At 72.1% G+C, this 57,671-nt stretch carries 45 protein-coding genes and 1 pseudogene (1 of these 46 running past the window's edge); 18 read left to right on the forward strand and 28 right to left on the reverse strand.

Translation table 11 applies throughout. From position 1 onward, the window contains the following. From ACFWXC_RS34360 to ACFWXC_RS34425, 14 genes and pseudogenes are all read right to left on the reverse strand, one after another. Nucleotides 1-1,070, reverse strand: a pseudogene (locus ACFWXC_RS34360) (FHA domain-containing protein); the annotation flags it as partial. A 66-nt stretch (nucleotides 1,071-1,136) separates the two neighbouring features. Beyond that, nucleotides 1,137-2,477 (reverse strand): VWA domain-containing protein, encoded by a 1,341-nt coding sequence (locus ACFWXC_RS34365; RefSeq protein WP_384484804.1) that lies wholly within the window; start codon nucleotides 2,475-2,477, stop codon nucleotides 1,137-1,139. Nucleotides 2,478-2,615: 138 nt separating this feature from the next. Beyond that, nucleotides 2,616-3,968, reverse strand: coding sequence for a PP2C family serine/threonine-protein phosphatase (locus ACFWXC_RS34370; RefSeq protein ID WP_384484806.1), 1,353 nt, complete (start codon nucleotides 3,966-3,968; stop codon nucleotides 2,616-2,618). Further along, the gene (locus tag ACFWXC_RS34375) at nucleotides 3,969-6,524 is read right to left on the reverse strand and encodes a tetratricopeptide repeat protein (RefSeq protein WP_384484808.1); all 2,556 of its coding nucleotides are present in this window, start codon (nucleotides 6,522-6,524) and stop codon (nucleotides 3,969-3,971) included. A gap of 2 nt (nucleotides 6,525-6,526) precedes the next feature. Next, nucleotides 6,527-7,855 carry a hypothetical protein gene (locus ACFWXC_RS34380; protein WP_384484810.1) on the reverse strand — a complete coding sequence of 443 codons (1,329 nt, stop codon included), beginning with the start codon at nucleotides 7,853-7,855 and terminating at the stop codon, nucleotides 6,527-6,529. A gap of 46 nt (nucleotides 7,856-7,901) precedes the next feature. Beyond that, nucleotides 7,902-8,927 carry a glutamate ABC transporter substrate-binding protein gene (locus tag ACFWXC_RS34385; RefSeq protein WP_384484994.1) on the reverse strand — a complete coding sequence of 342 codons (1,026 nt, stop codon included), beginning with the start codon at nucleotides 8,925-8,927 and terminating at the stop codon, nucleotides 7,902-7,904. 29 nt (nucleotides 8,928-8,956) lie between these two features. Then, nucleotides 8,957-10,369 (reverse strand): hypothetical protein, encoded by a 1,413-nt coding sequence (locus ACFWXC_RS34390; RefSeq protein ID WP_384484812.1) that lies wholly within the window; start codon nucleotides 10,367-10,369, stop codon nucleotides 8,957-8,959. 242 nt (nucleotides 10,370-10,611) lie between these two features. Continuing rightward, nucleotides 10,612-11,583 carry an N-acetylglucosamine kinase gene (locus tag ACFWXC_RS34395; protein WP_384484814.1) on the reverse strand — a complete coding sequence of 324 codons (972 nt, stop codon included), beginning with the start codon at nucleotides 11,581-11,583 and terminating at the stop codon, nucleotides 10,612-10,614. Further along, nucleotides 11,574-12,842 (reverse strand): 6-phospho-beta-glucosidase, encoded by a 1,269-nt coding sequence (locus tag ACFWXC_RS34400; protein WP_384484816.1) that lies wholly within the window; start codon nucleotides 12,840-12,842, stop codon nucleotides 11,574-11,576. Before ACFWXC_RS34400 ends, ACFWXC_RS34395 begins: the two co-directional genes overlap by 10 nt. Before the next feature lie 6 nt (nucleotides 12,843-12,848). After that, nucleotides 12,849-13,745, reverse strand: a complete 897-nt coding sequence (locus tag ACFWXC_RS34405) for a carbohydrate ABC transporter permease (protein WP_384484818.1) — start codon at nucleotides 13,743-13,745, stop codon at nucleotides 12,849-12,851. A 2-nt stretch (nucleotides 13,746-13,747) separates the two neighbouring features. After that, entirely contained in the window at nucleotides 13,748-14,689 is a 942-nt protein-coding gene (locus ACFWXC_RS34410; protein ID WP_384484820.1) for a carbohydrate ABC transporter permease, read from the reverse strand. A 2-nt stretch (nucleotides 14,690-14,691) separates the two neighbouring features. Continuing rightward, nucleotides 14,692-16,035: an ABC transporter substrate-binding protein gene (locus ACFWXC_RS34415; RefSeq protein ID WP_384484822.1), complete on the reverse strand. Its 1,344-nt coding sequence runs from the start codon at nucleotides 16,033-16,035 to the stop codon at nucleotides 14,692-14,694. A gap of 86 nt (nucleotides 16,036-16,121) precedes the next feature. Beyond that, nucleotides 16,122-17,333 (reverse strand): ROK family transcriptional regulator, encoded by a 1,212-nt coding sequence (locus ACFWXC_RS34420; protein WP_384484824.1) that lies wholly within the window; start codon nucleotides 17,331-17,333, stop codon nucleotides 16,122-16,124. Between the two features lie 302 nt (nucleotides 17,334-17,635). Continuing rightward, nucleotides 17,636-18,469, reverse strand: coding sequence for a hypothetical protein (locus ACFWXC_RS34425; RefSeq protein WP_384484826.1), 834 nt, complete (start codon nucleotides 18,467-18,469; stop codon nucleotides 17,636-17,638). Nucleotides 18,470-18,720: 251 nt separating this feature from the next. Here ACFWXC_RS34425 and ACFWXC_RS34430 point away from each other — a divergent pair, with 251 nt between their 5' ends. Next, complete coding sequence (locus ACFWXC_RS34430) at nucleotides 18,721-19,365, forward strand: hypothetical protein (protein ID WP_384484828.1); 645 nt, start codon at nucleotides 18,721-18,723, stop codon at nucleotides 19,363-19,365. 37 nt (nucleotides 19,366-19,402) lie between these two features. Here ACFWXC_RS34430 and ACFWXC_RS34435 read toward each other — a convergent pair whose 3' ends face one another. After that, on the reverse strand, nucleotides 19,403-20,500 hold the full coding sequence (locus ACFWXC_RS34435; RefSeq protein ID WP_384484830.1) for a mechanosensitive ion channel family protein: 1,098 nt from the start codon (nucleotides 20,498-20,500) through the stop codon (nucleotides 19,403-19,405). A 349-nt stretch (nucleotides 20,501-20,849) separates the two neighbouring features. Between ACFWXC_RS34435 and ACFWXC_RS34440 the strand changes: the two genes are divergently transcribed. Continuing rightward, on the forward strand, nucleotides 20,850-21,386 hold the full coding sequence (locus ACFWXC_RS34440; protein WP_355711725.1) for an HNH endonuclease: 537 nt from the start codon (nucleotides 20,850-20,852) through the stop codon (nucleotides 21,384-21,386). Between the two features lie 88 nt (nucleotides 21,387-21,474). Here ACFWXC_RS34440 and ACFWXC_RS34445 read toward each other — a convergent pair whose 3' ends face one another. From ACFWXC_RS34445 to ACFWXC_RS34455, 3 genes are read right to left on the reverse strand one after another with little or no spacing between them, the layout of a single operon-like run. Further along, nucleotides 21,475-22,848 carry an FtsX-like permease family protein gene (locus ACFWXC_RS34445; RefSeq protein WP_384484833.1) on the reverse strand — a complete coding sequence of 458 codons (1,374 nt, stop codon included), beginning with the start codon at nucleotides 22,846-22,848 and terminating at the stop codon, nucleotides 21,475-21,477. After that, nucleotides 22,845-23,543, reverse strand: a complete 699-nt coding sequence (locus ACFWXC_RS34450) for an ABC transporter ATP-binding protein (protein WP_384484835.1) — start codon at nucleotides 23,541-23,543, stop codon at nucleotides 22,845-22,847. Before ACFWXC_RS34450 ends, ACFWXC_RS34445 begins: the two co-directional genes overlap by 4 nt. Further along, nucleotides 23,540-24,073 (reverse strand): PadR family transcriptional regulator, encoded by a 534-nt coding sequence (locus ACFWXC_RS34455; protein WP_384484837.1) that lies wholly within the window; start codon nucleotides 24,071-24,073, stop codon nucleotides 23,540-23,542. Before ACFWXC_RS34455 ends, ACFWXC_RS34450 begins: the two co-directional genes overlap by 4 nt. 252 nt (nucleotides 24,074-24,325) lie before the next feature. On the opposite strand from ACFWXC_RS34455, the gene ACFWXC_RS34460 reads away from it, so the two are divergent. Next, entirely contained in the window at nucleotides 24,326-24,535 is a 210-nt protein-coding gene (locus tag ACFWXC_RS34460; protein ID WP_384484839.1) for a hypothetical protein, read from the forward strand. Beyond that, nucleotides 24,536-26,626, forward strand: coding sequence for a 4-alpha-glucanotransferase (malQ, locus tag ACFWXC_RS34465; RefSeq protein ID WP_384484841.1), 2,091 nt, complete (start codon nucleotides 24,536-24,538; stop codon nucleotides 26,624-26,626). A gap of 100 nt (nucleotides 26,627-26,726) precedes the next feature. On the opposite strand, the gene ACFWXC_RS34470 is transcribed toward malQ, so the two are convergent. After that, nucleotides 26,727-27,743, reverse strand: coding sequence for an aldo/keto reductase (locus ACFWXC_RS34470; protein WP_384484843.1), 1,017 nt, complete (start codon nucleotides 27,741-27,743; stop codon nucleotides 26,727-26,729). A 241-nt stretch (nucleotides 27,744-27,984) separates the two neighbouring features. After that, the gene (gene tnpA / locus ACFWXC_RS34475; protein WP_384484845.1) at nucleotides 27,985-28,413 is read right to left on the reverse strand and encodes an IS200/IS605 family transposase; all 429 of its coding nucleotides are present in this window, start codon (nucleotides 28,411-28,413) and stop codon (nucleotides 27,985-27,987) included. A 23-nt stretch (nucleotides 28,414-28,436) separates the two neighbouring features. Here tnpA and ACFWXC_RS34480 point away from each other — a divergent pair, with 23 nt between their 5' ends. The 3 genes from ACFWXC_RS34480 (at nucleotide 28,437) to ACFWXC_RS34490 (ending at nucleotide 31,100) form a co-directional block, all read left to right on the forward strand. Further along, nucleotides 28,437-29,759, forward strand: coding sequence for an RNA-guided endonuclease InsQ/TnpB family protein (locus ACFWXC_RS34480; RefSeq protein ID WP_384484847.1), 1,323 nt, complete (start codon nucleotides 28,437-28,439; stop codon nucleotides 29,757-29,759). Between the two features lie 47 nt (nucleotides 29,760-29,806). Then, nucleotides 29,807-30,691: a helix-turn-helix domain-containing protein gene (locus ACFWXC_RS34485; RefSeq protein ID WP_384484849.1), complete on the forward strand. Its 885-nt coding sequence runs from the start codon at nucleotides 29,807-29,809 to the stop codon at nucleotides 30,689-30,691. Between the two features lie 142 nt (nucleotides 30,692-30,833). Further along, entirely contained in the window at nucleotides 30,834-31,100 is a 267-nt protein-coding gene (locus tag ACFWXC_RS34490; RefSeq protein WP_384484851.1) for a hypothetical protein, read from the forward strand. Between the two features lie 89 nt (nucleotides 31,101-31,189). Here the strand turns inward: ACFWXC_RS34490 and ACFWXC_RS34495 are convergent, their stop codons facing one another. Further along, nucleotides 31,190-31,789 (reverse strand): TetR family transcriptional regulator, encoded by a 600-nt coding sequence (locus tag ACFWXC_RS34495; protein WP_384484853.1) that lies wholly within the window; start codon nucleotides 31,787-31,789, stop codon nucleotides 31,190-31,192. 45 nt (nucleotides 31,790-31,834) lie between these two features. On the opposite strand from ACFWXC_RS34495, the gene ACFWXC_RS34500 reads away from it, so the two are divergent. Beyond that, a complete protein-coding gene (locus ACFWXC_RS34500) occupies nucleotides 31,835-33,277 on the forward strand; it encodes an FAD-dependent monooxygenase (RefSeq protein ID WP_384484855.1) in 1,443 nt (480 codons plus the stop codon). Nucleotides 33,278-33,303: 26 nt separating this feature from the next. On the opposite strand, the gene ACFWXC_RS34505 is transcribed toward ACFWXC_RS34500, so the two are convergent. Then, nucleotides 33,304-33,756 (reverse strand): DUF5707 domain-containing protein, encoded by a 453-nt coding sequence (locus ACFWXC_RS34505; protein ID WP_384484857.1) that lies wholly within the window; start codon nucleotides 33,754-33,756, stop codon nucleotides 33,304-33,306. A gap of 315 nt (nucleotides 33,757-34,071) precedes the next feature. On the opposite strand from ACFWXC_RS34505, the gene ACFWXC_RS34510 reads away from it, so the two are divergent. Beyond that, a complete protein-coding gene (locus ACFWXC_RS34510) occupies nucleotides 34,072-35,334 on the forward strand; it encodes a M14 family zinc carboxypeptidase (RefSeq protein WP_384484859.1) in 1,263 nt (420 codons plus the stop codon). A gap of 86 nt (nucleotides 35,335-35,420) precedes the next feature. On the opposite strand, the gene pepN (ACFWXC_RS34515) is transcribed toward ACFWXC_RS34510, so the two are convergent. From pepN (ACFWXC_RS34515) to ACFWXC_RS34525, 3 genes are all read right to left on the reverse strand, one after another. Then, nucleotides 35,421-38,003 carry an aminopeptidase N gene (gene pepN / locus ACFWXC_RS34515; protein ID WP_384484861.1) on the reverse strand — a complete coding sequence of 861 codons (2,583 nt, stop codon included), beginning with the start codon at nucleotides 38,001-38,003 and terminating at the stop codon, nucleotides 35,421-35,423. Nucleotides 38,004-38,103: 100 nt separating this feature from the next. Further along, nucleotides 38,104-38,892, reverse strand: a complete 789-nt coding sequence (locus tag ACFWXC_RS34520) for an SDR family NAD(P)-dependent oxidoreductase (RefSeq protein ID WP_384484863.1) — start codon at nucleotides 38,890-38,892, stop codon at nucleotides 38,104-38,106. 160 nt (nucleotides 38,893-39,052) lie between these two features. Further along, a complete protein-coding gene (locus ACFWXC_RS34525) occupies nucleotides 39,053-40,072 on the reverse strand; it encodes an aspartate-semialdehyde dehydrogenase (protein WP_384484865.1) in 1,020 nt (339 codons plus the stop codon). 298 nt (nucleotides 40,073-40,370) lie between these two features. On the opposite strand from ACFWXC_RS34525, the gene ACFWXC_RS34530 reads away from it, so the two are divergent. After that, complete coding sequence (locus tag ACFWXC_RS34530; RefSeq protein WP_384484867.1) at nucleotides 40,371-40,898, forward strand: RNA polymerase sigma factor; 528 nt, start codon at nucleotides 40,371-40,373, stop codon at nucleotides 40,896-40,898. 1 nt (nucleotide 40,899) lies between these two features. Continuing rightward, nucleotides 40,900-41,637, forward strand: a complete 738-nt coding sequence (locus ACFWXC_RS34535) for a hypothetical protein (protein ID WP_384484869.1) — start codon at nucleotides 40,900-40,902, stop codon at nucleotides 41,635-41,637. A 44-nt stretch (nucleotides 41,638-41,681) separates the two neighbouring features. Here the strand turns inward: ACFWXC_RS34535 and ACFWXC_RS34540 are convergent, their stop codons facing one another. Continuing rightward, the gene (locus ACFWXC_RS34540; RefSeq protein ID WP_384484871.1) at nucleotides 41,682-44,984 is read right to left on the reverse strand and encodes a S8 family serine peptidase; all 3,303 of its coding nucleotides are present in this window, start codon (nucleotides 44,982-44,984) and stop codon (nucleotides 41,682-41,684) included. 221 nt (nucleotides 44,985-45,205) lie between these two features. On the opposite strand from ACFWXC_RS34540, the gene ACFWXC_RS34545 reads away from it, so the two are divergent. The 7 genes from ACFWXC_RS34545 to ACFWXC_RS34575 all read left to right on the forward strand — a co-directional run bounded on the left by ACFWXC_RS34545 (nucleotide 45,206) and on the right by ACFWXC_RS34575 (nucleotide 53,814). Then, complete coding sequence (locus ACFWXC_RS34545) at nucleotides 45,206-45,670, forward strand: NUDIX hydrolase (RefSeq protein WP_384484873.1); 465 nt, start codon at nucleotides 45,206-45,208, stop codon at nucleotides 45,668-45,670. Between the two features lie 254 nt (nucleotides 45,671-45,924). Next, nucleotides 45,925-47,703: a TIGR03767 family metallophosphoesterase gene (locus tag ACFWXC_RS34550; RefSeq protein ID WP_384484875.1), complete on the forward strand. Its 1,779-nt coding sequence runs from the start codon at nucleotides 45,925-45,927 to the stop codon at nucleotides 47,701-47,703. Nucleotides 47,704-47,803: 100 nt separating this feature from the next. Beyond that, nucleotides 47,804-48,934, forward strand: coding sequence for a serine hydrolase domain-containing protein (locus ACFWXC_RS34555; RefSeq protein ID WP_384484877.1), 1,131 nt, complete (start codon nucleotides 47,804-47,806; stop codon nucleotides 48,932-48,934). A gap of 121 nt (nucleotides 48,935-49,055) precedes the next feature. Next, nucleotides 49,056-49,463 carry a YciI family protein gene (locus ACFWXC_RS34560; RefSeq protein WP_384484879.1) on the forward strand — a complete coding sequence of 136 codons (408 nt, stop codon included), beginning with the start codon at nucleotides 49,056-49,058 and terminating at the stop codon, nucleotides 49,461-49,463. A gap of 8 nt (nucleotides 49,464-49,471) precedes the next feature. Continuing rightward, complete coding sequence (locus tag ACFWXC_RS34565; RefSeq protein ID WP_384484996.1) at nucleotides 49,472-50,620, forward strand: RNA polymerase sigma factor; 1,149 nt, start codon at nucleotides 49,472-49,474, stop codon at nucleotides 50,618-50,620. Nucleotides 50,621-50,907: 287 nt separating this feature from the next. Further along, nucleotides 50,908-52,134: a glycosyltransferase gene (locus tag ACFWXC_RS34570; protein ID WP_384484881.1), complete on the forward strand. Its 1,227-nt coding sequence runs from the start codon at nucleotides 50,908-50,910 to the stop codon at nucleotides 52,132-52,134. A gap of 237 nt (nucleotides 52,135-52,371) precedes the next feature. Continuing rightward, nucleotides 52,372-53,814: a DMT family transporter gene (locus tag ACFWXC_RS34575; protein WP_384484883.1), complete on the forward strand. Its 1,443-nt coding sequence runs from the start codon at nucleotides 52,372-52,374 to the stop codon at nucleotides 53,812-53,814. 77 nt (nucleotides 53,815-53,891) lie between these two features. Here the strand turns inward: ACFWXC_RS34575 and ACFWXC_RS34580 are convergent, their stop codons facing one another. Together ACFWXC_RS34580 and pepN (ACFWXC_RS34585) are read right to left on the reverse strand one after the other, a co-directional pair. Further along, nucleotides 53,892-54,941: a hypothetical protein gene (locus ACFWXC_RS34580; protein WP_384484885.1), complete on the reverse strand. Its 1,050-nt coding sequence runs from the start codon at nucleotides 54,939-54,941 to the stop codon at nucleotides 53,892-53,894. 207 nt (nucleotides 54,942-55,148) lie between these two features. Continuing rightward, nucleotides 55,149-57,671, reverse strand: partial view of an aminopeptidase N gene (gene pepN / locus ACFWXC_RS34585; protein ID WP_384484887.1) — the 3' portion only. It continues 81 nt past the right edge of the window; the window shows 2,523 of its 2,604 coding nt (coding positions 82-2,604); the start codon falls outside the window, past its right edge; the stop codon is at nucleotides 55,149-55,151.

Raw genomic sequence — 57,671 nt, forward strand, 5'->3', positions numbered from 1 at the left:
GGGTAGCCGGGCGGTGCGGGCGGGGCCGACTGCTGGAAGGCCGCGGGAGCGCCACCGGTGGTGCCGCCGGGACCGCCGGGCGGCGGCGGAACCGGCGGCCGGGACGGGTCCCCGCCGCCGAAGGGGCCGGCGGCCGGGCCACCGGAGGGGTCGCGGGTGAAGGGGCCGGAGGCCTGGCCGGGCCCGGGGGCGCCGCCGAAGGCGGAGGGGCCGCCGGCGTTCTGGCCCGGAGCGCCGCCGAACGACGGGGGCGGAGCCGAAGGACCACGCTCGCCACCGAAGGGCGGCGGCCCGGGCTGGCCGCGGTCGCCACCGAACCCGGAGGGGCCGGACTGGCCGCGGTCGCCGCCGAAGGCGGGCGGGCCGGACGGGCCGCGGTCGTTGCCGAAGGCCGAAGTTCCGGGCGGGCCGGACTGGCCGCCGCGGTCGCCGCCGAACGCCGGGGGAGCGGGCGGGGCCGAGGGGTCGCTGCCGTACGCCGGGGGCCCGGGCTGGCCGCGGTCGCCGCCGAAGGCCGGAGGGCCGGACTGGCCGCCGCCGAAGGCAGGGGGCGCCGGGGGGCCCGACGGGCCGCCGCCGCGTTCGTTCGCGAACGGGGTCGGGCCCGAGGGCTCGCTGCCGAAGGAGGGGATCGGCTCGGCCGGGCGGTTCATCTGCGAGGGACGCGAGCCCTGGTACTCGTACGAGTCGGTGTTGCCGCCGTACGACGGCGGGGTGGGCGGCCGGAAGGTCGGCGCGGCCGGGCCGCCGCCCGCGGGCGGGCGCGGGGCGGCCGGGGTGTACGAGGTGGCCGTGTTGGTCAGGAAGTTCCAGCGGCATTCCTCGCAGAACGGCGCACCGCCCTCGCGGGGCGTACGGCACTGCGGGCACAGCTCCGGCTCGTGCCCGTTCGGCACGGCGGACAGATGCCGCCCACCGGCGGGGCCGCCGGGCACGGGCGGCGGGAAACCGTAGCCGCCGGCGGTCGGCGGGGGCGGAGGCGACGGGGGCACGGCACCGGCCATGCGGTGACCGCACACCTCGCACCAGTCGTCGGAACCCGACTGGTGTCCGTTCGGGCAGGTCGGCATGTCGGTGGTTCCCTCTCTGTCAGGTTCGTCCTGAGCCTGTCTGGGTGTCCTGCGTGTGCTGCTAGGTCACTTCTTTACACGAACAGTCTTTGTGGACCGTGTTTCGAGGGTCATCTCGTCGGCCTCCGCAACCTTCGCTTTCAATCGCACAGTACCTGTCGCGGCGTCGACCACGTCCACCACCTTCGCAAGCAGTTTCGCAGTATCCGCGTTCCCGGAGGCGCTGGCGAGCTGAACGGCCCGGCCCAGTTTGGCCGTTGCTCCATCCATATCGCCCACTTTGCGAAGATCAAGCCCTTGTTGGATGGCTTGTGCCAGTTCGGCCTGGCCGGTGTAGTGGGCGACTTGGGGGTTGATGGAGGTCGAGGCGACCATGTCGTCCGTCCACACCGCCCTGACCAGTCCCTGCGCGCCCAGGTTCTGGACGGTGCCGTCGGGCTGCGGGACCACCAACGACACCCGGGCGGCCAGCATTTCCTGGCCGAGGCCGGCCGTCGGGACCTCCACGCAGACGTGGTAGTCCCGGGACTCGTCGCCCCAGGAGCCGGTCGGGTAGTCCCCGGCACGCGGTCCCGCCTCGGTGCGGCGGTCGGTCAACTCCGCGACGGTGGGCGCCACTTGCTTGACGAACTTGATCGTCGTGCCGACCGGGGTCCACAGCCGCAGCGCGACGTCCGCGACCTCCTTGCCCATCGCCGTCTCCATCATCTGCGTGAAGTCGGCGGCCAGGCCCGTGGGGTCGGCGACGATGTCGGCGGTGCCGAGCAGCGCGGAGGCGATCCCTGTGACTTCTTTCACTTCCCAGTCGGTGCCCACGCCGCGGGCGTCACAGGTGAACCGTCCGGCACTGGAGTCCAGGGCGGCCTTGAGGTCCTCCGGCGACTCGTGCTCGTTGCGGCCGTCGGTCAGCAGGATGCCGTGCCGGATCGCGACGTCCGCCGAGGACAGCAGCCGGTCGGCGAGGCGCAGCCAGGTCCCGATCGCCGTACCGCCGCCCGCGCTCAGCCTGCGCAGCGCCTGCTTGGCCTGCTCCCGGGTGGTGCGGTCGGCCACCGCGAGCCGCCCGCCGCCCGGGTAGACCTCCTTGGCGACGTGCGTGCCGCCGATCACCGCGAAGTGGGTGCCGTCGCGCAGGGTGTCGATCGCGGCCGCCGTGGCGTCCCGGGCGTTGCGCATCTTGGTCGGCGGGTAGTCCATCGAGCCCGAGCAGTCGACCATGATCGCCACCCCGGCGGCCGGCCCCTGCCCGGGAGCGTACGACGGCCCGGCCACGCTCCCGACGGTGCCGCCGCCGGTCGACGTCACCGTGACGATCGCGTTGACCTCGCGGCCGCCGTCCGGCAGGTACTCGTTCTGGTACACGTCCACCGAGAACTGCGGCACGTTCGACTTCGAGAAATTGGCCATGACTGCTCTGGTCCCCCTCCACCCCACGCGTGGTGGGTGCTGACGGTGTGCGGACCGGTCCCCTCCGGTCCGCCGGTGCTTCCCTGTGCTGCCCGTGCCCCGTTGCTGATTCCCCGTTTACGGCCGTTTTGCGCGGCCTCAGGCGGATCCTGCCCCCTGCGGCGGCGCCGGGAACGGGAGCAGCGCCACTGTTACGTTGTCGTGGCCCCCGCCGTCCAGGGCGTGGCCGACCAGGACCCGGGCCGCGTGCAGCGGCCGTACGGCCGCGTCGGCGGGGACGACCTCGGACATCTCCTCGGCCGACTCCGCGTAGTTCCACAGCCCGTCCGTGCACACCACCACCACACCAGGCCGGTCCGGCTTGAAGGAAGCGGTGTGCGGCTCCAGTTCGTAGGCGTCCGCGCCGAGCCAGCCGGTGATCGCGTGCGCGCGCTCGTCGGCGTACGCCTCGGCCTCGCTCATCAGCCCCGCGGCCACCATCTGTGCCGCCCAGGAGTCGTCCTCGGTGAGCCGGGCCGGCGGTGCGCCGCGGTCCACCGGCACCCAGTAGGCGCGGCTGTCGCCGACCCAGCCGACCACCAGCAGGCCCGGGGTGACGATCGAGGCGACGATCGTGCACGCCGGGGCGTTCTGGTGCGGGCTGTGCTCGCGGGCCGCCGGAGGCTCCTCGGCGAGCGCGTTGACGGCCTGGGAGGCGATCACGATCGCCTCGTGCATCGCCTGCTGCGGGTGCGTGCCCTGGGGCAGCGCGGCCAGCAGCGCCTCGCTCGCGGCCCGGGAGGCGGCCAGGGAGGCCTCGTCGGGGCGGGTCGCCGAGGAGACGCCGTCGCAGACGACCGCGAGCACCGCCGGGGTGCCGTCGGGCAGCGCGGTACGGCCGACGGTGAACGCGTCCTCGTTGCGGTGGTGGCGCAGCCCGCGGTCGCTGACGGCGGCCACCGGACCCACCTCCTGCTCCATGTGGTCGCGTTCGCGCGGCTGCGCGTGCCCGCAGTTCTCGCAGTAGCCGTCGCCGTCCACCCGGCCCGCCAGGCAGGCCACGCAGACCTTCGGCAGCTCAGTGGTCTCGGCGGACTCGGTGTTCTCGGCGGACTCGGCGGCCTCCGTGGCGGAGGCGGCCACCCGCGGGTCCGGCGCCTGGAGCGCGTAGTCGTCGTCGGGCTCCGGCGGCCGGTCGAAACGCACCCCGGAGGCCGGCGACACCGGCGAGCCGTGCGGCGGCGAACCCGGCAGCGGCTTGCCGCCCGAGTCCGTGCCGGGCAGGTCCGTCGGCAGATGCGGGGCCGACGGCGGGCCGGAGCCGGCCGGCTCGGGCGGTGGCCAGGCCACGCCGGAGGCGCCCATGGTGAGGGTCGGGTGGTCCTGCGGCTCGGCGGGCACGGCCGACAGGTCGTACCCGCACGCACCACAGAACAGGTCACCCGATTCGAGCGGCTCCGCGCAGCTCGGGCACTTCGCCGGTGCGGCCTGCTGGGGCATCTGCGACATCAACTACACCCACGTCCGGGGGCGGTAACGGTTGGCCCGTTCCACCAGGTCGATCCTCTCCTCACCGCCGGTCGCCAGTCTGGCCAGCGTGCGGTACGAGCGTTCCAGGCCGAAGCGGAGGCCCCGCTCGTCCAGACCGCTGCCGAGCAGCACCCGGCCACCGCCGCCGGCGGCAGGCTGGGCGTCCTGGCCTCCGGAGAGTATCCAGTCCAGCGCGCGCCCGAGGACTTCCGCCGACAACTGCTCGCGCCGTGCCGGATCCAGACCGTACGCGTCCAGCGCCTCGATCTGCCCGGCGGCGGCCGTCAGGTCGTCCAGGAACGGCGTGTCGTCGGGCGTCGCGGTCCGGTGCCGCAGCCGCGCCCGTACGGCCGCCACCCGGGCCGCCGTGTAGTGGATCGACGCCTCCGGCACCGACTCCAGCGTACGCACCGCACCGCGCCGCTCCCCGGCCGCCAGCTGCACCCGGGCCAGACCGAAGGCGGAGCTCACGAAGCCCGGGTCGGTCGCCCACACCAGCCGGTAGTACTCGGCCGCGTTGTCCAGCTGCCCGAGCACCTCCGCGCACAGGCCGAGCGCCAGCTTGGGCGCCGTCTCGCCGGGGAAGGCGTCGTAGATCGCGTCGAAGGACAGCGCGGCGCCCTCGAAGTCGCCGGTGAACAGGGCGGTCACGCCCCGGTACCAGACCACCCGCCAGTCGTCGGGCTGCTCCTCCTCCAGCTCGCCGAGCGCGGTCAGGGCGGGTTCCCGGTCGCCGCTCTCCAGCCGGGCCCGGACCTGGCGCAGCCGGGTCTCCACGGTCTGCGCCGGCGCGGCGGCCAGCGCCCCCAGCAGCTCGCCCGGCGCCGAGGTCATCATCAGGCCCGCCAGGAACCCGGCGTTCGGGTCGCTCTGGTCGACCAGCGGGACCGGCAGGGCGAGTGCGGCGGCCGGGGTGGCGACGGACCGGACCAGGGCGGGGGCGACCGGGTCGCCCCCGTCGGCAGGACCGCCCGCCGGGCGGCCGTCGCCGGCCGTCGCCCCGGCCGCTCCCGGTGGCTCCAGGGCGAGCGTTCTGGAGGCCACCGCCCGCCCCCCGAGCCGGGACACGTCGCCGGCCAGCTTCGGGAACAGCTCCGTGTCCGTGACCTTGACCTCGGGCCCGAACAGCGTCGACAGCGCCGGCCGGGCCTTGCCGGTCTGCACCGACACCACCTCGCGCAGCACGCCCGTCAGCTGCTCGGCCATCTCCTGCGCGGAGGCGAACCGGCGGGCCGGGTCGGGATCGGTGGCCCGGACCAGCAGCCGGTAGAACGACTCGTACTGCCGGAACACCTCGATGTTGTCCGGGTCGGGCAGCGAGTCCACGAAGACGGTCGTGTAGCCCTGGAAGTCGAAGGTGAGGACCGCGAGGGTGCGGCCGACCGTGTAGAGGTCGGAGGCGACCGACGGGCCGACCTCGGCGACCTCCGGGGCCTGGTAGCCGACCGTGCCGTAGATCGCCGACTCGTCGTCGTCCATGCGGCGCACCGCGCCCATGTCGATCAGCTTGAGCTGGTCCTCGGTCTGGATGGCGTTGTCGACCTTGAAGTCGCAGTACAGCAGGTTGCGGCTGTGCAGATGGCCGAGGGCCTCGAGCGCCTCGATGCCGTAGGCGCAGGCCTGCTCCACCGGCAGCGGGTCCCGGCGGCCCTCCGGGGTACGCCGGTCGTTGGCGATCTCCTTGAGGGACTTGCCGCCGACGTACTCCATGACGATGTAGCCGTCGAGGGAGCCGGTGCGCTGGTCCAGATGCTCCACGAAGTTGTAGATCCGCACGATGTTGGCGTGCTCGATCTCCGCGAGGAACCGCCGCTCGGAGATCGCGGCGGCCATCGCGTCCTGGTCACCGGTGTCGAGCAGGCCCTTGAGCACCACCCAGCGGTCGGACACCGCCCGGTCCACGGCCAGGTAGATCCAGCCCAGGCCACCGTGCGCGATACAGCCCACGACCTCGTACTGGCCGTGCACGACGTCCGCGGCCTTCAGCTTCGGCACGAACGAGTACGGGTTGCCGCACTTGGTGCAGAACCCCTCCGTCCGGCCCGGCCGGTCACCCCGTCCCCGGCCCACCGGCGCCCCGCAGTCCGAGCGCGAGCAGAACCGCTTCCGCTCGGGCACCTCGGGGTTCTCGAGCACCATCTCGCGCGGGTCCGGCTTCGGCACCTGCGGGACCGTGACCAGCCCCGCGCCCAGCCGGCTGCGCGCCGACCCGCTCGTCGACGAACCGGAACTGCGCACCGACACCGAACGGCCCGTCGACTCGCCCGACAGGGACCGCGAGAGCCGCCCGGAGACCGAGCGCCGCGACTTCGACGACTGCGACGACGTCCGCGTGCTGCGGCTGCTGGAGCGCGAACTCGCGCTGCTCGCGGAGGACCGGCCGCCGGCCGTGATCCCGGTGGGCGGCGAGCCGACCATCCCGCTCGCCGAGACGACCGGGGCCAGACCGCAGGTGTCGCAGTACAGCTCACCGCCGCCGACGTCCTCGTACGTCCCCTCGCAGCCCGGCCGCTGGCACGCCTCTCCCGCCTGACTCATGGCTACTGCTCTCCCCTACGATCCTCGGGCCCGCTCTGCTGCGGCACGCGCGGCGCGGTCAGCGCCTCGGCCGCCGCGTGCTGATAACGCAGCACCGCCTGCTCCGCGACCCGCAGGTCGCAGGGCGCGCTCCACAGCATCCGCCGGGCCGCGTCGTACCGCTCGATCAGGAACGGATCCTCCGCCAGCCCGTGCCGGGCCACCTTCGCCTTGTACGCGTCCAGCCGGCCGCGCAGCTCCGCGCGTACCGCCAGCGGCGCGGTGACCGCCGTCAACGACTCACGCGCGCGCAGCAGTTCGTCCTCCGCCTTCTGCTCCAGGGACTCCAGGAGCGGCGACAGCCGGTGCCACTGGGCCGTTCTGCGGTACTCGGCGGCCGCCGCCAGCTGCTCCTGGAGCGCGGTCGGCGGGCCGCTGACCACCGGCACCTCGGTGGCCGCGATCTTCGCCAGCACCTCGCCGCGCGCGGTACGCGCCTCGGCGAGGGTGCGGTCCGCGCGGGACAGCACGTCCCGCAGCTTGATCAGCCGGGCCTCCGCGTCCTGCCGTACCGTCAGCACGGCGTCGATCTCCCGCCGCACCTCCTCCAGCGCCTGCGCCTCCCGGTCGTACACCGCGGTGTCCGGCCGGCCGCCGCCCGGCGCCGAACTCCCCTGCGCCGGCACCCAGAAGCCCAGCGGGTCCGACACGACGTCCTCACGGAGCCTGGTCAGGGTGCGGGTGATCCGCTCCAGGTCGTCGCCCGCCGGGTGCTCGCCCGGACGCACCCCGACGGAGTGCGCCAGCTTGCGGGTGCGCTGCAGTTCGGCGGCGAGTAAATCGATCCGCGCGGGCAGCGCCGACCACACCGCGTCGGCGGTGACGACCATGTCCAGCGAGGTCGCGTACAGCTCGTTCATCCGGTCGACCAGGGTCACCAGCGAGAAGCGCTCGCTGAGCCGGCCGGCCGCCGACAGCAGCGTCGGCGCGTTCGCCGTCGCCGTGGCGCTGCCCGCCACCGTCACCGACTCGCCGCGCAGCAGCTCCGTCAGCTCCACCAGGTCCTCCCGGCTGGACCAGCGGCGCCGCGCCCTGATCTCCCGGGCGCTGCGCAACGCGTCCGTGTACGCGTCGAAGTACGCCCACAGCAGGGTGATCGACGCGTCGGCGGTCGTCCACCGCTCCCGGGTGGTCCCGGTCAGCTCGGCGCCTTCCAGGAGCCTGCGGCCCGCGTGGTCCTGCAAAGCGAGCAGCGAGGTCTCGATCGCCTCGTGCTCCGCGCCGAGCCGCGCCAGCGCACGGTCCACCTCGTCCCGGTCCATCACCGGCCCGGCGGGGTCCGTGACGCCCATCGATCACCTCTCGCTTGCTTGTCGGGACCGGCCCTGCGGATGCGGGTCAGCTTGTGCGCAGGTACTGCGGCGCGGGCGGTTTCGACGCCGCCGAGTCCGCTCCCAGTGTCGCCGACAGCCACTTGTCGTACGACGCCTGCCAGCCGTCGTCCCGGTAGTCGACCAGAATGTGATTGACCCGGCGTACCAGATCGGTCGCACCCTGCTTCATCGCCACGCCGTAGTACTCGGTCGTGAAGGCGGCGCCCTTCAGCTCGACCGTCGGGTCCTGCGCGGCCTGGCTGGCGGCCAGCGCGCCGTCGGTGACCACCGCGTCGACCTCGCCGAGCTGCAGCCGCACCAGACAGTCGAGTTGGTTGGGCACGGTGACGGAGATGTCGGCCGAGGCGACCAGCTTCCCGGACTTCCTGTCGGCGTCCAGCTTGGCGTACGCCGTCGAACCGGCCGCCGTGCAGATCCTCTTGTGCGCGAGGGTGCCGTTGTAGCCGGTGATCGACGACGACTTGGGCGCGAGGACCTGCTGCCCGGTCTTGAAGTACGGCGCGGAGAACGCCACGTCCTTCAGCCGCTCGCAGTTGATGGTCATCGTGCGGACGACCATGTCGACCCGGCCGTCCTTGATCGCCGGTATCCGCTGGCTGGTCGGAATCGCCTTGAACTGCACCGCGTCGGGGTCGCCGAGGATGTCCTGGGCGATCCGGTGCACCAGGTCGATGTCGAAACCCTCCAGCTCCGCACCGGAGTTGTTCGGATTGCGGTAGCCCCAGCGGTAACTGTTCTGGTCCACCCCGACGATCAGCTTCCGCTTGGCGCCGGTACGGGCCTTGATGGCGTCGATCGTCGTACCGTCCGCGCTCGACGGCGACCAGGTCTCGTTCTGCGCCTGCGCGTCGACACAGTTGCCGGCCCTCGCCGGGCCGGCAGTGGCCAGCCCCGGACCGCCGAGCCCCTCGCCCGTACCGCTCCCCCCGGCGGACTGGGTGAGGGGCAGCAGCAGGACGAACGCCAGCGCCAGAGCGCAGCCGACCGCCATCGCGCCCACTCCGCCCCAGCCGCGCAGGGAGGCCCTCATCCTCTGCACGAACACCGCCACGCCCCCTCTCACCGGTACTCCGAAAGCCTGCGCCCGATGCCGAACAGTGCGCCCGACGCCGCCGCCACACCCAGCATGGCGGCACCGATCGGCAGCCCGGACATCGCGTCCCGCCCGTCGGTGGCCCGCTCCTGGAACTCGGACTCCTCGTGGGCCAGAGCGTTCTTCAGGTTCGTGTCGACGCTGTCGAAGCACTCGGCGGTCGCGCCCTTGGCGCCGATCACCTTGTCCAGCGCCGCCTGGTAGTCGCCGTTCTCGTCCTCGGTGCGGGCGTCGGCGTGCCGCTCCTTCCACACCTTCATGTTCCCCTCGGCCGCCTGCACGGGCTTGCCGCCCGCCGAGTCGTCGGCGAGCGCCGAGGCCTGGGCGAGGCCCTTGCCGAGGGCGGCCATGTCCTGGTCGAAGTCGTAGTAGTACGCGTCGTACGTCTCGCCGTCGACCGTGACCGTCTCCGCGCCCCGCGCGACCAGGCTGAGGTTCTCGTTCCCGCGGGCCTTCAGGGAGGCGATCCGGGCGTCGTGCAGCACGTTCAGCGAGCGGACGCCGTGGTCGTAGGAGCCGTCCAGGCCGGCGCGGGCGAAGGTGTGGCCGACGACCAGCCACAACAGCGTGACGACGGTGGCCGCGGAGGCCGCCACCAGACCGTGGTTGAGCACGCGGTTGGTACGGCGGTAGTGGCGCAGCTGGGCCCAGGCGAGGGCGGCGAGGGCGAGGAGGCCGAGGACTATCGCCGCCCACGGGTACGGGGTCGCGTCCGCGTAGTCGGACGACAGCCGCGCGTTCTCCTTCGTGTAGAGATCCTCCGCCGCCGGGAGCATCTCCTTCTGCATCTTCTCGTTCGCGTACCGCAGGTAGGCGCCGCCGACCGGGTAGCCCTGCCGGTTGTAGACGCTGGCCCGCTCGACGAGCCCCTTGTACTCCGGGAGCAGCTTGTTCAGCTTCGCCACGGCCGCCTCGGAGGGGGAGCCGGGCTCGGAGTTGGCGGCGGCGGTGACGAGCTTGGCGGCGGCGGTCCGGATGTCCTTCTCGTACCGCGCGCGGGAGGCCGCCGTCTCCTGGCCGCCCGCCAGGAAGCCGCTGGAGGCCGCGGTGTTGGCGTCGGCCAGTGAACGGTAGATGTCGGCGGCGCCCGAGCTGAGCGGCTGGCTGCGGTGCAGCACGTCGTCGGCGGCGGCCGCGCGGTCGGTCATCTGCCAGGCGGTGACGGCACCGAAGGCGACGATCAGGGCGGCCAGGACGGCGCCGATGAGCCGGAGCCGGCCGGGCTCGGTGGTCACGGCGGCGCGTACCTTCTCGAAGCCCTCCGTGAAGGCGCTGCGGCGCGGGGGCGTTGCCTCGGGCGTGGGAGAGGCCGCCCGCTGTGCGGGCAGGACGGTACCTGCGCCTGGCGGTGCCGCGCTCTTCGTCGGCGGGTGTGTCACTTGACCTCCCCCATGGTCATCCGGTCGCCGCCCAGTATCGCTGCCCGGACCGACATTCGGCACCGGCCGTCACTCGATCTTGACCCGATCGCAGCGGAACCCCTGCCCATGAATACGCCGGGGGAATCGGTTCGGTTCCGGAGGGGTGAACCGGTTGTGTTCGGGGTGCGGGTGGGCGGGTGACTGGTCGCGCGGTTCCCCGCGCGCCTGAAGGGGCGCCCCGGCCCCCGCCCCGCCCGCCGTCACCCCTCGAAATACGCCCGCGTCCTCCCCTGCACGTCCGCTCCCGCCCCCACCGCATCCAGCCCCAGCAGCGCCGCCCCCAGTACCGGACGCGCCGTCACCACCCTCGGTACCGCCTTCGGGGCGCGGGCCGCCAGCAGTTCCCGCACGCCGTCGTCCAGTTGCGGGTGACCGCCCGTCAGCACGCCGCCTCCCAGCAGTACCGGCGTCTCCTCGTCCAGCAGGTCGAGGCGGGTCAGGGCGACCGTGGCCATCGTCGCGACCTCCTGGGCCAGCCGGTCCACCACCGAGCGGGCGATCGGGTCGCCGTCGGCCGCCGTCGCGAACAGCACCGGCGTCAGCTCGTGCCGGCGGCCGTACTCGACGTGCTCCAGGTGCAGCGCCTCGATCAGCGCGTACATGGACGTCAGCCCGAAGTGCGCCGGGAGGGTGCGGACCAGGGCCGTCGGCCCGCCGCGGCCGTCCTCCGCCCGCGCCGCGTGCCACAGAGCCTCCTCGGCCAGTCCCCAACCGCCGCCCCAGTCACCGGAGATGCGCCCTATCGCGGGGAAGCGGGCGGTGCGGCCGTCGGGGCGCATGCCGACGCAGTTGATGCCCGCCCCGCACACCACGGCCACGCCCCGGGGCTCGGCCACGCCCGCCCGCAGGATCGCGAAGGTGTCGTTGCGGACGGTCACCGAACCGCCCCATCCGCGGGCGGCCAGCGCGGCGGCCAACTGCTCCTCCTCCACCGGCAGATCGGCGTTGGCCAGGCACGCGGAGACATGGGCGACCGAGGTGACGCCGGCGGCGCTGTACGCCTCGGCGACCGCCGCCGCCACCTCGTCCACGGCCTGCTCCACGCCCACCACCGGCGGCCGGAAGCCGCCGCCGCGGGCCGTGGCGAGGACCTCGCCGTCCGCCGCCACCACCGCGACGTCGGTCTTGCTGTTGCCCGCGTCGATGGCGAGGACAGGTGCGGTCAGGCCCACGCGAGGTGCTCCCGGTTGTGCGCGATCAGTCGGTCGGTCAGGGCTTCGGCGTACTCGTACTGGCCGACGAGGGGATGCGAGAGGAGGGCCTTGTAGACGCGGTCGCGGCCACCGCGCAGCGCCGCCTCCAGGGCCAGTTCCTCGTACGCCGTCACGTTGGCCACCAGGCCGGCGAAGAGCGGGTCGGCGTCCGGGACGGACAGCGGCACGGGGCCGCCCGCGCCGACCGCCGCCTGCACCTCGATCACCGCGTCGTCGGGGAGGAAGGGGAGCGTGCCGCCGTTGTAGGTGTTCACCACCTGGTAGGGGTTTCCGGCGCCGCCCAGCAGCGCCGCCGCCAGGTCCACCGCCGCCTCCGAGTAGTAGGCGCCGCCGCGCTTGGCGAGCAGCTCGGGCTTCTCGTCGAGGGCCGGGTCGCCGTACATCTCCAGCAACTGCTTCTCCATCGCGGCCACTTCGGCCGCCCGGGACGGCTTGGTGCGCAGCTCCCGTACGACCTCGTCGTGGGCGTAGTAGTAGCGCAGGTAGTAGGAGGGGATCACGCCGCCCAGGCGGTCCAGGAGGGCCGTCGGCAGCTTCAGGTCGGCGGCGATGGTGTCGCCGTGTTCCCCGAGCAGCTTGGGCAGCACGTTCTCGCCCTCGGGGCCGCCGAGGCGGACCGCCGTCTCCCAGGTGAGGTGGTTGAGGCCGAGGTGGTCCAGGTGGATCTCGGACGGCGTGACACCGAGCAGGTGCGCGAACTTCCGCTGGAAGCCGATCGCCACGTTGCACAGTCCGACCGCCCGGTGCCCGGCCTGGAGCAGGGCGCGGGTGACGATCCCCACCGGGTTGGTGAAGTCGATGATCCAGGCGTCCGGGTTGGCCCGGCGGACGCGTTCGGCGATGTCCAGGACGACGGGAACGGTCCGCAGGGCCTTGGCGAGCCCGCCGGCGCCGGTCGTCTCCTGGCCGATGCAGCCGCACTCCAGCGGCCAGGTCTCGTCCTGCTGCCGGGCCGCCTGGCCGCCGACGCGCAGCTGGAGCAGCACCGCGTCGGCGCCCTCGACACCGGCGTCCAGGTCGGAGGTGGTGACGATACGGCCGTTGTGGCCCTGCTTGGCGAAGATCCGGCGGGCCAGTCCGCCCACCAGTTCCAGGCGTTCGGCGGCCGGGTCCACCAGGACCAGTTCCTCGATGGGCAGGGTGTCCCGGAGCCGCGCGAAGCCGTCGATGAGTTCGGGGGTGTAGGTCGAGCCTCCGCCGACCACAGTGAGTTTCATACTTGGTTAACCCTTCACTCCGGTGAGCGTGACGCCCTCGACGAACGCCTTCTGGGCGAAGAAGAACACGAGGATCACGGGGGCCATGACCAGTACGGTCGCGGCCATGGTGAGATTCCAGTCGGTGTGGTGCATGCCCTTGAACGACTCCAGGCCGTAGGACAGCGTCCAGGCGCCCGGGTTCTCCGAGGCGTAGATCTGGGGGCCGAAGTAGTCGTTCCAGGCGTAGAAGAACTGGAAGAGGGCGACGGCGGCGATGCCCGGTTTCGCCATGGGGATCACCACCCGCAGCAGGGTCCGCAGATCCCCGCAGCCGTCCACCTTCGCCGCGTCCAGGTACTCGTTCGGGATCGTCATCAGGAACTGCCGCAGCAGGAAGATGGAGAACGCGTCGCCGAACGCCATCGGGACGATGAGCGGCCACAGGGTGCCGGACAGGCCCAGCTGCTTCGCCCAGAACAGGTACATCGGGATGATGACCACCTGCGGCGGCAGCATCATCATCGAGATCACCAGCATCAGCGAGAGATTGCGGCCCCGGAAGCGGAACTTCGCGAGCGCGTACGCCACCGGGAGCGACGACACGACGGTCAGGACGGTGCCCAGGCCGGCGTAGAACAGCGTGTTCTTCCACCAGGTCAGGAAGCCCGGGGTGTCGAACACCTTCCGGTAGTTGCCCCACTCCCAGGTGTGCGGGATCAGGTCCCGGCTCAGGGCCTGGCTGTCGCTCATCAGCGAGGTCAGGAAGACGAAGACGAAGGGGAGGGTGAAGAACAGGGCGGCGGCGACGCCGAGGGAGTGCACCGCCACCCAGTTCAGCAACGCCTTGCGGCGGGCGGTGCGTTCGGCCGACGTCATCGGCTGCGGGGTCACGTCCACCGGCCGGTCCAGTACCTGGGCCATGTTCAGTCACCTGCCTGGATGAGACCGCCCCGGCGCCGCATCAGGAACGCGGTGAACACCATGGACAGGACGAAGAGGACGAGGGCGACGACACACGCGGAGCCGTAGTCGAAGCGCTGGAAACCGAGGTTGTAGACGAGCTGGGGGAGGGTGAGGGTCGACTTCTCCGGGTAACCGGGCTCGAACTGCGTCCCCGCGCCCTGGATCACGCCCGAGGCGACCTTTCCGGCGATGAGCGGCTGGGTGTAGTACTGCATCGTCTGGATGACACCCGTGACGACCGCGAACATCACGATCGGCGAGATGTTCGGCAGCGTCACGAACCGGAAGCGCTGCCACGCCGACGCGCCGTCCAGCTCCGCCGCCTCGTACTGCTCCGCCGGCACGTCGAGCAGCGCGGCCATGAAGATGACCATCAGGTCGCCGATGCCCCACAGCGCCAGCAGGGTCAGCGCCGGCTTGGACCAGGTGGGGTCGTTGAACCAGCCCGGGGCCGGGATGCCGATCTTCTCCAGGATCGAGTTGACCGGGCCCGTACCGGGGTTGAGGAGGAAGGCGAAGGCCATGGTGGCCGCGACCGGCGGGGCCAGGTAGGGCAGATAGAAGAGGGTGCGGAAGACACCCGTACCCGTCTTGATCTTCGTGATGAGCATGCCGATGCCGAGGCCGAAGACGACCCGGAGCGAGACCATCACGACCACGAGCCACAGGGTGTTGCGCATCGCGGGCCAGAAGTAGGGATAGTGCTCGAAGACGTACGTCCAGTTCTTCGTGCCGCTCCACGTCGGCGGTTTGAAGCCGTCGTAGTGCATGAACGAGAAGTAGACCGTGGAGAGCATCGGATACGCGAAGAAGACCGCGAAGCCGATCAGCCAGGGCGACATGAAGGCGGCCGTACGAAGCGCCGACCGGCGGCGCTTCGACGCCAACGTGATCGTGCTCATCGCTACTTCGCCTGCGCGATGTCCGTGTCGATCTGCGCGGCGGCCTGCTTCAGGCCCGCCTTCAGGTCGGTGATCTTGCCGCTCTCGTAGTCGTAGCCGAGCTGCTGGATCGTCACCAGGTACACACCGCCGTTGACGGAGGCGGGTGCTGTCGTGGAGTCGGGGTTCGCGGCGATGTCCAGGAACGTCTTGAACCGCGGGTCGTACTTCAGTTTCGGCGACTTCAGGGCGGCCAGCGTGGACGGCACGTTGTGGATGGCGTTGGAGAAGTCCACCACCGCGTCCGTGTCGGTGCTGATGTACTTCACGAACTCCCACGCCGCGTTCTGCTTCTTGCTGGTGGCGGCGATGCCCGCGATGGTGCCGGTGATGTAGCCCTTGCCGTACTGGGCGGCCTGGTCGTCGGGGACCGGCATCGGGGCGACACCTATGTCGAAGTTCGGCTTGGCGTCCAGGGCCATGCCGAGCCGCCACTCGCCGTCGAGCTGCATGGCGACCTGGCCGGTCTGGAAGGGGTGCTTGGGGCCCCACTCGTCGCCGAGCGTGGCCCGGAACGTTTCCAGCTTCTTGTAGCCGCCGAGAGCGTCGACGAGTTTCTTCTGGAGCGTGAAGGACTTCTCGAAGGCCGGGTCCTTGGCGACGTTCGACTTGCCCTGGCTGTCGAAGTACGTCGGCGAGAACTGCCCGAGGTAGTGCTCGGTCGTGGTCTCCCAGCCGTGGTAGTCCGGCATGAAACCGAGCTGCTTGTAGCTGTCGCCCTGAGCGATCGTCAGCTTCTTGGCGTCGGCCTCGAATTCGGACCAGGTCTTCGGCGGGCTGGTGATGCCGGCCTTCTTGAAGGCCGTCTTGTTGTAGTAGAGCCCGTACGCGTCCCCGAGCAGCGGCACCGAGCAGCGGTTGCCCTCGAACTGGGTGTACTCGTTCATCGCCTTCGGGAACGTCGTCTCCGGGTCGATGTCCGACTTCTTGAAGAAGGGGTTGAGGTCGACCAGCGCGCCCGAGTCGCAGAACTTGCCCACGCTGTTGGTGGTGAAGGACGAGATGACGTCCGGGGCCTTGTCGCCGCCGGTGCGCAGCGCCTGGTTCATCTTGTCGTCGGTCATGTTGCCGACGACGTTGACGTGGATGTTGGGGTGCGCCTTCTCGAAGCCGGCGATCAGCGCCTTGACGGCGTTGACCTCGCTCGGCGCGCTCCAGGCGTGCCAGAAGTTGATGGTGGTTTTCGCGGAGGCGTCGTCGGTGGCGCCGGAGGAGGACTGGCCGGTACAGGCGGTGAGAAGAGCGAGCGAACTGGTCAGGGCGGTCAGGGCAAAAGCCGTCTTTCGGGCAGCGGAGGGTATGGGCATGGCAGGGTCTCCCAAGGGCGGGCGGGCAGTGTGGGAAGGGGCCGGTGCGGGGGGCTGAAGGGGGCCGGTGCGGGGTCCGGTGCGGGTCAGCGCGAGGTGTCGAAGACCTCGTCGCGGGCGGTCGCGAGCGCGCTCTCCAGCGCGCCGCGCAGCACGGGGTGTTCCTGGACGTCGCCGACGACGAGCCGCGGCCGGGCGGCCGCCAGCTCCTCCAGCTCGGCCTGGACCAGGGCGCGCAGCACCTCGCCGCCGGAGGTCAGGACGGTGCCGCTGAGGACGACGAGTTCGGGGTCGAGGACGGAGACGAGGGAGGCGAGACCGGTGGCGAGGCGGGTCGCGTAGGTCCGCAGGAGTTCGTGGTGCGGCCCGCTGCCGTGATCGGCGGCGCGGGCGACGAGCGCGGCGGCGGCCTCGGAGTGCGACCCGGTCGGCAGGTCGCCGATACCGAGCTCGCCGGCCAGCCGGGGCAGCGACTGCGCACCGGCGAGTTCCTGGTAACCACCGCTGTTGGCCTTGGTGACCTGGCGGACCAGCGGGGTGCCCGGCACCGGCAGGAAGCCGACCTCGCCGGCGCCGCCGGTCCAGCCGCGGTGCAGCCGGCCGCCGAGGACCAGGGCGGCGCCGAGGCCCTCCTCGTTCCACAGCAGCACGAAGTCGCCGTGGCCGCGGGCCGCGCCGAGCCGCTGTTCGGCGATGGCGACGAGGTTGACGTCGTTCTCGTACTCGACCGGCATCGGCAGCGCGGCGGCGAGGTCGTCGAGCAGCGCGGGGGAGTGCCAGCCGGGCAGGTGCGAGGCGTAGCGCAGCCGGCCGGTGTTGGGGTCGAAGGCGCCGGGTGTGCCGATGACCAGCCGGCGGACGTCGTCCCGGGCCAGCCCGGCCGCCTTCACGGCACCGTCGAGGGCGTCGGTGACCTGCCGTACGACGGACTGGGCCGACCGCCGTCCCGGGGTGGGGAGTTCGTACTCGCCGACGGTACGGCCGGTGACGTCGGCGACGGCGGCCCGGATCCGGGCCGGGTTGACGTCGAGCCCGGCGGCGTAGGCGGCGGCCGGATTCACCGAGTACAGCTGGGCGTTGGGGCCCGGACGGCCCTCGCTCGTGCCGGTCGCCAGCACCAGCCCGGCCGCCTCCAGACGGGCCAGCAGCTGCGAGGCGGTCGGCTTGGAGAGGCCGGTGAGCTTGCCGATCCGGGTCCGCGACAGCGGGCCGTGCTCCAGCAGCAGGTCCAGTGCGGCGCGGTCGTTCATGGCGCGGAGCACGCGCGGGGTGCCCGGCGTACCGGCGGTTCCTGCCATGCGGTTCGACACCTGCCTTTCCAGCCGCTCAGTTTCCCAGTGACCCGGGTGATCGGTCCACCCGGGTGACCCGCCCGGATCACCGGCCCGGGGCACTCGCCCGGACGGCTCACGCGGCTCACCGGATCGCTCACCCGTTGATCACTGTTAGGAAAGTTTCCTGTTGGCTGGAAAACGTAGGGCGCCGGAAGGAGAGCGTCAATAGCCCGCCTGCGCGGCAACCCACTCGTTACCTGGGCTCGGACACACGAAGGGCCCGCCCGGAAGACCGGACGGGCCCTGTGGTGAAGCGACCGCAGGCGCTACTTGACCTTGATGTAGTCACCCGTGGCCGTCGCCGCCGCGGTGGTCGTCGTACCGGCGAAGACGTAGCGGAAGTAGCCGCTCTTCGACGCCTTCACCGTGGTGGCCAGGGCGCCGCCCGTACCGGAGGTGATGCCCTTGACGTTCGTGTACGTCTTGGTGCCCTCGGCACGGAACTGCAGGACGGCCTTCTGCCCCTGGTAGCCCTTGTACGCGGCCGCGTCCCAGTCCGCCCGGGTCAGCTTGCCCTTGACGGTGATCGTCTTGCCCTTGGCCACCGGCTCCGGGGAGGCGTCGGCGGTCAGCTTGGCCGCGCGCTGCAGCTGGGCCGTGCCGAGGTTGCCCCAGATCGCGGTGCCCGAGTTGGAGCTGAGGAAGTCGTCCGAGACGGTGCCGTCGACGTAGCTGTAGAAGCCGCCGGCCTTCCAGGTGGTGGCGTCCGCGGCCTCGAACAGGCTGTCCTCCGGGTCGATGACGATCTTCTCGGAGCAGCTCGCGGTGACGGTCGTGTCCGTCGTCGCCGCCGTCGTGCAGGTGGGCACGTCGTCGGGGCCGACGGCGTTGTCCAGCGCCTTCAGGGTGCCGCGGTAGAGGATCACGCCGGCGAACGACGAGTCGCCGTCCACGTTCACGTCCACGGGCCGGGTCAGGGTGTACGTCACCGGCACGCTCACCGACTTGGTGGTGCCGACCACGATCGCCTTGCCGTTGTTCACCGTGATGCCGGTGAACTTGAGGTCGGGCGTGCTCGGGGCCGCGGAGGCGGCGGGCGCCGCGACACCGGCCAGGGCCAGGGCGCCGGACAGGGCGGCGCCTATGGCGAGCTTTCTCATGTATCCCCACATTCGCAACGGGTCCCCGGGCGACTTCGCGCTCCAGAACAAGGACCCGTGATGCAGTGACCCTAGATCACCGCGTGACGTGCGGAGCATGCGGGGGACCTGTGAAGAACATCTGAATCCGGCCAGACCCCGCTCCGTGATCACGACTCCGTCACGATCTTCGTCGCCCCTGGTCAAGCAGGCCTTTCACACGGCTTCCTGCTCTTGGATCCCGACACCGGCCAGGAGAACGGCGGCTGAACATGACCCCTCGAAGACGGCCGTTCGTACGGCTGCTGCCGGCCGCCCTCGTCCTGGCGGCGGCGGGCTGTACGACGACCGCGACAACGGCGACGACGGCGGTGACGGATCCCGAGCCTCCGGCCAAGGCGTCCGCCACCGCCCCCTCCTGCCCGGGCGGGACCTTCCGGTGGACCGGTGTGACGCGGGAGGTCCGGCTCACCGAGGTCTCCCCGGTGGTGAAGGTGGACGACGGCTACCGGGGATGGCTCACCTTCCACACCCGGCTCGTACGGAACATCGTGCCCCGGGTCGACACCAGCGACGGGAGCGTCTCCGCGCACCGCGTCCTGGCCGCGCTCGCCAAGCATCTCAAGCTGTGGGAGGTCGGGGAGTTCGCGGCGCCCGGGGAGGACTCGGCCGACCGTGAGCACCATCCGGTCAAGATGGACCCCCTCGGGCACGGCGGGCGTCTCGTCTACGCCAGGAGCGTGACGGTCGTCGAGGGCGGTTTCACCGTCTCCTGCCCCGGTCGTGACGTCTACGGCAGCGTGACCACCTGGGTCAACGGCAACTCCGGGGCCTCCCTGGCCTGCGGCGTCGACCCCGGCGACGAGGCATGGGTCAAGGAGGCCTACCGGCTGGTCTGCGGCGGCGATACCGCCTAGCCGGCTCCATGCCGGCCGGGCGCCGGACGCGTGCCGGCTACTTGGCGGCCGGCCGCTGCGCGGCGATCGGCGTCGTCGCCGCCACCTGCGGGGAGTCCGCGTTGGCGAACACCGACGGTGCCGCCACGGCCGCCGTCGGGTCCGGGGCCTCGTCCTCCGAGGCCGCGACCGGCACACCGCCGACGATCCGGATGTCCGCCGCGTCGAAGGCCCGCTTGATCCGCCAGCGCAGCTCGCGCTCCACCGTCAGGGCCTTGCCGGGCATGGTCTTGGCGGAGAGACGGACCACCATCGAGTCGATGAGGACGGAGTCCAGGCCGAGGATCTGGATCGGGCCCCACAGCAGCTCGTTCCAGGGCTCCTCCTTGGCCATCTTCTCGGCGACCTCGTCCAGGGTGGCCCGCACCCGGTCCAGGTCCTCGCTGGGCCGGACGGTGACGTCGACACCGGCCGTGGCCCAGCCCTGCGAGAGATTGCCGATGCGCTTGATCTCGCCGTTGCGGACGTACCAGATCTCGCCGTTGTCGCCGCGCAGCTTGGTCACCCGCAGGCCGACCTCGACCACCTCGCCGGAGGCGACCCCCGCGTCGATCGAGTCGCCGACGCCGTACTGGTCCTCCAGGATCATGAACACGCCGGACAGGAAGTCCGTGACCAGGTTGCGGGCGCCGAAACCGATCGCCACACCGGCCACACCGGCCGACGCCAGCAGCGGCGCCAGGTTGATCTGGAAGGCGGACAGCACCGTCAGCGCGGCCGTGCCCAGGATCACGAAGCTCGCCACCGACCGCAGCACGGACCCGATCGCCTGGGAGCGCTGCCGCCGCCGCTCGGCGTTGACCAGCAGCCCGCCGAGGGTGGTGCCCTCCGCCGACTCGGCGGTCCGGTTCATGCGGTCGATGAGCTTGGTTATCGCCCGCAGCACGACCCTTCTGAGGACCACCGCGATCACCAGGATCAGCAGCACCTTCAGACCTATCGCCAGCCATGTCGACCAGTTCTGCTCGACCCAGCTCGCGGCGTTCGTGGCGCTCTCCTGGGCGTCCTGGAGCGTGGGCACCGCCGGGGTGGCCGACCCCGAGGGGGTCGGCGACGGCGATGGACCGGCGGCCATGAGGACGGCGGGCAAGGACACGGCGGGTACCTCCAGGCGGTGCGGTACTGCCCTCCGGCACGGCGTTCAAGGTCACGTACGGCGTTCAAGGTCACGAAAAGGTCACCGGACGGGCAGGATCACCACACTAACGGGGCATTGCGTGTGCGCCCGACCGATACGAGAAGGAGAGACCGTGCTCACTCCGCGGGCCTCCCGGTTGAACAGGCTCGCTTGAAAAGGGGATTGTCCGGGGGATGAATGCCGTGTGGTCGAAAACACTCCCAGGCCGTTACGCGGACATGGTGGCGCGTCCACCAGGCAAGAGGGGAGACTGACCACAGATCGTCCCGGCGCGAGCCACGCGCCGCCGACGCCCAAGGAGGCCCCCGTGCCGCATGTCCTGGTCCTCAACGCGTCGTACGAGCCGCTCGGCGTCGTACCGCTCCGCCGCGCGCTCATCCTCGTCCTGGAGAACAAGGCAGTCGCCTTGGAGGAATCCGGCGCCTTTATGCACAGCGCAACCGTCACAGTCCCCGCACCCAGCGTGGTCCGGCTCAAGCGATTCGTCCGGGTTCCCTACCGAGGGCCCGTTCCGCTCACCCGAAGGGCGCTCTTCGCGCGCGACGGGGGCCGGTGCATGTACTGCGGTGGCGTCGCAACCAGCGTCGACCACGTCATCCCGCGCAGTCGCGGGGGTCAGCACGTCTGGGACAACGTGGTCGCGTCGTGCCGTCGCTGCAACCACGTCAAGGCCGACCGCCATCTCTTCGAGATCGGCTGGCGGCTGCGGCACAAACCAGCCCCACCCACCGGCCTGGCCTGGCGCATCATCGGGACCGGCCATAGGGACCCGCGCTGGCTGCCCTACTTGCAGCCGTACGGCGCGGACGACGCCCTGGCCCGGATCGACGGCATCTCCGCCTGACGATCCGGGCCTTCGCACACCCGGGCGCCCGTGTGCTCCGCCCTCCGGGAGTCCCCCGTACCCCCGGAGGCCGGACACCCGTCCGGCGTCATGCGTAGCGCAGCTCCGCCGGATGCACCGAGCGGTGCAACAGCGGGAGTGCCGTGGCCGCTGCCAGCAGACAGGCGCCGTAGACCGCGAGCGGAACCAGCAGGGCCGTGTACGGCACCGCCGGCGAGGTGTACGTCGTGGCGGTGGAGGCGTACCAGACGCCGATCGCCATGCCGCCCGCGCCCGCCACCAGGATCGCCGGGGCCAGCGGCAGCGCGGTCTCCAGGAGCAGCGCCCGGCCCAGCACACCCCGCGGCACTCCGGCGGCGGCCTGCGCGGCCAGGCCCCGGCGCCGGGTGGCCAGCGACTCGGCGGTGCCGACGGCGAGACCGGACAGGACGATCGCCAGGGCGACGAGGATCGCGGCAGCCGTGAGGTCCAGACCCGTCGTGTAGTACGTGATGCCCCTGCCGAGGTTGTCCGCCCCGTCCATGGCGTGCAGAACAGCGAGCAGCACCTCCCGCACCCCCATGAATCCCGTGCCCACGACGGTCACCAGCAGCACGGCCGCGTGCGTCCGGGCCGCGGCCCACGGGTCGTCGCGCAGCCGTTCCGCCGCGATCAGCACCGCGGGACTCTCGGTGCGGGCCGCCAGCGCCGAGCCCATCCGCCGGGACGACCAGCCCGCCAGCCACACCGCCGAGGCTCCGACCAGCAGACACACCGCGAAGATCGTGAGCGGGCCGAGGGCGAACTCGACGAGCGGGAACGAGAAGGGATCGCCGGCGAACGCGGTCAGCGCGACCAGCACCGCCAGCACGGCCAGCAGCCCGGTCGCCACCTGGAACGCCCGCCCCGGAGCCCTGGCCGGCCGCACCCGCCGGATCCAGCCCAGCGGCGAGGCCACCACCCGGCGCAGCGCCAGGGCGCTCACGGCCGCGCCCAGCACCGGCACCAGCACGGCCACCACGGTGATGTCGACCCAGGCCAGGGGGTCGGGACGCTGCCACAGGCGCAGCAGGGTCAGCACGGAGAACACGGTGGCCACGGCCGAACCGGCCAGGCAGGCCAGCCCCGACTCCAGCGCCGCGATCCGCCGCACCTGCACGGGCGTGGCCCCCGCCAGCCGCAGCGCGGCCAGCCGCCGGTCGCGGTGCACCGCGCCGACCCGCGCGCACTGCGCGAGGAACCCCAGCACCGGGATGAAGAGCAGCATCAGCGCGGTGATCACTCCATTGCGGGTTCCGGGCTGGTCGAGCAGCCCGGAACCGACCGACACGCTGTACTGGGAGTCCATCGGGACGAGGACCGCGATCACCAGCCCGATGCCGGTCGCCAGCGCCGCCCCGATCGCCGTCAGCAGGACCCGCCACCACTCCCGCCGGTCCGACCCCCGCGTGAGCAGCAGCGCCAGCCGCAGATCGGCCCTCACGCCGTCACCCCCACCGGCGCCACGGTCCCGTCGCTCAGCCGCACCTCGCGGTCCGCGTACGCCGCGACCTGGGCGTCGTGAGTGATCACCAGCACGGCCGTGCCCGACTCGCGGGCCGTGTGCACCAGCGACGTCATCACCTGCTCGCTCGCCAGCGAGTCCAGCGCCCCCGTCGGCTCGTCCGCGAGGACCACCCTCGGGCCGGTCACCAGCGCTCGTGCCAGGGCGCTCCGCTGCGCCTGGCCGCCGCTCATCTCGCCCGGCCGCAGCTCTTCCTGTCCGCGCACCCCGAACCGCTCCAGCCACTCGCCGGCCCGCGCCCGGGCTTCGGTGCGGGCCGCTCCGGCCAGCATCAGCGGCAGCGCCACGTTGTCGAGGGCGGTCAGTTCCGGGATCAGCTGCCCGAACTGGAAGACCACGCCGAAGTCGGAGCGCCGCAGCTCGCTCAGCCGCTGCTCCGGCAGCTGGTCGAGCCGCAGCCCGTCGTAGGCCACCGAGCCCGCGTCCGGTCGCACGATCCCGGCCAGACAGTGCAGCAGCGTGGACTTGCCGCTGCCGCTGGCCCCCGTCACGGCGAGGATCTCGCCGGCGCGCAACTCGACACAGGCGCCGCGCAGTGCCTCCGTCCTGCCGTGCGCCTTGACGAGGTCCCGGCCCGCCAGAAGCGGCACCGAGGAGTCCCCCTGGTTGCTCATGCTGCGTCGACCTCCGCGGTCAGAGTGGTCAGCCGGGCCGCCGTGGTGTTCATCCAGCGGAGGTCGGCATCGAGGTGGTTGAGGGCGTAGTCCGCCGAGAGCACGGTCGCCAGGTCGGCGCCCCGGGCCGTCTTCACGGCCGTGAGCTCCCGCATCCGCTCCATGTGCGCGGCGCGCTGGGCGCCCAGGTAGGCGGCCGGATCACCACCGGCCAGGATCGAGACGACGACCTTGGAGAAGATCTCGTTCGCCACGAAGGGCGCGGGCGGCGCGATCTCCCCGGCCCAGCGGGCCAGTTCACGTGCCCCGTCCTGCGTCGACCGGTACAGCGTCCGCTCCGGCCCCCCGTCGGCGTCGGTCCCTTCGAGCTCGGCGAGACCGTCACGGACCAGGCGTTGCAGGGTCGTGTACACCTGCCCGTAGGCCAGTGGACGGGCCTGCGGAAAGCGTTCGTCGTGGCGCCGTTTGAGGTCGTAGCCATGACTCGGTCCTGCCTTCAGCAGCCCCAGAAGGATGTGCCGGGTGCTCATGGAGACCAGTATGCACTGGATACATGTACTGAGTGAATAGTGATCCTGGGAATCCGTCCATCCGTCCATCCGTCCATCCGTCCATCCGTCCATCCGTCGATCCGTCGGCCGAGGCGGATTCATGTCCCGGGTACGGGACACCGTGTACGCGGGCCGGAACCCCGCCGTCACGCGTGCCCTCGCGACGATGGGGTAGGGCTCCTCTCACCCGGCAATCGCCGGCGTACCCGACGTCATGACGAGGAGGCCACCGTGGCCGCAACGGTTCACCATCCGATCCCGGCCCAGTTCAAACCCCCGGTGGAGACCGAGGAGGAGTCCCGTCTGTGCGTGTTCAGCGCCGAGCCCGTCTGCGCGGAGGCGCCGCTGACCAGTGAGCCGCCGCTGCCCGACGCCGAGCCCCTCACCAGCGAACCGCCGCTCGCCGACCTGGCCCCGCTGACCAGTGAGCCGGGGTTGTAGATGAGCGAAGCCCTGGACCGGGGGCTGTGCCGGCTGGCCGAGCTGCACGGCGTCGCCACCTCCTACAGCCCGTCCCCGGACCGTACGGTCGCGGCCTCCGCCGGCGCCGTGATGGCCGCGCTGGCCGCCCTGGGCGTCGACGCGAGCGGCCCGGAGGCCGTCCGCACCGCCCTCGCCGACCGGGAGCGGGACCTCGCCGAACGGCTGCTGCCGCCGACGGTCGTCCACTGGGCCGGCTCCGGCGACCCCGCCCTCGACCTGCCCGCCGGCACCCGGCTGGAGGTACGGACGGAGGACGGGGAGACCCGGGACGACGTACGGGGCCTGCCGACGGGCGTCCACCTGCTGACCGCCGCCGCGCCCGACGGCCGTACCGACCGCGCCCACCTGATCGTCGCCCCCGACCGGCTGCCCACCCCCGCCGGCCGCTCGTACGGACTCCTCGTCCAGCTGTACTCGCTCCTCTCCCACCGCTCCTGGGGCATGGGCGACCTCGGTGACCTCGCCGCACTGGCCGACTGGGCCGGACGCACCGCCGGGGCCGGATTCGTCCAGGTCAACCCGTTGCACGCGGCGGTGCCCGGACCTCCGACCGACCCCTCCCCGTACCGCCCCTCCTCCCGCCGCTTCCCCGACCCGGTGCATCTGCGGCTGGAGTCCGTCCCCGAGTACGTCCCGGACCCCGCGCTCGCGGAACGCGCCGGGCGGCTGCGCGCCGCCGTCCTCGACCAGGGCGCCCACATCGACCGGGACGCGGTCTGGGAGCTGAAGCGGGAGGCACTGGAGGCGCTGGCCGCCGTCCCGCTCGCCTCCGCCCGGCAGGCCGCCTACGACGCCTTCCGCGCCGAACAGGGACCGGCCCTGGAGGACCACGCCACCTGGTACGCGCTCGCCGAGCGGCACGGCTCCGACTGGCACCGGTGGCCCGAGGCCCTGCGCGATCCCCGCTCACCGGAGACCGCCCGCGCCCGCGCCGAGCTGGCCGACCGGGTCGCCTTCCACTCGCGGCTCGCCTGGCTCACCGACACCCAGCTCACCGCCGCCCAGCACACCGCCCGCGAGGCCGGGATGCCGGTCGGGATCGTGCACGACCTCGCCGTCGGCGTGCACCCCCAGGGCGCGGACGCCTGGGCACAGCGTGCGTTCTTCGCCGCCGGGATGTCCGTCGGCGCCCCGCCCGACGCCTTCAACGCCCGCGGCCAGGACTGGGGCCTGCCGCCCTGGCGCCCCGACCGCCTCGCCGCCTCCGGCCACGCCCCCTACCGCCAGCTGCTGCGCGCCCTCTTCCGCTACGCCGGCGCCCTGCGCATCGACCATGTGATGGGCCTGTTCCGGCTGTGGTGGGTGCCGGAGGGCCGGCCGCCCACGGAGGGCACGTACGTCCGCTACGACGCCGAGGCCATGCTCGCCCTGCTGGCCCTGGAGGCGACCCGGGCGGGAGCGGTGGTGATCGGGGAGGACCTGGGGACCGTGGAGCCGGGGGTGCGCGAGACGCTCCAGCGGCACGGGGTCCTCGGTACGTCGGTGCTCTGGTTCGAACGGGACTGGGACGGCGACGGCCGCCCGCTCGCCCCGGAGAGCTGGCGCGCCGACTGCCTCGCCACCGCCACCACCCACGACCTGCCGTCCACCGCCGCCCGCCTCACCGGCGAGCACGTCGAACTCCGCGACCGGCTGGGCCTGCTGACCCGCCCGGTGGCCGAGGAGCGGGCGGACGCGGCGGCCGACGCGGCGGAGTGGCTGGCCCTGCTGACCGGGCTGGGCCTCCTGGCCGTGTCCGACGCCGGTGACGAGGAGGCCGAGATCCAGGCCGTCCACCGCTTCCTGCTCCGCACCCCGGCCCGCATGATCGGCGTCTGGCTGCCCGACACGGTCGGCGACCGCCGCCCCCAGAACCTCCCCGGCACCTGGGACCAGTACCCGAACTGGCGCCTCCCGATCGCCGACGCGACGGGCCGCCCGGTGACCCTGGAGGAGCTGAGGGAATCAGGGAGGGTCCGGGCACTCCTGGAGGTCCTGCGGTCGGACGACCCGCCCGACCAGGAGGAGGACGGCCGCGCGGTCCCTCTGCCCAGCCCGTCCGGGGCATGAGACCGGGGGAGACCGGCCGGGACCGGTGGCCGCCCGGTGCCGCCGTCCGGCGGAGCGCGGGGCCGGCTTGTGCCCGCGGGCGCAGGGAGGCGAGCGGGCCTCAGCGGCGACGCAGGCGTTTGTCGGTGATCGGCGGGGTGGGGTCGATGTAGAAGTCGCCGGGATGCACGTCGACGCCGGGCGGGACGATCTCGTCGATGCGGTCGAGGACGTCGTCGCCGAGTTCCACGTCGGCCGCGGCGAGGAGGTCGGTGAGCTGTTCGGGGCGGCGCGGGCCGATGAGTACCGCGGTGACCGCCGGATGGGCCCGGACGAAGGCGGTGGCCAGATGCGGCAGCGGCAGTCCGGCCTCGGCGGCCAGAGCGGTCAGTTCGCGCACGGCGTCGGCCTTGGCCCGTACGCCCGGCTGGGTCAGATCGAACATCTTCGCCCCCGCGCCGGCGCTGCGGTGCCCGGCCGTGGGATCCGCGCGGCCCGAGAGCCAGCCGGAGTTGAGCGGGCCGAAGGTCAGCACGCCCATGCCGTAGCGCTGGGCGGTGGGCAGCACCCGGCTCTCCACACCGCGGGTGAGGATCGAGTACGGCGGCTGCTCGGTGCGGAAACGGTGGTGGCCGCGGCGCTCGGCCGTCCACTGGGCCTCGACGATCTCCTCGGGGGAGAAGAACGAGCCGCCGACGGCACGGACCTTCCCGGCCCGGACCAGGTCCGACAGGACGCCGAGGGTCTCGTCGACGTCGGTGCGCGGGTCCGGGCGGTGCATCTGGTAGAGGTCGATGTGGTCGGTGTCCAGGCGGCGCAGGCTGTCCTCCACCGCGCGGCGGATCCAGCGGGCCGAGCCGCCGCCCCGGTTGGGGTCCGCGCCCATCGGCAGCCCGAATTTGGTGGCCAGGACGACGTCGTCGCGCCGGCCCTTCAACGCCTTGCCCACGATCGTCTCCGACTCGCCGCCGGAGTACACGTCGGCGGTGTCGACGAGGTTGATCCCGGCGTCCAGTGCCGTGTGGATCATGCGGACCGACTCGTCGTGGTCGGTGTTGCCCATCGCGCCGAACATCATCGCGCCGAGTGCGTATGCGCTCACCGACATGCCGGTGCCGCCGAGAATCCTGCGCTTCATCAGGGGTTCCTCCAGGTGCGTGCTTGCTCTCCACCAGACGAGCACCGCTCGCGGCCGGGGCGGGAGACCCACTCTGACCGGGGGTCCAGCAGACCCCCTCTGGCGCGACGGCTCCCCAGGTCACCCGGTCTACCTGTGATCTCGCGCAGTGTTCCCCCGTTCACGGGGGAGGCGAAGCGCATCTCGATAGTGCTCCGGCCTCGTCTTTGGGTAGGGATCTGCGCTGTTGGCCTTGGCCAGGTCATACGGGGCGCTGCTGGTTCTCGATGTACCGGCGTACGACGGTGAGCGGTGCCCCGCCGCAGCTTCCGGCGAAGTATGAGCCGGACCAGAAATGTCCGCCCCACAGGTACCGGCGTACGTGCGCGTCGTACTCCTTGCGCAGGTAGCGGGAGGAGACGCCCTTGAGGGAGTTGACAAGTCTGGAGAGCTGGACCTTGGGCGGATAGTGCACCAGGAGGTGTACATGGTCCTCTTCGCCGTTGAACTGCTTCAGCTCGGCCTCGAAGTCCTGGCAGACCTCCCGCATGATCTCCTCGCACCTGGTCAGCATGGCGTCCGTCATGGCCTTACGCCGGTACTTGGTGACAAAAACCAAGTGGACATGCAGGTTGTGGACGACGTGACGGCCGGTGCGTACATCGGGATTCGGTTTCCACCGTGGTGACATGAACCAAATGCTATCGTGATCGAGTGAACACGGATCGTGCATGGGGGAAGCGGCAGTTCGGGCATCGTGCCCGACTCGCGCTGGCCCCTGCGCAGATCCGGCTCATGGACGACCAGGCGCACGCGGCCCGCACTCTGTGGAACCTGCTGCATGACTGGTGGACGATGCTGCCCAAGGAGAAGCGTTCTCTGGCCGCGGCGGACACGGCGATCCGTCAGGCCCGAGGCGGGATCGACTGGCTCGCGGTCCTCCCCGCCCAGGCCGCACAAGCGGTACTGAAGACGTACTTCCAGGCATGGAAGAACTGCTGGGACGGCCACGCCGACGCGCCGAACTTCAAGGCCCGCGTCCGCACGGTGATGTCCGTGGACATCCCGCAGGGGCGGGACCTGAACATCACCCGCGTGCACCGCCGCTGGGGCATGGTCAGCATCCCCAAGATCGGACGGGTCCGGTTCCGCTGGACCAAGGACCTTCCCGTGGGCAAGCGCGCTGACAAGGAGAACCGGATCACCGGGGCGCGGCTGGTCAAGGACGCGCTCGGCTGGCACATCGCCTTCCGCGTCCAGACCCTCGAAGCCGAGCCCGAGCCTCACCGGGGAACCGAGGTCGGCATTGATGCCGGGGTGAACCTGCCCCTCGCCCTCTCCGACGGCAATCACCGCGACCACGCCCGCTCGCCCCGCCTCCCCGACGGGACAGCTGACCGGGACAAGTGGCTGAACCCGCGGGAGAAGGCCAAGCTGCTTGGCCTGGAACAACGCGCCGCCCGGCGTAAGCAGCACCGCAAGCGCGGGGAGAGGGCCTCCCGCCGCCTGCGGCACACCTACGACCAGATCAAGCAGCTCCGCGCAACAGCCACGCGCCGCGCCGTTGACTGGCAGCACAAGACCACCACCAGTATTGCCAAGCGGTACGGCACCGTCGTGGTCGAACAGCTCACAATCGAGAACATGGTCAAGTCCGCCAAGGGCACCATCGAGAACCCCGGCAGGAACGTCGCGCAGAAGTCCGGCCTCAACCGCTCCATCAGCCAGGAGGCATGGGGCCGCACCGTGACGATGCTGACGTACAAGACCGCCCGCCAGGGCGGCGCCCTGCACGAGGTCCCCGCCCCCGGCACCTCCCTGCGCTGCTCAGCCTGTGGTTTCACCACACCGGGCAGCCGGGAGGACCAGGCCACGTTCGTGTGCAAGCATCCGGACTGCGGATGGTCCGGCAACGCCGACTGGAACGCGGCCCGGAATATCCTGCACCTGTACCGGATGGGCCACGCGCTCATCCCGGCTGCCGGGAGGGCAGTCGTCAGGCGTCCCCGCGGCGCCAAGCCCGCCACCGCAAGGTAGGCAGGAATCTCCCACGTTTACGAGGGAGAGCACTTCAAGGTGGTGGCATGGCGCAGGAACCGAACAGCGAGCTGCGGGACTTTCTCCGCTCGCGCCGCGCGAGGATCACCCCCGGGGAGGCGGGCCTGGCACCCCAGCCCGGCACCCGCCGCGTTCCGGGCCTGCGGCGCGAGGAGGTCGCCCAGCTCGCCGGCGTCAGCGTCGACTACTACGTCCGCCTGGAGCGCGGACGCCACCTCAACGTCTCCGCATCCGTCCTGGACGCGATCGCCCGCGCCCTGCGCCTCAATGATCTGGAGCGCGCCCACCTGTTCCGAATCGCCAGACCGGCCCGCACCCGTCCGCGCCCGCTGCCCCCGCAGCGCATCCGCCCCGGTCTGCGCCTGCTGCTCGACAGCCTCACCGACGTCCCCGCCCTCGTCTACGGCCGCCGTATGGACGTCCTGGCCGCCAACCACCTCGCCCGCGCCCTGTACACGGACTTCGAGGCCCTGCCCGCCCGCGACCGCAACATGGCCCGCCTGGTCTTCCTCGACGACCACTTCCGGACCCTGTACGCCGACTGGGAGGACGCCGCCCGCGGCATCGTCGCCTCGCTTCGCCTGTACGCGGGACGTCACCCGCATGACCCCGCCCTGGCCGAACTCGTCGGCGAACTCTCCGTCCGGGACGCGGATTTCCGCCACTGGTGGGCCGACCACGACGTGTTCCGGCGCACCCACGGCACCAAGCGCTTCCAGCATCCCGTCGTCGGCGAACTCGTCCTGGGCTACGAGGCCTTCGCCCCCGCCGACGACCCCGAGCAGACCCTGGGCGTCTCCACCGCCGAACCGGGGTCCCCCTCCGCGGAGCGCCTGAAGCTGCTGGCGAGCTGGTCCCGGTCCCCGGAGCACCCGGCACCGGCCGCACAACCGGACGCCCCACGGCCCTGAAGCCGCTCGCCGCACACCGGGCGCCCGGGGCCACTTCCGGGGCGGCGACAGCCCCCGCCCGGGACGGTCGCCGCAGCGTGCGGGGCCGCGTACAGGGACCCCGGACGCGCGCCCCTCAAGTCGGCCCGCTAACTTTGGCAACGTGGACAAGAAGAACGCCCTGCGCGCCGGCGCCCTGGCTGCCGGTACGACGCTGATGATGCTGCTCATGTCGTCCCCTGCCCTCGCGCTCACGCGTGACGACGGCGACGACCCCGGCAAGGGCCTGAGCGTCATCGAGACGCTGGCTCTCTACGTCCTTATCCCGCTCGTGCTGTTCGCGGTCATCGCGGGCCTGGTCATGGCGCTGGACAAGTCCAAGATCCGGGTCACCAAGCCGGGCACGACGAAGGCCAGGGCGAAGGCCTGACCTCCGCTTCTCCACCGAGGGCGCCGGTCGCCTTCCGTACGTCCCACGACGGGACGCACGGGAGCTGACCGGCGCCCTCGGCGCGTCGCTCAGGGGCTCGGCGCGGTCAGATACCGCTGCAGCGTCGGCCCGAGCCACGCCAGGATCTCCTCCGGCGCCAGCGCCACCACCGGCGGCAGCCGCAGCACATAACGGGTGAGTGCGAGCCCCATCAGCTGCGCGGCGCACAGCCCCGCCCGTGTCTGCACCTGCTCGGGGTCGGGGCACACCCGCTGGGCCACCGGTACCACCTGCTCCCGGAAGATGCCCTGCAGCCGCTCGGCCCCCGCCTTGTTGGTGATGCCGACCCGCAGCACCGCGGTGAGCTCCTCGTTCGTCTCCCAGACGGCCAGGAAGTGGGCCACCAGCGCTCGCCCGACCTCGGTGCGCGGCCCCTGGGACACGTCGGGCATCCGCAGATCGAGCGCGACGGCCGCCGCGAACAGGCCGTCCTTGTTGCCGAAGTAGCGCATGACCATGGAGGGGTCGATATGCGCGTCCTTGGCGATGGCGCGGATGGTGGCCCGCTCGTAGCCGTCGGTGGCGAAGCGCTCGCGGGCCGCGGCCAGGATGGCGGAGCGGCTGGCGTCGGAGCGGCGCGCCGCCGAGCCGTTCGTGGGCTCTGTGTTTCTACTGGGAGTGCCGGTCATGCCAACGAGCGTAGGCCAACAGACGTAGGCATCCAGGAGGCTCCCATGAACGGCCCGACCGCCGCCCCCGAAACCTCCCGCGTGATCGTCGTCGGCTCCGGTCCCACCGGCCTGCTCCTGGCCGGTGACCTCGCCGGCGCCGGCGTCCCGGTCACCCTCCTGGAGAAGCGGCCCCACAAGACCAGCAACCTCTCCCGCGCCTTCGCCCTGCACGCCCGCGCCCTGGAGCAGCTCGACGCCCGTGCCGTCGCCGACGACCTGGAGGCCGTCGGCCGGCCGCTCACCCTGCTCAACCTCTTCGGCGGGCTCACCCTCGACCTCGACGGCCTTCCCTCCCATTTCCGGCATGTGCTGGTGCTCCCGCAGTACGAGGTGGAGAAGGTGCTGGAGCGCCGCGCGGCCGAGGCGGGTGTCGACTTCCGCTTCGAGTCCGAGGTGACGGGACTGACGCAGGACGCCGACGGGGTCACCGTGCACGTCAAGGGCGCCGAGGACCTGCGCGCCGCGTACGTCGTCGGCACCGACGGCATGCGCAGTGCCGTGCGGGAGGCGGTCGGGCTGCCGTTCCCGGGGCGGTCGGCCATCCGGTCCGTCGTCCTCGCCGACGTGCTGCTCGACGAGACGCCCGGAACGCTGATCACGGCCGCCGCGGTCGGCGACGCGTTCGCCTTCCTCGCGCCCTTCGGCGACGGCTACTACCGGGTCATCTGCTGGCACCGCGACCGGGACGTCCCCGACCACGAGCCGGTCGACCTCGACGAGGTCAGGGAGATCACCCGGCTGGCCCTCGGCCGGGACTTCGGGATGCACGAGGCCCGCTGGATGTCCCGCTTCCACAGCGACGAGCGGCAGGCGCCCCGCTACCGGGTGGGCCGGGTCTTCCTGGCCGGCGACGCGGCACATGTGCACACCCCGGCCGGCGGCCAGGGAATGAACACCGGTCTGCAGGACGCGGCCAACCTGAGCTGGAAGCTCACCGCCGTCCTGCACGGTCACGCCGGCCCCGGCCTGCTCGACACCTACCAGGCCGAACGCCACCCCGTCGGCAGGTCGGTCCTGCGCAGCAGCGGCGCGATCGTCCGGCTCGCGATGGCCAAGGGCTGGCAGCTGCCGGTGCGGGCCGCGCTCATCACGGCCCTCGGCCGGCTCGCCCCCGTCCGCCGCAGGGTCATGGGCCAGATCACCGGCGTCGGCTACCGGTACCCGGCCCCGAGGGGCGCCCATCCCTTCACCGGCGCCCGGGTCCCCGACCTCGCCCTGGCCGGCGGCGGCCGTCTCTACGAGGCGCTGCGCGGCGGCCGTTTCGTCCTGGTCACCCCGGGTCCGTACGACGCGGGCGAGGAGCGCGCGGACCGGCTGGCCGTGGCGCACTGGGCGAGCGGCCGCGGTACGACGCTGCTGGTGCGCCCCGACGGATACGCGGCCTGGGCGGCAGAGGACGCCCGGGGCGCGGACATCGAGTCGGCGCTGGCCGCACACGTCGGCTGAGCGGATCCCACCGGCGGCGGACCGGCTCAGCCGACGGTGAAGCCGGTCACCTTGGTGTCCAGGGTGGTGCTGCCGTCCTTGGCGGTGGCGAGTACGGCGACGTGCCAGGCGCCGTGCGGGGCCGACGCGGCGTCGGCGGCGGACACCACGGTCCTGTACACGCACCGGGCGGTGTCCGACCCGGCCGGCTCGCAGGTCGCCGACTCCACCTCGGCCATGTCCGCGGCGGTCAGCGGCTTCTTCGCGAACCCGGACTTCTCCGGCCACGCCAGCACCTTCAGGCTCTTCACCCCGGAGGCCGCGGTGACCTCGGTGGAGAAGGTGAGCGAACCGTCCCGGCCGCCGGCCGGCGCGGTGTAGCGGGCGGTGCTGTGCGCGAAGGCGGGCGGCTGGTCCCCCGCGTAGGCGAGGGCGAAGGCCCCGGCGCCTCCCAGGACGACGACACCGGCGGCGAGGGACAGAGCGATACGACGGGACATGACGGGTTCTCCGTGACTGTGTGCGTGCCTCGACTGGACGAACCGGCGCTCCGTGCCGCGCCGTTGCACCGATGCTCGCAACCCACGGGCACCCCGGGCGTGAGCACCGGTACTCAACTCCGCCTGGGTGATGGGGGGCAGGGGACTAAGGGGGCGCCCTTGACAGTCGCTACGCCGGGAGTTCCCATGGGGACGCTCAACATCCTTACGAACAAGGAGAGTTGAAATGCCGATCAAGATCGAGATCCGCCCGTTGGACAAGAAGGAGACCACCGGGGACAGCAACTCTCAGGGCGCTTGACCGGAGGGGCCCGCGTGCGGACATCGCTGTCCCGGCGCGCGCTCTACCCGGGCGTCGGCGAACTGGAGCGGCGGGCCCGCACGCTGGTCGCCTTCGCGCCCGGGGTGCTGCGGTTGCGGGCGGCCGGGCAGAGCCGGGCCGGCCGGCCGCTCTGGCTGTTGTCCGCCGGGCAAGGGGAGCGGCAGTTCCTGACCGTCGCGGGCGCGCACGCCAACGAACCCGTGGGGGGCGCCTCCGCGCTCCGGCTCGCCCGTCTCCTCGCCCACCGGCCCGAACTGCTCCGCGGGCTCGACTGCACCTGGCATCTGCTGCTCTGCCTCGACCCGGACGGCGCCCGCCTCGCGCACGGCTGGCAGCCCGAGGAACCCGCCCCGTCCCTGGAGGAGTGCCACCGGCACTTCTACCGGCCCGAGTTCGCCTGCCAGCCCGAGTCGCTGCCCGCTCCGGGCACCGGACGGGAACCGCTGCCCGAGTCCGCCACGCTGGTGCGGCTGCTCGACGAGCTGCGACCGGCGGCCCAGTTCACCCTGCACGGCATCGAGTTCGGCGGCGCCTTCACCATGCAGACCCGTGAGGTCCCCGGCGCCGCCCGCGCGTTCCGGGAGATCGCCGCCCGGTTGCGGATCCCGCTCGACGACCACCCCTGCGACGGCCCGGACTGGCGTCCGGACCCGCCCGGCGTCCTGCGGCTGCCGCCCGCGAGCGGCGGCAGTGAACGCGACCCGAGCGGCTTCGTCGCCGAGAGCACCTGGCTCCACCCACGGTGCCACGGCACTCTCACCGCCCTCGTCGAGGCACCGGCCTGGGCCGTCCCCGGCGTGAGCGACTCCCGGCCCGCCCCCGACCCGGAGCGTGCCGTCGGCCGGGCCTGCGACCTGCTGCTGGCCCGGACCCGGGAGCTCGCCGCGCTGCTGGAGCGGGTCCCGGCCGGTGCCGTACCGCACGATCTGCTGCCCCTGCACACCGCCGCCGGGGAACTGCTGCGGGTGGCGCCGTCGCTGGCCGCCGGCTGGGCCGAGGAGGAACACGCGGGCTCCCGCGGCCACTTCGCGACCCTCGGCGTCGCCGCCCGCCGTATCCCGCTGCGGGTGGCCGCCATGGCGCGCCGGGCGCTGGCCCGCACCGAGCCCGTGACCGCCGACGCGCTCGCGGACCTGGTGCGCGAGTGGTGCCGGGAGCTCGACAAGGCCTGCGAGCCGCGCTGGATCCCGGTGTCCGCGCAGACCGGACTGCATGTGCGCACGATGCTGGACCTCGCCGCACGCCTGTGCACATGAGGACCGCACGCCTGTGCACATGAGGAGATGAGGAAGGGGGCGCCCGGAGCATCGGCCCCGGGCGCCCCCCCTCGTCGTACCGTCGGTTACTCCGCCGCCGCGTCCGCCGCCTGGGCCCGCAGGGCGCGCTCGACGCCCGCGCGGGACTCCGAGACGAGACGGGCCAGGGCCGCGTTCGGCTGGGCCGCGGCCAGCCAGGTGTCCGTCTTGGTGACGGTCTCCCCGGAGACCTGGAGGGCCGGGTAGAGGCCGATCGCGATCTGCTGGGCGATCTCGTGGGAGCGGGTGTCCCACACCGACTTCAGGACCTCGAAGTACCGGTCCGTGTACGGCGCCAGCAGCTCACGCTGGTCGGTCTGGACGAAGCCGCCGATCACCGCCTCCTGCACGGCGTTCGGCAGCTTGTCGGAGTCGATGACCGACGCCCACGCCTCGGCCTTCGCCTCCTCGGTCGGACGGGCGGCGCGGGCGGTGGCCGCGTGGCGCTCGCCGGCGGCGGTCTTGTCCCGCTCGTACTCGGAGGCGATGTCCTCCTCGTCGAAGTGCCCGACCGCCACGAGCCGCTCGACGAACGCCCAGCGCAGCTCGGTGTCGACGACCAGACCCTCGATCGTCGTCGCGCCGTCCAGCAGGGCGTCCAGCAGGTCCACCTGCTCCGGGGTGCGCGCGGTCGCCGCGAACGCCCGCGCCCAGGCCAGCTGGTGGTCGCTGCCGGGCTCGGCGGCGCGCAGGTGGGCCAGGGTGGCGTCGGTCCAGCGGGTCAGCAGCGCCTCACGGGCGGTCGGGTCGGCGTACAGGTCGATCGCCAGCTTCACCTGCCGCTGGAGCGACTGCACGACACCGATGTCCGACTCCTTGCCGATGCCGGACAGCACCAGGGACAGGTAGTCGCGGGTGGCGAGTTCGGCGTCCCGGGTCATGTCCCAGGCCGACGCCCAGCACAGGGCGCGGGGCAGGGAGGACGCGAAGTCGCCGAGGTGCTCGGTCACGAAGGCGAGGGACTCCTCGTCCAGGCGGACCTTGGCGTACGACAGGTCGTCGTCGTTGAGCAGGAACACCGCCGGGCGGCGGCGGCCCGTCAGCTCGGGTACGGCCGTCAGCTCGCCGTCCACGTCCAGCTCGATCCGGTCGGTGCGGACCAGCTTGCCGGTGGTCTCGTCGAGGTCGTACAGGCCGATCGCGATCCGGTGCGGGCGCAGGGTCGGCTCGCCCTTGGCGCCGGCCGGCAGCGCCGGGGCCTCCTGGCGGATCGCGAAGGAGGTGATGACACCGGCCCCTCCTGCACCGTCCGTCTCGACCTCCGGGCGCAGGATGTTGATCCCGGCGGTCTGGAGCCACTTCTTCGACCAGGTGCTCAGGTCACGCCCGGAGGTCTCCTCCAGGGCGCCCAGCAGGTCGGACAGGCGGGTGTTGCCGTACGCGTGGCGCTTGAAGTACGCCTGCACGCCCTTGAAGAACTCGTCCATGCCGACGTAGGCGACGAGCTGCTTCAGGACGGACGCGCCCTTGGCGTAGGTGATGCCGTCGAAGTTGACGAGGACGTCGTCCAGGTCGCGGATCTCGGCCATGATCGGGTGCGTGGAGGGCAGCTGGTCCTGCCGGTACGCCCAGGTCTTCATGGAGTTGGCGAACGTCGTCCACGAGTGCGGCCAGCGCGAGCCGGGCGCGTACGCCTGGCAGGCGATGGAGGTGTAGGTGGCGAACGACTCGTTCAGCCACAGGTCGTTCCACCACTCCATGGTGACCAGGTCGCCGAACCACATGTGGGCCAGCTCGTGCAGGATGGTCTCGGCCCGCGTCTCGTACGCCGCGTCGGTCACCTTGGACCGGAAGACGTACTGGTCGCGGATGGTCACCGCGCCCGCGTTCTCCATCGCGCCCGCGTTGAACTCCGGCACGAACAGCTGGTCGTACTTCTTGAACGGGTACGCGTAGTCGAACTTCTCCTGGAACCAGTCGAAGCCCTGCCGGGTCACCGCGAAGATCGCGTCCGAGTCGAGGAACTCGGCGAGCGAGGGCCGGCAGTAGATGCCCAGCGGCACGCTCTGCCCGTCCTTCTCGTACACGCTGTGCACGGAGTGGTACGGGCCGACGATCAGCGCGGTGATGTACGACGAGATGCGCGGCGTCGGCTCGAAGATCCAGACGTCGTCCTTGGGCTCGGGCGTCGGAGAGTTGGAGATCACGGTCCAGCCGCCCGGCGCCTTCACCGTGAACTGGAAGGTCGCCTTCAGGTCCGGCTGCTCGAAGCTGGCGAAGACCCGGCGGGCGTCCGGCACCTCGAACTGGGTGTAGAGGTAGGCCTGCTCGTCGACCGGGTCGACGAACCGGTGCAGGCCCTCGCCCGTGTTGGTGTACGCGCAGTCGGCCACGACCCGCAGGACGTTACGGCCCGCCAGCAGGCCCGGCAGCGCGATCCGGGAGTCCTCGAAGACCTCGGCCGCATCGAGCGGGTCGCCGTTCAGGGTGATCTCGTGGACCGCCGGGGCCACCAGGTCGATGAAGGAAGCGGCGCCTGCTTCGGCGACGTCGAAGCGCACCGTGGTCACGGACCTGTAGGTACCGCCCTCCTGCGCGCCGGAGAGGTCGAGATCGATCTCGTACGAGTCAACGGTGAGCAGCTTCGCCCGCTGCTGCGCCTCTTCGCGAGTCAGGTTTGTGCCAGGCACGCGGTCATCTCCTCGTTATGTGTGGGTTGCGCCATCCTTCCACGGCAGCCCGGCCCCGGGCGACGAGGGAAAACCCCAGAGATCGCCCCGAGGGGAGGTGTCAGGCGGCCGTCGTGCCGCCGTCGACCGGCATCGCCGCGCCCGTGACGAAGGAGGAGCGGTCGCTGCACAGCCACAGCGCGGCCTCGGCGACCTCGGCGGGGCCGGCCATCCGCTTCTGGAGCGTCTCGCCCTCGAACCGTTCCCGCAGTTCCGGCAGCGTCCGCACGGCCCGGTCCATCATCTCGGTGCGGGTGCTGCCCACCACCAGCGCGTTGACGCGGATGCCGCGCTGCGCGTACTCGGCCGCGGCGGCCCGGGTGAGCCCGAGGACGGCGTGCTTGGCGGCCACGTACGCCGCCGACGCCCCGGTCGCCCGCTGCCCCGCGACACTCGACGTGTTGACGATCGTGCCGCCGCCGGCCCCGAGCATCTCGGGGATCTGGAAGCGCAGGCAGTTCCAGACCCCGCGCACGTTGACGTCCATGGTCTGTTCGTAGACGTCCTGGCCGGTCTCGTGCAGTTCGGTGCCGGCGGTGCCGAACCCGGCGTTGTTGAAGGCGCAGTCCAGGCGGCCGAAGGCGGCGACGGCCCTGCGGACGACCCGCTCGACGTCCTCGGCCGAGGCCACGTCCCCCGGTACGGCCAGGGCCCGGCCGCCGCCGGCGCCGATCTCCTCGGCCAGCGCCCGCAGCCGGTCGGCGCGCCGGGCCGTCAGCACGACGGCCGCACCCTCCCGGGCGAACAGCCGCGCGGCGGCCGCCCCGATCCCACTGGACGCACCGGTGATCATGGCGACCTTGCCGTCGAGGACGCGTGAGGTGGCGCAGGACGGCTGGGTGGTGGTCATGTTGTGCCAACTCCCGCTTGGTGATGAGCTTCGCTGCGACACCCCGTGAGGGGCGCGGGGCTGTGCCGATATGCCGCTCCGCCGCGTGGGCGCGACCAGCCAGTACGGCGCCGCACCCGCCCGACGGCAGAACGCGGCACCCCCTGAGGCGCCCGGCCCCCTACTTCGCCGACAGCTCTTCCGCCACCAGCTCCGCGATCTGCACGGCGTTCAGCGCGGCCCCCTTGCGGAGGTTGTCGTTGGAGATGAACAGGGCCAGACCGTGCTCGACCGTCTCGTCACGGCGGATCCGGCCGACGTACGACGGGTCCCGGCCGGCCGCCTGCAGCGGGGTGGGGATGTCGGAGAGCTCGACGCCCGGGGCGTCCGCGAGCAGCTCGGTCGCGCGCTCGGGGCTGATCGGGCGGGCGAACCGGGCGTTGACCTGGAGGGAGTGGCCGGAGAACACCGGGACGCGGACACAGGTGCCGGAGACCTTCAGCCCGGGGAGTTCCAGGATCTTGCGGGACTCGTGGCGCAGCTTCTGCTCCTCGTCGGTCTCGTTCAGACCGTCCTCGACGAGGTTGCCGGCGAAGGGGAGGACGTTGAAGGCGATGGGCCGCTTGTAGACCTGCGGCTCGGGGAAGTCGACCGCCGAGCCGTCGTGCGTGAGCTTGTCCGCGTCGGCGGCGACCTTCTGCACCTGCCCGTGCAGCTCCGCGACGCCCGCGAGCCCGGAACCGGACACCGCCTGGTAGGTGGTGGCGACCAGCGCCTGAAGGCCCGCCTCCGCGTCCAGCACCTTCAGGACCGGCATCGCGGCCATCGTGGTGCAGTTCGGGTTGGCGATGATGCCCTTGGGGCGGTCGGCGATCGCGTGCGGGTTGACCTCGGAGACGACCAGCGGGACCTCGGGGTCCTTGCGCCAGGCGGAGGAGTTGTCGATGACGACGGCACCCTGGGCGGCGACCCGCTCCGCGAGCGCCTTGGAGGTGGCCCCGCCCGCCGAGAACAGCACGATGTCCAGGCCGGTGTAGTCGGCGGTCGCCGCGTCCTCCACCGTCACGCCGTCCAGCACGGTCCCGGCGGAGCGGGCCGAGGCGAACAGCCGCAGCTCGGTGACCGGGAAGTCGCGTTCCGCGAGGATCCCGCGCATGACCGTGCCGACCTGACCGGTGGCTCCGACGATTCCGACCCTCACGGTGACTCCCTCTGCATACGTTGACGTGTGTCTGCGGCCTTTCCATCATGCGGCCGACCCGGGTCAGCCTGTCCAATTCTTTGCCCGCCATGCCCGCCGACCGGACCTGCGGGCCCGTGGAACTCCCGTCGGCACCCGCGCTGAGCTGCATAAATTAGCTCTCCGTGGCCCTTGTGCCGCAAGCTGTGCTGCGCGGCGCGCCGGTGTGACGTGCGCCTCGGAAAAGATTTCCCGGCGCCGCCCGAACGTTTCCGGGGGCTGCGGCGTCGTAGGGGAAACGCGGTGAGGGGGGTGGGTTGTGCTGCGCAGAAAGGCCCGCCGGGTCCAGGGGGACGAGCACGGTGATCCGCTGGACGCGGCCCAGGAGCGCCGGGTGCGGGCGGTGCTCGCGCTGGGCGGCGTACCGCAGGCGGACCTGCTGGACGGGGTACAGCAGGTCCGCCTGCGGCTGCTGGAGCGGGCCGCGAGCGGCCAGGAGGCACCGCGGGACGTCTCGGCGTGGGTGGCGGTGGTCGCCTCCAACCTCGCCATGGACTGGCACCGCGCCAAGCGCCGCCAGGAACGCATCGGGGAACGGCTGGCCGCCCTCCGCATCCCCGACCACACCTCCGGCGAGGACACCAGCCTGCTCTCCGTCGCCGTCGCCCGCGGCCTGGACGAACTGCCGGACGCCCAGCGCCAGGTCCTCGTCCTGCGCTTCTACGCCGACCTGCCGGTGCGCGGGATAGCCGAGGAACTCGGCATCCCCGAGGGCACGGTCAAGAGCCGGCTGCACACGGCGGTACGCGCCCTGCGCGCCCGCCTGCACGAGGACGAGGTGGTGTGACATGACCGCCGGACAGACCGCCGGAGACGAGCGTCACGACGGCGACGACGCCCTGCTGGCCGTACTCATGGACGCGGAACCGAGCGACGCACAGCGCGCCGACCCCGCCTTCATGGCCGAGTACCGGGCGGCCGCCGCGGATGCCGCGGTCCTGCGCGAGCGGCTCGGCCTGATCGGGGACGCCCTCGCCGACCCCCGGCCGGCGCCCCGCCCCTTGGCCCGGCCCCGGCCGCGTCCCCGGCGGCACCCCCGCCTGCGCGCCCTCGGGATCGCCGGCGCCCTCGCCGCCGCGTTCGCCTCGGTCGTGCTCGGCTTCGGCTGGCTGGCGGTGCACGGCCCGAGCGGGGCGGCGTCCGACAGCAGCGCCGGTCAGGCGGCCGACAGCGCTTCGGGTGCGAAGTCCACCCCGTCCGGCGCCGGGCCCGCCTATCTGGCCTGCGCCCGGCTGGTGGCCGAGGGCACCGTCACCGGCGTACGGCAGCTCCCGGACACCGGCACGGAACGCGTCACCCTGCGCGTGACCCACGCCTACAAACCCGCGAAGACCGCCGGAGAGGTCGACGTCGTCGTCGAGTCCGACGCCCGGATCCGCGCGGGCGCCCGGCTGCTGGTCGGCGTCACTCGCGGCCGGACCGTGGCCGACCTGTCCGCCGTCGGCGAGGCCCGGATCGCGCAGGAGCGCGCCTGGATCGTGCGGGACCTGCCCGATTCCCGGACGATGACCTGCCCGGGCACATGAAGAGGCGGGCGCCCCGAAGGACGCCCGCCTCAGCACCCGACTTCTTACGGAAGGACCTTCTCGATCTTCACGCTGCCGGTGCCCGCGACCGTGCCGCGCGCGTTGACCAGCTGAACCTCGCCGAAGAACTCACGTCCCTCGGGGGCCGCCGCGGCCGCCGTGACCTGCCCGGTCACCGCGGCCGAGGCGCCGGTGCCGAGCTTGACCGGAGTCGAGTCGTCGACCGTGACGCTGCCGAGCGCGGCGGAGTAGAACACGTCCCGGTAGTCGTAGTCCGTGGAGCCGGACGGGACCGAGTAGCCGACCACTGCGATGGTGTAGGTGCCGGCGGCCGGCGAGGCGATGGACACCGCCTCCTCCGAGTCGCCGTCGGCGGACAGCCCGACCTGCTTGCCGCTCGCGTCGTACACGGTCAGGTCGAGGTCGGCGGCATTGTCGGAGACACCGCCGATGGCCACGTCCAGCGACTTGGCGCCCGCGGGCACGGTCACCGTGGTGGTCTGCGTCGCGCCCTCCGTGATGGACGGACGGGCCGACTTCGAGGAGCCGAGCGGGCCGCCGACCAGCTTGCCGTCGAGGGCGGCGAAACCGTTGGTCACCTTCCAGGAGGCGGTGACCGGAGTGCCGACCTTGGCCTCGGGCACGGTCACGGTCTCCGGGTCGAAGGCCGCGCCGAGCACGGTGACGCCCAGCTTGTAGGGGTTGTCGAGCAGCGGCGAGGTGCGGCGCGCCTCGACCTCGATCTCCCAGACCCCGGCCTGCGGGTCGGCGTACGAACGGACGTCCGGCTTGCAGCCGTTGCCGTCGAGGTAGTTGTTGTAGCAGTACGGGGTACCGGACTCGTCGACCGCGACGCCGTACGGGTGGATGGAGATGAACCGCGTCTGGCTCTTGTCGGCGAGCCCGCTCATCGCGACCTCGAGGGAGGTGGCGCCCTCGGGCACGGTCACGAAGTACGACGTGGAGCTGTTGCGCTGCACCGAACCCGCGGTGGAGTAGGTGTAGTCGACGGGGGTGGAGACCACGACCGTCGTCAGGATCTGCTTGTCGACGCCCTCGGTCCTCGGGTCGTCGACCTCGAGGATCGCGGACTTGACGCCCGCGCTCTTCGGCTTCGCCTGCACCTTGACCGTCACCGGCTGGTTCAGCGGCAGGTTCACCTCGTCCGAGCCGAGGATCTTGAAGGTGTGCCCGGCGTTGTTCTCGAGGTGCAGCTCGTGCCGGACCGCCTTGTCCGCACCGGAGGTACGGGTGATCGTGACGTCGTACGTCTTCTTCTGGCCGGCCTTCAGGCCGCCCTCACGGTCGTACAGCCCTGTGCCGTAGCCCGGGGTCTTCAGCGCGTAGTCGATCGCGGTGTCGACGGGGGCCTTGACCGCGTAGTCGTGCGCGGTGGCGTGGTCGCGGATGGACTCCCACGCGTCGACGATGTTGATCCGGCCCGCGCCCTCCTCGTACGCCTGCACGTCCTTGATGTGGTCGGCGGTCGAGGTGAGGGCCGTGCGCAGGTCGGCGGGGGAGAGGGCGATGCCCTTCTCCTCGGCCGCGCTCAGCAGCAGCGCGGAGGCTCCCGCAGCCTGCGGGGACGCCATCGAGGTGCCCTGGAGCATGGAGTAGCCGGCCGGCAGCGAGTAGCCCGCCTCGGCGACCGGGGAGCCCGGCAGCCAGGTCTGGGTGGTGTTGATCGCGGCGCCCGGAGCGACCAGGGTCGGCGTGAAGCCGCCGTCCTCGCGCGGGCCGCGCGAGGAGAAGGGGAGCAGCTGGTACTTGGTCGTCACCTGGGAGCCGTAGTTGGCGGCCCAGGTCTCCTTGGAGATGGCCGCGCCGACCGAGATCACCTTGTCGGCGAGCCCGGGGTCGCCGATGGTGTTGACGCCGGGGCCCTCGTTGCCGGCCGAGATGACCAGCTGCACGCCGTAGGTGTCGATGAGCCGGGTGTACAGCTCCGCACGGGCGTTGTTGCCGTCGTTCAGCGCCGGGAGGCCGCCGATCGACATGTTGACGATGTCGACGCCCCGGTTGGCGACCAGGTCGATCATGCCCTCGGTGAGGGCGACGTTGGTGCAGCCGCCGGTCCAGGTGCAGGCCCGGGAGGAGACGATCTTCGCGCCGGGAGCCGCGCCGTTCATCTTGCCGCCGAACAGGCCGTTGGCGGCGGTGATGCCGGCGACGTGGGTGCCGTGCTCGGACTCGATGACGCCGATGTTGACGTAGTCGGCCTTGGCGCCGGCCGCGTTGTAGACGACGTCCTTGCGGATCTCGACGACGAACGGGATGCGCTCGACGACGTCCGTGGCCGGGTCGTCCGTACCGAAGTAGCCGATCTGGTAGCCGTCCTTGTACGGCTTCATCGGCACGTCGTCGGTGAAGTCCCGGTCGTCGTCGGTGTCGACGCGCACGGTGCCGGCGGCCGCGTCGTACAGCACACCCCAGGCGTCGGTGGTGTCGCCGTCGCGGTTCAGGTCGCCCTTCATGTCGCCACCGGTGGTGTCGGACTCGTACATGTAGTTGAACCTGTACGAGCCCTGGGGCGCCTTGAACGTCTCCGTGCCCTGGGTGGCCGTGGTGATGGAGAACGCCGGGCCCAAGGCCGGGGCGGTCATCCGCCGCCAGGTGCCGTCGCCGTCGTTGACCGGGTCGGTCGAGGTCACCCAGTCGACGATCTTCCGCTCGCCCGTGGTGGTCTTCTGCAGCGCGGGGTGGCCGAGGTCGACGCCGGAGTCCAGGATGCCGATGGTGATGCCCCGGCCGTCCGCCTTCGGGTGCTCCTTGACGAAGTCGACGGCGCCCGTCTCGAAGGAGGGGTTGTACGGGTTCTCGGCGGGGGTGTTCCTGTTCGGCGCCGGGTAGGTCTTCGCGGCCTTGGCCGGCTTGGCGGTGTCCGACACCGCCGGGTCGTCGAGCTGGATCTCCTGGCGCAGGTCGATCGCGTGCACCGAGGACAGCTTCGCGGCGGCGGCGATCGCCGAGTCCGCCCGGCCGGTCGGCACGGTGGCGCGGACATAGCCGACCTTGTCGTACGTACGGCCCACCGAGCCGCCCTCGACGCCGTCCAGCTCCTGGGCGACCTTTTCGGTCTGCCCCGGCGCGGTCGCGATCATCATGGTGACGTTCTTGGTGCCGTCGGCCTTGGCCTCGGCGAGCAGTGCGGCGTCGTCCGAACCGAGCTTGTCGTGGGCCGACTTGGCCTCCGCGGTGGCGGTGGCGGGGGCCGGGGACGGGGTCGCGGCGGCGGCCAGGGGTATCGGCCCGGCGGCCGAGAGAGCGGCCACCACACCGACGGCGACGGCTATCCGGCCCAGGCGTCTGTGGCCCGGTATCGGGTCGTGCTGGGGGGCGAGGGTCATCTGCATCCCTTGTAGGTAAAGGAACGAGCATGGGGCGCCCGGAACTTGGTCAAGTACCGGCGCATTGGCGCACAGCTTTCCCCAAGAAAACGGCCTTTTGAGAACGTTGACCGAATCGATATGAACGTATGGGGAAAACCCCCGGTCATCCCGTGGCCACCCCCCGGTCCTGTCGCGGAAACCCGGTGGCCCGGCGCGCCCCGGCGCCCTAACGTGCCCCTGTGCGCGAGAAGCTGAGGGTGGCGGCCTACGCCGTGTGCGTCCGCGACGGACAGATCCTGCTCGCCAGGTCACCCGACGACGACGGCATCCCCGAGTGGGTCCTGCCCGGCGGCGGCATGGAGCACGGCGAGGACCCGTACGACACGGTCCGCCGCGAGCTCATGGAGGAGACCGGCTACCGCATCGAGGTGACCGGACTGCTGGGCATCGACTCCTACCGGCGCCACTTCGCCGCCGAGGGCCCGCTGCGCCTCCCCACCGACCACCACAGCGTGCGGATCGTCTACACCGGTGAGATCACCGGCGGCGAACTGCGCAACGAGATCGGCGGCTCCACCGACATGGCCGCCTGGCAGGACCTGGACGCCGTACCGGCGCTGAGGCACGTCCCGCTGGTCGATGTCGCCCTGCGGCTGTGGCGGGAGCGGCCGGCGGCGGGGCGGTTTGCCGAAGAGCTGTCGTAGCAGTCGTAAGCGCCGGAGTCCCTCCCCTACCCCGGCAGATGAACGCGGAGTAACCGTCCCCCGGACGCCCGCAATCCGCTCCATGGCCGGTCCCCACCTCACCTGATCCACGTACGGTGATCGGCGCTGCACGTTGCCGCCGCGTTCACGCGCAGGCCATCCCCGGTGCCAACGATCCAGAGTGAGCGGGAAGTTCGCGGAAGCGATCGCCCGCGACCACTGTCGGACGCGTTCGTACTCGGGGAGACCGCGCCATGTCGCGCATACGCTCAGTCGCCACCTCCGCGGCCCACAAGGGCCGCGAGGCACTGGAGATCAACCGCCGTACCGTGCTCGCCGCCGCCGGAGCCGTCTCGCTCTCCGCGGGCGTCGGCTACGCCCTGCGCCCCACCGACAGCCAGGCCGCGCCCGCCGCGACCGAGGAGCAGGAACCGGTCGCCGAGGGCCGCAGGGCCGCCGCGGCCCCCCTCGCGCCGTACACCAAGGGCACCACCCTCGCCGGCGTCGCCGCGCCCCGCACCGACTCCGGGTACCGGCGGCTCGGCGACGGCGCCGGCTGGTCACGCATGCTCCGCTCCGACCTGGCCGCCGCCAAGTCCGGGCGGGCCGGCCGCCGTACCGCCCTCGCCGCGTTCGTGCAGTTCACCGACCTGCACCTGATGGACGTCCAGCACCCGCTGCGCCTGGAATACCTGCGCGCCCACGACCCGCACGCCTGGCGCCCCCACGAGGCGCTCACCGTGCCCGGCGCGATCTCCCTCGTCGAGCGCGTGAACGCGCTGCGCGGCGCCCCGGTCACCGGCTCCCCGCTGCACTTCGTGATGACGACCGGCGACAACACCGACAACAACGCCCACTCCGAGCTGGAGTGGTTCATGAAGGTGATGAGCGGCGGCCGGATCACCCCCAACAGCGGTGACCCCAAGCACTACGAGGGCGTGCAGAACAGCGGCCTCAAGCTCTACTGGCAGGCCTCCGCCACGGCCCGCGACAACGACAAGGCGCTCGGCTTCCCGCACCTCGCCGGCTTCCTCGCCGCCGCTATCCGCGAGGTGAACAGCCCCGGCCTCAACCTCCCCTGGTACTCCACCGTCGGCAACCACGACGCCCTGCCGCTCGGCTGCTTCGGCTCCCACGCCGACCCCTACCTCGCCGCGGCCGCGGTCGCCGGCCAGAAGCTGATGACGGTGACCGACGCCGAGGCCAGGAAGCTCCAGGACTCCATCCGCACGGCCCAGGACCCCAGGGGCAGCGGCTACCGCGACTTCCTCAAGGCCCACGCCCGTTCCATGCGCTCGGTCACGCCGGACGAGAAGCGCGCCCCCTACACGGCGTCGGACTACCTCAAGGCCCACCTGGACCCGGCCTACCAGGGCGTCGGCCCGGTCGGCCACGGCTACTCCTCCGCGAACCTGGCCGCGGGCACCCAGTACTACGCCTTCCGTATCTCCGACGACGTCATCGGTATCAGCCTCGACACGACGGACGCCGGCGGCCACTACGACGGATCGATCGGAACGGCCCAACTGGCCTGGCTGGAGAAGACCCTGCGGGAGAACAAGGACTCCTACGCGGTCGTCTTCAGCCACCACACCAGCCAGACGATGACCAACACCCGCCCCGACCCGGCCCACCCGGGCGACCGCCGCCACTCGGGCGCCGAGCTGGTCACCCTCCTCAACCGGCACGCCAATGTGCTCGCCTGGGTGAACGGCCACATCCACCGCAACCTCATCACCCCGCACAAGGCCTCGAACGGCAACTCCTTCTGGGAGATCACCACCGCCTCGCACGTCGACTACCCGCAGCTCGCCCGGGTCGTGGAGCTGGCGGACAACAAGGACGGCACGGTCTCGCTCTTCACCACGCTGATCGAGTCGGCGGCCCCGCACCGCACGGACTTCTCCGACCTCTCCCAGACCGGCCTCGCGGCCCTCTACCGCGAACTGGCCTTCAACGCCCCCGGTTCCAGCAAGGTCCTGGGCGGGGACGCCGTGGACCGGAACACCGAGCTGGTCCTGAAGAAGGGCTGAAACTCACCCAACCGGCCCACAGCCGGGCAACCTCTCCGATCACGACGGTGTCCCTTCCCCCGACCGGTGACCCGACCGGTGACCCGACCGGGGGAGAGACATGTTCGTACGTACGGCACTCATGGCGGCCACGGCGGCGGCCCTGACCGCGGCACTGGCGGCACCGGCGGTGGCGGCACCCGCCGCCGGCCACCAGGCCACCCGCAAGGCGGTGCGGGCCGCGGTCGAGGCAGGCGTACCCGGGGTGACGGCCACGGCCCGTGACCCGCACGGCACCTGGTCGACGACGGCCGGGGTGGGCGATGCCCGGACCGGCGCCCCGCGCTCCGCCTCCGACCGCTACCGGGTCGGCAGCATCACGAAGACCTTCGTCGCCACCGTGCTGCTCCAGCTGGAGGCGGAGGGCCGCCTGTCCCTGGACGACACGGTGGACAGGTGGCTGCCGGGCGTGGTGGCCGGCCAGGGCAACGACGGCCGCCGTGTCACCGTCCGCCAGCTCCTCAACCACACCAGCGGCATCTTCAACTACACGGCGGACGACGACTTCGGCCGCACGTACTTCACGAAGGACGGCTTCTTCCAGCACCGCTACGACACGCTGGCGCCCGCCGGGCTGGTCGCGATCGCGATGAAGCACAAGCCGGCCTTCGCACCGGGCACGAGCTGGGCCTACTCCAACACGAACTACATCCTGGCCGGCATGGTGATCAAGGCGGTGACGGGCCGCTCCTACGCCGAGGAGATCACCGACCGGGTGATCCGGCCCCTCCACCTCACCGGCACGTCCCTCCCCGGCACCCGCACCACGCTCCCGCACCCGAGCAGCCGCGCCTACTCGAAACTGACCGACCCGGACGGCCCGACCTACGACGTCACCGCCCTCAACCCCTCCATGGCCTCCTCCGCCGGCGAGCTGGTCTCCACCGGCGCCGACCTGACCCGCTTCTACGAGGCCCTGCTCCGCGGGAAGCTCCTCGCCCCGCGGCAGCTGAAGGAGATGAAGACCACGGTCCCCGTCCCCGGCGCCTCCAACAGCGCCTACGGCCTCGGCCTGATCGACCACACCCTCTCCTGCGGTGTCCACGTCTGGGGCCACGACGGCGGTATCCACGGCTCCGCCTCCACAGCGGTCACCACCGCCGACGGCCGCCACGCGCTGGCCGTGAACTTCAACGGCGACTGGGCGGGCGACCCGGGCGCGGTCCTCGACGCGGAGTTCTGCGGGGACTGAGCGCCTTTTTGCGGGCGCTCGGAAAAAAACCTCCGGCGGCGATGTCGAGAACGCGCGGCCGGCTCCGTCCCAGGGGTGAGCGCGGCCACAATGGGTCGCACGAGCACCGAGGAGAACCATCATGGCCAAGTACCTGCTGCTCAAGCACTACCGGGGCGCCCCGGCATCGGTCAACGACGTACCCATGGACCAGTGGGCGCCCGAGGAGATCACGGCGCACATCCAGTACATGAACGACTTCGCGGCCCGGCTGGAGAAGACCGGCGAGTTCGTCGGCGAGCAGGCACTCGCCCCCGGGGGGATGTGGGTCCGCTACGACGGTGAGGGGCGCCCGCCGGTCACCGACGGACCGTTCGCGGAGACCAAGGACCTCATCGCCGGCTGGATGATCATCGACGTCGACAGCCACGAGCGTGCCGTCGAGCTGGCGGGGGAGCTGTCGGCCGCCCCCGGGGCCGGGGGCAGGCCGATCCACGAGTGGCTGGAGCTGCGCCCGTGCTACGGAGTGCACCCCACGGTCACGGAATGACCTCGGAAGTGAACGAGGCTCTGCTCCGGAGCCTCACACCGAGCGTGCTCGGGATCCTCGTCCGCCGCGGAGCCGACTTCGCGGCGGCCGAGGACGCCGTACAGGACGCACTCGTCGAGGCGGTCCGGGTGTGGCCCGCCGACCCGCCGCGCGATGCGAAGGGCTGGCTGGTCACCGTGGCCTGGCGCAGGTTCCTCGACGCGACCCGGGCGGACGCCGCCCGCCGCCATCGCGAGGACCTCGTCGACGACGAGCCGGCCCCCGGGCCGGCGCCCGCGCTGGACGACACGCTCCAGCTGTACTTCCTGTGCGCCCACCCCTCCCTCACCCCGTCCTCCGCGGTCGCGCTCACCCTGCGTGCCGTCGGCGGACTCACCACCCGGCAGATCGCCCAGGCCTACCTGGTGCCCGAGGCGACCATGGCGCAGCGCATCAGCCGGGCCAAGCGCACCGTCTCCGGCGTACGGTTCGACCAGGCCGGCGACGTCGCCACCGTGCTGCGCGTCCTCTACCTCGTCTTCAACGAGGGCTACTCCGGCGACGTCGACCTCGCCGCCGAGGCCATCCGGCTCACCCGGCAGCTCGCGGCCCGGGTCGGCCACCCCGAGGTGGCCGGGCTGCTCGCCCTCATGCTGCTCCACCACGCCCGCCGCGCCGCCCGCACCGCACCCGACGGCAGCCTGGTGCCGCTCGCCGAGCAGGACCGGAGCCGCTGGGACACCCGCCTGATCGCCGAGGGCGTCGGGATCCTCCAGGCGGCCCTCGCCCGCGACCGCCTCGGAGAGTTCCAGGCCCAGGCCGCGATCGCCGCCCTGCACGCGGACGCGCCCGCCGCCGCGGAGACCGACTGGGTGCAGATCGTCGAGTGGTACGACGAGCTCGCCCGCCTGACCGACAGCCCGGTGGTCCGGCTCAACCGCGCGGTCGCCGTGGGCGAGGCCGACGGCCCCCGGGCCGGCCTGGCCGCGCTCGCGGCGCTCGACCCCGCCCTGCCCCGGCACACCGCGGCCGAGGCCTACCTCCACGAACGCGACGGCGACCCGGTGACCGCGGCACGGCTGTACGCCGAGGCGGCCCGGAAGGCGACCGACCTCGCCGAGCGCGACCATCTGACCCGCCGGGCCGCCCGGCTCAACGCCCGCCGCAGCCGTCGCTGACACCGTCGTACGTTCGGGTGGCGCGCTTGCCGATTTTTTGCCGTCGGCCGGGGTGGCCCCGCACCTCCCGCCACCCCGACAGGGTCCGGTAAAACCGCAGGTCAGAAGGGTGACAGCGAGGGTTTTCGGAGGATGCCGAGGGTGAGGGTCCCGATACTCGCCGTGTAAATGAATCGGACTCCGATACGAGACATACCGTTCATCCGAATGAAACGTCCGTACCGCCTCATATCGGCTAACCCGAGGTTCCCGGGGATGGCTCGATCTGGTGCAAGGCAGGTGGTCGTGTGGACGCTCGGCTCGGACTTCGTGTCCTCTCGGTCTACGAGGGGTTTTTCTCCGGGGGAGCCCGGATCGTGCACAGTGATGTGCTGCTGGGCCTGGTAGAAGGCGGCCAGCAGTGGCATCGGGTGCTGAGTCTGCACGGTGAGGTCCACCGAGAAGCCACCACACAACGGATGGAGGACGACGCCTGCTACCGCGCGCTCACCACCGGTGGCATCGACGTCACCTCCCTCGGCCGCACCGCGGGCCTCGTCGACGGCACGGTCGCGGCGTCGGTTTTCAGCGGGCCCGAGCTGGCCGATACCGCGCGGGCGATGGCCGGTGCGGACGTCATCCTCTCCCTGAAGGAACAGCCGCTCGCGCTCCTCAACCAGGCCGGGCTGCCCCGTCGTCCCGTCGTCGTCTGCCTGCACCGGTCCGACCCGGAGAACCAGGGCCCGGCGCTGGACGAGCTGAAGACCGCCATCGCGGACGGCAAGGTCGTGGCGTGCGTGTGCTGCGCCGAGTCGACGCGGGACGCGTACGAGGCGGCCGGCATCCCGGGTGAGCTGCTGCACGTCATCCCGAACGGGGTCGACCTGCTCCGCTTCCGCCCGGACGCGGCGGTGCGCCTCGCGTTCCGCGAGTCCGCCGGGATCCCGGCCACCGCCCCCGTCGTCGTCTTCGCCGCCCGGTACGCCGGCATGAAGAACGTGCCGCTCTTCCTGCGGGCGGCCCGCGCCTGGCTGGCCCGCGAGGGCGGTGGCCACGTGGTCATGTGCGGTGCCGGGATGACCGAGGACAACCCGGCCCTGTGGGCCGACATGGAGATCGCCTTCGGCGCCGACCGGGCCGCCCTCGGCGACCGCGTGCACCTCCTCGGCGTACGGCACGACATGGAGGCCGTCTACGCCGGCTCCGACGTCGTCGCCCTCACCTCCGTCTCCGGGGAGGCCGCGCCGCTCTGCCTCATCGAGGGCATGATGTGCGGCGCCGTACCGGTCACGACGGACGTCGGCGACAGCGCGTCGATCGTCGAGGGGCACGGGCTGGTGACGCCCTTCGACCCCGACGCGATCGCCTTCGCCTGGTCGGCGGCGGTGGCCGAACGGGACGCCTTCGCACCGGCGCTGCTCGCGAGCCGCGAGAAGTTCAGCCGTACCCGGATGATCGCCGCGTACGCCGACCTGCTCGCGCGTATCGCCGGCGACGTGCGCGACGAACTGCGCCCGGGCGTCAGCGAGCAGTAGGAGGGCGGGACCGCCGGGGCTCTCGGAGTCCCGGCCGGCCGCCTATGTGGTGGCGGGCGGCGGAGTCGGTACAGCCTGCTGTACCCGGGCTTGGGGTGTGTACGGCAATGATCCGCGGACGCGGCCCTGGTGTGCTGGCAGCGCACATCGGCTCCCCGCGAAGGGAAGCGGTGAGCATCCGCGCCCGCGTCGACGCGGCCCCGCGCCCGCCGCCCCACCCGAGGTTCATCCACCACCATGCGTACGAAACTGGACGCTGTCTCCGGTGCCGCCGTCCTGGTCACCGTCCTTGCCTTTTCCGCCACCGCCCCCCTGACCGCCTACGCCGCGGCTCCCGCGTTCGCGCTGGCGTTCGGCCGCAACGCCCTCGGCCTGTTGACCCTCGGACCGGCCTTCCTGCTGGCGCGGCGCCGTGAGGTGCACCGGGTGTTCAGCGGGGAGCGCGGCCTGGTCCGCAAGGAGCAGCGCCGGGCGGTGCTGTTCGGGCTGGGCGCGGGGACGGCGCTGGCCGCCCACTTCGCCACCTTCATGACCGGCGCCCAGCTGACCAGCGTGGCGATGGCCACCGGGCTGGTGGCCACCCAGCCGGTGTGGCAGGCCCTCATCGCGACCGCGCAGGGCAGGCGCCTGTCCCGGGCGGCGTGGACGGGGCTGGCGGTGTCGGTGGCGGGCGCCATGGTCGCGAGCGGCGCCGACCTCGGCACCGGCGCGCGGGCGGTGACCGGGGACGTCCTCGCTCTCGCCGGTGCCGTCGCGCTGGCCGCCTACACCGCGCTGAGCGAGAAGGCCAGGCCCGACGTCAGCACACCGATGTACTCGGTGCTGTGCTTCTCGGTGTGCACCGTCGAGATGCTGCTGCTGTGCCTGGTCACGGGGACCTCGCCGGTCACCTTCACCGCGCATGCCTGGTTCGCCCTGCTGGGCCTGCTCCTGCTGCCGCAGCTCCTGGGTCTCTTCTCACTGAACTTCGCCCTCGGCCGGGCGCCGGCGACCGCGGTCAGCGTGCTGCTGCTGTTGGAGGCACCGATGGCGGCGCTGGTCGGCTGGCTCTGGCTGGGGCAGTTGCCCGTCGGTGCCGCCTGGCCCGGACTCGTCATGATCATGCTCGGAGTGGTCGTCGTGGTGATCGGAGACGCACGGAGTGCGCCGTCCGCGACGGACCTGCCGGGCCACGGCAGGTCCGGCCTCCACACGCTGCTGCAGCACCCGATCCTGGCGGCGGCTCCGGCCGACGACGTCTACGACGGCATCTGGCGCGACGCCCGGCTGGGCAGACTCGCCGAGGCGGAGAACACCATCCGGCGGTCGGAGAACCACGCCGTCCGTGCGTACGGCGTCAGGTCGGCCGAAGCGACGCACTGGATCGAGGTCCGGGCCCACGTCGCGCACCTCACCGGCGACGGCCGCCTCGCCGTGCGCCTGTGGCTGAGCGCGGCCCGCTTCCATGCCGATCCGCCCCGGAAGGACACCGCACGGACCCGGCTCTGCCTGGAGCGGGCCTTCACCGAATGGCGGCGCCTGCACGACGCCACCGCCACCAGTGAACTGGCCCCGGCTCTGCGGCAGATGTACGCGAAGCACCCGAACGACCCGCGTGAGCACCGCCGGTGGTCCGGCGGCGTGCGAGAGGTCGACGCCCACCTCGCCGCACAGGGGCTGGCTCCCGCCCACCGTGCGTAGCCCGCCCCGTCGAGGAGGGGCCGTCGGTTCCCCTCCGAACCGACGGCCCCTCCGCTCCCCTCCGCGGTCCCCCTTCGTTACCGGGGCAGCACCACGACATACTCGGCCGGATCCCGGTCGTCGGCCGCCATCAGTGCCGTACGGAGCACCGCCGCCTGCTGCTCCATCGTGTCGCGGAGCTTCTTCGGGGTGAGGTGGACGACGGTGATGCCCAGCCGCTCCAGGTGCTCGCGCTTGCGGGCGTATTCGGACCACAGGGCGTCGTCGTCCTGCCGGTGGCCCTGCCGCGGTGCGCGGGTGTCCAGTTCGACGGCGACGGCCTGCTCGGGCCAGTAGGCGTCCAGGCCGCCCAGGTGGGGGCCGCCGGGGAGGCGCAGGTCCACGTTCCACACCGGGTCGGGGAGACCGTACTCGCGGACCATCCGGTAGAGGCGGTCCTCGGCGATGGCCCGGCCCTCGGCGACCAGCGAGTCGACGGCGTCGACCACATGCGGGCGGGACAGCAGCTTCGCCTCGTTCAACGCCCGTACCACCGCGGCCGGTTCGCAGTGGTGGCCGCGTACCGCCTCCGTCAGCAGCCGGCGTACCGCCTGCGCGTCGGTCAGGTCCGCCACCGCGTCCGCGAGGGCGCGGGGGACCGGGGCGACGGGCAGGCCCGTCACCGGCTCGGGGGTCGGCAGGGCCGGGGTGCGCAGCACCCGGACGTAGGAGGTGGAGCGGATCCGGCGCAGGCGCGGGACCAGGACGTCCACGTGGTCCAGGGAGAGGAGCGGCGGGGTGGAGGAGAAGCCGTGGAGGGTCAGCGCGGCCAGACCCGTGATCATCGCCTCCGGGTAGACCGCGCGGTGCGGGGAGTCGGCGCCCGGCTGGGTGGGGACGCCGGGGGCCGGCTCGCGGGCGGCGAACAGCAGCGCTCCGTGGAGGCGTTCCTCGCTGGTCGGCGGGCCGGGGTGGAGCAGGATCACGCCGGGGAGCAGTTGCTGCCAGGGGCCGCCCGCCCGGCTCTGCTCGGCGATCTCGGTGGCCGGGACGCCGTGGGAGCGGAGCTGAGCCGTCGTCAGCACCCGCCGGTGGACGTCGGAGAGGTGACGGAGAGGGCGGGGGGAGAGTGGGGTGTTGTGGGTCATGGACCGGAGATTCCCGTGTCCGGTCTGCACCTTAACCGCTGTTACGTTCCTGTTGAAGAATGCGGACAACACGGTGCTAAAGGCCAGGTGTTCGAGTGCCGAGTAGGAGGCGAAAACCCCTGGTCCGAACGGGTGCGGACCAGGGGTTACGGCCATGATGGAATGAATTCCGTAACGGTCACCCGGCGGGGAACCCAAGGCCAAAGGTCAGGCGGTGGCGGCCCTCGCGTCGCGGTCCTGTGCGCGCAGCGCCCGGGCCAGGTCGTCGCGGGCCTCCAGGACCAGCCGGCGCAGTGCCGGCGGCGCGTCGGCGTTTGCCGCCAGCCAGGCGTCCGTCGCCTCCAGCGTCTCCGGGCGGTCCTGGAGCGAGGGGTACAGGCCCCGGACCACGTCCATGCCGATCTGGATCGAGCGGTCCTCCCAGATCCGTGCGATGACCTCGAAGTACTTCTCCGCGTAGGGCGCCAGCAGGTCCCGCCGGGACGGCTGGGCGAAGCCCGCGATCGTCGCCTCCACCAGCGCGTTGGACAGCGCCTCCGACTCCACCACCTGCGCCCAGGCCTGCGCCTTCACGGCCGCCGAGGGCCGGGCGGCCAGGCAGCGCACCTGGTGGCGCCTGCCGGACGCGGTGTCGTCGCGGGCCAGTTCGGCCGCCAGCGCGGACTCGTCGGCCACGCCGTGCGCGGCGAGGGGCTCCAGGAACGCCCAGCGCAGCTCCTGGTCGACGTCCAGGCCGTCGATCGTGGCCGTGCCCGACAGCAGCTCCTGGAGCAGCCGGAAGTCGGCCCCGTCCGCCGCCGTCGACGCGAAGAACCGCGCCCAGGCCAGCTGGTGCTCACTGCCCGGCTCGGCCTGCCGCAGCTCCCGCAGGGCGCCCTCGGCGAGCCGCCGCCCGGCCGTCTCCCGCCACTCGGGCGCCACATAGCCGTCCAGCGCCGTGTTCGCCCACGCGTGCAGCATCTGCAGCACCCCGATGTCCGACTCGCGGCTCGCGAACCGCAGCACCAGGTCGACGAAGTCCCGGGCCGGCAGCAGCGCGTCCCGGGTCAGGTTCCACAGCGCCGACCAGCACAGGGCACGGGCGAGCGGGTCGGTCAGGGCACCCAGGTGGTCCCGGAGCGTCGCCAGTGAGGTGTCGTCGAGGCGGGTCTTGCAGTAGGTGAGGTCGTCGTCGTTGACCAGGACCAGGTCCGGGGCCTCGGCGCCCGCCAGGTCGGCGATCACCGTGCGCGGGCCGTCGACGTCCACCTCCACGCGCGCGTACCGCTCCAGACGGCCGTCCGACAGGCGGTACAGGCCGATCGCGACCCGGTGCGGGCGCAGCTCGGGGGTGCCCGCCGGCGGAGCCGGCTGATGAGCGGGGCCGGGCGCCTCCTGCACCACGGCCAGTTCGGCCACCCGGCCCTCGCCGTCGAGCAGCACCTGCGGGGTCAGCGAGTTCACCCCCGCCGTCTGCAGCCAGGATCGCGCCCAGGCGCTCATGTCCCGGCCGCTGGTCTCCGCCAGGACCGACAGCAGGTCACCGAGGCGCGTGTTGCCGTACGCGTGGCGCTTGAAGTAGCGGCGGGCGCCCTCCAGGAACGCGTCCTGGCCGACGTACGCCACCAGCTGCTTGAGGACGGAGGCGCCCTTGGCGTAGGTGATGCCGTCGAAGTTGAGCTTGGCGTCCTGGAGGTCGCGGATGTCGGCCGTGACGGGGTGCGTGGAGGGCAGCTGGTCGGCGCGGTAGGCCCAGGCCTTGCGGCGGTTGGCGAAGGTGGTCCAGGCGTTGCTGAAACGGGTCGCGTTGACGTTGGCGAAGGCGCCCATGAAGTCCGCGAAGGACTCCTTCAGCCACAGGTCGTCCCACCACACCATGGTGACCAGGTCACCGAACCACATGTGCGCCATCTCGTGCAGGATGACGTTGGCCCGCGCCTCGTACGACGCCTGCGTCACCTTGCCCCGGAAGATGTACTCCTCCCGGAACGTCACCAGACCCGGGTTCTCCATCGCGCCGAGGTTGTACTCGGGCACGAACGCCTGGTCGTACTTCCCGAACGGGTACGGGTAGTCGAAGTGGTCGTGGAAGAAGTCCAGGCCCTGCCTGGTGATCAGGAAGACGTCGTCCGCGTCGAAGTAGGGCGCCAGGCCCTTGCGGCACATCGCGCCGAGCGGGATCTCCAGCGTCGTCCCGTCGGGGAGCGTGCGGGAGTACGTGTCCGTCACGTAGTGGTAGGGGCCGGCCACCACGCACGTGATGTACGTCGAGATCGGCTTCGTCTCCGCGAACCGCCAGACCCCGTCGGCGAGTTCACCCGCCCCGTTGCTCCACACCGTCCACTCCTCGGGCGCCCGCACCTCGAAGCGGAACGGCGCTTTGAGGTCCGGCTGCTCGAAGCCCGCGAAGACCCGGCGGGAGTCGGCCGGCTCGTACTGCGTGTAGAGGTAGACCTCGCCGTCCTCGGGGTCGACGAAGCGGTGCAGGCCCTCGCCGGTGCGGGAGTAGGCGCACCGGGCGTCCACCACCAGCTCGTTCTCCGCGGCCAGGTCCTCCAGCGCGATCCGGGTGCCGTCGAAGACCTCGCCCGGGTCGAGGTCCTTGCCGTTCAGCGTCACCGCGGTCACGCCCGGCGCGATCAGGTCGGCGAAGCTCGACGCGCCCGGCTCGTTGCAGCGGAAGCGGATCGTGGTCACCGAGCGGAAGGTGCGCGGCTCGCCCTGGCCCTCGCCGACGGCCGACCGCACGTC

The organism is Streptomyces sp. NPDC058683 (genome assembly GCF_042716195.1).
Classification (GTDB): domain Bacteria; phylum Actinomycetota; class Actinomycetes; order Streptomycetales; family Streptomycetaceae; genus Streptomyces.

Coding starts and splice junctions, on each gene's coding strand:
- ACFWXC_RS34500 (WP_384484855.1), top strand. CDS start 31,835: ATGAACGGCCCGACCGCCGCCCCCGAAACCTCCCGCGTGATCGTCGTC.
- ACFWXC_RS34430 (WP_384484828.1), top strand. CDS start 18,721: ATGACCCCTCGAAGACGGCCGTTCGTACGGCTGCTGCCGGCCGCCCTC.
- ACFWXC_RS34425 (WP_384484826.1), bottom strand. CDS start 18,469: ATGAGAAAGCTCGCCATAGGCGCCGCCCTGTCCGGCGCCCTGGCCCTG.
- ACFWXC_RS34560 (WP_384484879.1), top strand. CDS start 49,056: ATGGCCAAGTACCTGCTGCTCAAGCACTACCGGGGCGCCCCGGCATCG.
- ACFWXC_RS34385 (WP_384484994.1), bottom strand. CDS start 8,927: ATGAGGGCCTCCCTGCGCGGCTGGGGCGGAGTGGGCGCGATGGCGGTC.
- ACFWXC_RS34540 (WP_384484871.1), bottom strand. CDS start 44,984: ATGACCCTCGCCCCCCAGCACGACCCGATACCGGGCCACAGACGCCTG.
- ACFWXC_RS34380 (WP_384484810.1), bottom strand. CDS start 7,855: ATGGGCGTCACGGACCCCGCCGGGCCGGTGATGGACCGGGACGAGGTG.
- ACFWXC_RS34575 (WP_384484883.1), top strand. CDS start 52,372: ATGCGTACGAAACTGGACGCTGTCTCCGGTGCCGCCGTCCTGGTCACC.
- ACFWXC_RS34420 (WP_384484824.1), bottom strand. CDS start 17,333: ATGGCAGGAACCGCCGGTACGCCGGGCACCCCGCGCGTGCTCCGCGCC.
- ACFWXC_RS34405 (WP_384484818.1), bottom strand. CDS start 13,745: ATGGCCCAGGTACTGGACCGGCCGGTGGACGTGACCCCGCAGCCGATG.
- ACFWXC_RS34415 (WP_384484822.1), bottom strand. CDS start 16,035: ATGCCCATACCCTCCGCTGCCCGAAAGACGGCTTTTGCCCTGACCGCC.
- ACFWXC_RS34555 (WP_384484877.1), top strand. CDS start 47,804: ATGTTCGTACGTACGGCACTCATGGCGGCCACGGCGGCGGCCCTGACC.
- ACFWXC_RS34485 (WP_384484849.1), top strand. CDS start 29,807: ATGGCGCAGGAACCGAACAGCGAGCTGCGGGACTTTCTCCGCTCGCGC.
- ACFWXC_RS34400 (WP_384484816.1), bottom strand. CDS start 12,842: ATGAAACTCACTGTGGTCGGCGGAGGCTCGACCTACACCCCCGAACTC.
- tnpA (WP_384484845.1), bottom strand. CDS start 28,413: ATGTCACCACGGTGGAAACCGAATCCCGATGTACGCACCGGCCGTCAC.
- ACFWXC_RS34365 (WP_384484804.1), bottom strand. CDS start 2,477: ATGGCCAATTTCTCGAAGTCGAACGTGCCGCAGTTCTCGGTGGACGTG.
- malQ (WP_384484841.1), top strand. CDS start 24,536: ATGAGCGAAGCCCTGGACCGGGGGCTGTGCCGGCTGGCCGAGCTGCAC.
- ACFWXC_RS34535 (WP_384484869.1), top strand. CDS start 40,900: ATGACCGCCGGACAGACCGCCGGAGACGAGCGTCACGACGGCGACGAC.
- ACFWXC_RS34580 (WP_384484885.1), bottom strand. CDS start 54,941: ATGACCCACAACACCCCACTCTCCCCCCGCCCTCTCCGTCACCTCTCC.
- ACFWXC_RS34375 (WP_384484808.1), bottom strand. CDS start 6,524: ATGAGTCAGGCGGGAGAGGCGTGCCAGCGGCCGGGCTGCGAGGGGACG.
- ACFWXC_RS34495 (WP_384484853.1), bottom strand. CDS start 31,789: ATGACCGGCACTCCCAGTAGAAACACAGAGCCCACGAACGGCTCGGCG.
- ACFWXC_RS34455 (WP_384484837.1), bottom strand. CDS start 24,073: ATGAGCACCCGGCACATCCTTCTGGGGCTGCTGAAGGCAGGACCGAGT.
- ACFWXC_RS34520 (WP_384484863.1), bottom strand. CDS start 38,892: ATGACCACCACCCAGCCGTCCTGCGCCACCTCACGCGTCCTCGACGGC.
- ACFWXC_RS34410 (WP_384484820.1), bottom strand. CDS start 14,689: ATGAGCACGATCACGTTGGCGTCGAAGCGCCGCCGGTCGGCGCTTCGT.
- ACFWXC_RS34470 (WP_384484843.1), bottom strand. CDS start 27,743: ATGAAGCGCAGGATTCTCGGCGGCACCGGCATGTCGGTGAGCGCATAC.
- ACFWXC_RS34550 (WP_384484875.1), top strand. CDS start 45,925: ATGTCGCGCATACGCTCAGTCGCCACCTCCGCGGCCCACAAGGGCCGC.
- ACFWXC_RS34450 (WP_384484835.1), bottom strand. CDS start 23,543: ATGAGCAACCAGGGGGACTCCTCGGTGCCGCTTCTGGCGGGCCGGGAC.
- ACFWXC_RS34505 (WP_384484857.1), bottom strand. CDS start 33,756: ATGTCCCGTCGTATCGCTCTGTCCCTCGCCGCCGGTGTCGTCGTCCTG.